The organism is Falsihalocynthiibacter sp. S25ZX9, assembly GCF_041205405.1.
GTDB classification, from domain to species: Bacteria; Pseudomonadota; Alphaproteobacteria; order Rhodobacterales; family Rhodobacteraceae; genus Falsihalocynthiibacter; species Falsihalocynthiibacter arcticus.
The window spans coordinates 1-54,949 of the sequence record NZ_JBGFCD010000016.1 but is presented as its reverse complement, the minus strand read 5'-3'; the positions used below and the strand labels follow the sequence as shown (position 1 = coordinate 54,949).

Sequence of the window (54,949 nt, the reverse complement as noted above, 5' to 3'; positions counted from 1 at the left end):
GAACAGGGGCGCTTTCTCCCGTGGCAAGGCTTTCGCCGGTTACCGTTGGCGGCGTTGTGGTGAGTAACGCGACTCTTCACAATGAGGACTATATTCAGGGGCGTGGAAACAAAGGTGAATTAATTCGAGACGGCAAAGATATCCGTGAAGGTGACTGGGTCCAAGTCTATCGTGCGGGCGACGTTATTCCAAAAATTTCGGACGTAGATTTATCCAAAAGGCCTGTTGATAGCCAACCGTTTGTTTTCCCAGAAGTTTGTGAAGTTTGTCAGTCTCCGGCCATCCGAGAAGAGGGCGATGCTGTTCGTAGATGCACAGGTGGTATTATTTGTGCCGCACAAGTCGTTGAAAAGTTAAAGCATTTTGTTTCCCGGTCTGCATTCGATATCGAGGGGCTCGGGGCCAAACAAATTGAGCTGTTTTACAAAGATGGATGGATAGAAAGCCCCGCTGATATTTTTACCCTGCGCGAAAGATACGAAAATGGCCTGAATCAGCTTAAAAACCGAGAGGGTTGGGGAGGTAAATCAGCCGCTAACTTGTTTGATGCAATAGATGCAAAGCGCCAGATTCCCCTCGCGAAGCTTATTTTTTCCCTTGGAATTAGGCATGTCGGTGAAAGTTCAGGTGTACTTTTAGCTAAACATTATCAGTCGTGGTCTAAATTTGTAGCGGGCCTCACATCTGTGACCGTTGGCGGTGGCGACGCTTGGGATGATCTTTTGTCAATTGATGGCGTTGGAGTTGTCATGGCAACGTCTCTCGTGGCCGCATTTCAAAACCCGCGAGAACGCGTTGCAATTGACGCACTCATCTCCCAATTAACACCATTGGATGCGGTATTCAAAGAGGTGGAAAGTAGTCCCGTGGTTGGAAAAATAGTTGTATTCACAGGTACTTTGGAGAAGATGAGTCGCGCAGAAGCCAAGGCGCGCGCTGAAGATCTTGGAGCAAAAGTTTCTGGAAGCGTGTCCAAAAAAACTGATTTGCTTGTTGCCGGCCCAGGCGCTGGATCCAAAGCGAAGAAAGCTGAAGATCTAGGAATAGAAGTCATTGATGAAGATGCATGGCTGGCCATGATCGAAGGGCTATGAGTTCACGTCCAGAAGGGCTTTTCCCATTGTTTTCTGATTTGAAAACACTGGACGGCGTCGGCCCAAAAGCGTCGGAAAACTTCGCGCGAATGAGTATTGGTAAACCGCGTGACCTTCTGTTTTTGTTGCCCTTTTCTGGGGTTGATCGACGTCCGATTACGAGTGTTATAGGGGCCGATGCTCCATGCGTTGTTACTGTTGAAGTCGAAATTCTGAATCACAAACCTGCGGTTAGTCGTGGTCGACCGTACCGGATTTATGTTCAGGATGCGCAAACCACGCTCCAACTGGTGTTTTTTCACGCAAGGCAGGACTATCTTGAAAAAATTCTGCCTATAGGTGAGCGCCGAATTGTATCGGGAAAGCTTGAGGTTTTTGATGGCATAGCCCAAATTGTTCATCCGGATCATATAGTTGAATTAGCGGACGCCACGTCGATCCCTGAGTTTGAGCCCGTTTACCCTTCTACAGTGGGAATTACCCAAAAAGTTATCAGCAAAGCTGTCGCCGCGACTCTGGAACGTCTGCCTGAACTCGGGGAATGGATCGATCCATCCTTAAAGGGAGAGCGAGGATGGGGGGGCTGGAAAGAAAGCTTAAATGCGGCACACAATCCACAGAACAACCAAGATTTGTCGCCAGAGAGCATGTCTCGACAAAGGTTAGCCTACGATGAGTTTTTTGCCCATCAATTGACACTTGCGCTTGCTCGGAATGCTGCGCGGAAATTGAAAGGGAAAGAGACAAAGGGGGAAGGCCTCCTATTTGATAGGGTTCTGAAAACACTTCCTTTTGTTCCGACAGAAGCCCAGTATCGCGCAATCGAGGAAATTCGTTTTGATATGGCACAACCGTATCGGATGAACCGGCTTTTGCAGGGGGATGTTGGAGCAGGAAAAACTCTGGTTGCGCTGGCCGTTTTATTAAATGCGGTCGAGTCTGGCGGGCAGGGTGTGATGATGGCCCCAACCGAGATTCTTGCGCGCCAGCATTTAGAGGGGCTGCGTCCGCTTGCGCAAACTGCGGGTGTGAATATTGAGATTCTTACGGGGCGAGACAAAGGCAAAGAGCGTACGAAAAAGCTTGAGGCTTTAGCATGTGGCGCCATTCAGATTTTGGTTGGAACGCATGCAGTGTTCCAAGATGACGTTGTTTTTAATGATTTACGCTTAGCGGTCGTCGACGAACAGCACCGATTTGGCGTGGAGCAACGGGCGCGGTTGGGAGCTAAGGGGAAGCGCGCGGACGTATTAGTTATGACGGCGACGCCGATTCCCCGAAGCCTAGCCTTGGCGCAATTCGGTGATTTAGATGTTTCCATTCTAGATGAAAAACCGGCGGGACGGCAGCCTATTTCAACGGTTATGGTCACAACAGGGCGTATAGACGAGATTGTTAGCAGCCTGCGAAAAGCCGTTTCAAAAGGTAAGCAAGCATATTGGGTTTGCCCCCTTGTGGAAGAGAGCGAGTTGATCGACATGACCGCTGCCGAAGATCGGTTCAAGGCTCTACGAGCCGAATTGGGAGAAAACGTGGTTACTTTGGTGCATGGGCAAATGCCATCACAGGAAAAAGACCAAGCAATGGCGCAGTTTGTTGCGGGTGAACGGTCTGTGTTGGTTGCAACGACGGTCATTGAGGTCGGTGTTGATGTACCAAATGCAACTATTATGGTGATTGAGCGCGCCGAGAGCTTTGGTCTAGCGCAACTTCATCAATTGCGGGGGCGTGTAGGGCGTGGCGCCGGGAAGTCGACATGTGTTCTTCTTTACCAGCCACCGTTAAGTAAAACGGGGCAGCGCCGTCTCGAAATATTACGCGAAAGCGAAGACGGGTTTCGGATTGCGCAGGAAGATTTGGAGATACGGGGGGCTGGGGATGTCATTGGAACCGCGCAATCGGGTATACCGCGCTTTGCAATTGCAGACCTAGAGCGACAAGCCGCGCTTATGGCCATTGCGCAGAAGGATGCGCGTACGCTTTTGACTTTGGACCCCGAGTTGATCAGCCCACGTGGTCAGGCTGCGCGTTCACTTTTGTGGTTAATGGAGCAAGATAAGGCAATTCGTTTAATTTCAGTGGGTTAGTCATATTTTTCGACATCGCGTTCTCATTTGTTCACTAATGTTCTCATTTAGTTCTTTACTTCCTGTTCATAAGGTGAGAACAAAGAGGCAACTAAAGTGTGAAGGTGGAGATGAAAATGTTTAGCGAACTTAAAAAAATTATAAGCCGCTCTTCGGGAACTCTGTTGCAGGATGCAGCAGGCTTGTCGGCTGTTGTTTTCATGTTGCTTGGGGCACTTTTTCTACCTGGCTTTGCCTAGTTTGCACTGCCTGTCTGACCCCGCCCAGTGAAGTCGATTTTACGCATCTTGTCCCCATTGTGATGCGCAATCTCATGAAACTGCCTGTTCATATCTTTTCTGTAAGTGCCTCTTCCAGAAACGCAACGAACTTTCGCTGGGCATACTCGCCGCCGTTCCTTCCCTAGGGACGGCGGCTTTTTATTTGAAGTTGTAGGCGATCCGAATGCCGCCCCACAGTCTTCCCTGCACAATAATTGGTGCCGACAAATCTTTCATCATCGTGAATTCGCCGCCTCCCATGTCCCGCCGATAGACTTGGAGGAGGAATGGTTCATTGTTGTTTCCGGACTTTAGCCCAACGCGGTCATCGAAAATGCGTCGATTTCGGCAATTGGCTGTATTCCAAGCCGGGTCGTGGCTTGGTTTCTGCGAAAACTTTTTATTGTGGGTCGGCAAATATCCGTTCCGGTCCACACATGCGCAAAACACGATCCGTTCGTCAAATGTTAGAACCTCTTCCTGGATTATCGGCAACACACGGTCCATGAAGGATGTGAATGGTGCCATTTTTTGCACAGGGTTCGTTCCTGCAATGTCAGAATAGGTTTGGTCAAAGAGTTGGCTCATTCCAATAGCACCTTCAATTATACCAGCTTCAAAGGTATTTGAAACCATCGTGGCGCGCTCTTTGACAAGGTTGATAAACGAAATGTCGTCGCTTGTTCCTCCCATTTCTACTGTTGTTTGAACAATGCTTTCCGAGCGATCAATGAGAGCCTGCACGCGGGTAAATGCCTGTGAAATGCCTTCCGCCGCCTCTTCAACCGAGCCTCCAATAAGATTGAAACTGGGTTCAAACTCCTGACCGGCAGCACGCACATTCTCGGCGTCCGCGGCGATCTGGCTTGCCTGCGCCATGGAGAGTTTTACGCTTTCAGAAATACTAGTAAGGGCGGTATCTGTAAGTTCGGCGCCCGTTAGAACGCTGGTTGCCTTTTCGGAAATACCGCCAGCTTCGGTTTTCATCGACCCGATCCATCCCGACAGGGACGTAATATTGTCGGATATCCCCGCCGCAGCGGCAGCTGTCTTATGGGATAACTCGTTAATGGCTTCGGCCACAACGGCAAACCCGCGCCCTGCATCGCCCGCGCGCGCGGCCTCAATCTTGGCATTAATCGCTAGAATATTCACTTGTCTGGCGATTTTTGCGATGGCGTCGTTGTTCTCTTGGACCCCGAGAAGGGTAGCCTCGACGGTTGTCATACGTTCGTCAATGGTTTGAACCCATTCGGCGACGTCTTTCGTCTGGCCAGAGGTCTTGCGGATATCCGCCATTGAGGTTTCAACAGCCCCATTCATTTGAAAGGAAGCATCGCTCACCTTCTTCACGGCCAGAAGCACCGCAGAATTTGCCTCACTTACTCGAGCCGCCCCTTTGCGGACTTCGGCAAGCGTCCCTAATTGGCTATGCGTTTTTTCATTGATGAGGTCGAGAAAACCCGCAATATCAACAATTTCATACCCCAGAGCAGAAGCCGTTCGGGACAAGGCACTGATGCGGCTGTCCACGGCTTGTCCATTTACAAATTCCGGCGCGGGAATCATTGGCGTCTCCATTTTACGTTTGATAACGCTTAAAGGAGCAGCCTTGCGAAAGTGTTAAGCGCAGTTTTGCGCGCGTGTTTTTTCAATCGCATCCAGCGTGGCGTCGAGCGACAAAAGGATAGAGGCGTGCCGGTTTTTGTACTCGCGCGCGGGCAAAAGAACCTCAAACCCCTCAAAGCGCCCCGTCGGCACGGGGCCGTCTTTTTTGAGCATATCGTGCAATGCGGTGCGCGTCGCGTGGACCTCGTTAAAGCTCGCGCCAACGATGTTTTGCGCCAAAATTGAGGCTGCAGCTTGCCCAAGAGCACAGGCCTTTACATCTTGACCAAACGCGGTAATCTTCCCGTCTTCCACCTCAATATCGACAGTTACGGTTGATCCACAAAGAGGCGCCCGTTTTTTCGCCGTGGCATCCGGTAGCTCAAGGCGATCCGTCAGGCCAATATTCGCTGCAAGCGCCAAAATGCGCGCGGAATAGAGTTTTATGAGGTCGGTATCGGGCATCGTGGGTCCTTTGGTGTTTAAATCTGCGCACCTTTGTCTTAGATAAGCGCTGAAGCCCGTAAAACACAAGGTGTTGCCATGAAATTTGATCCAGAGACACTCGTCTATAACGACCAAGGCCTGATTCCAGCGATTGCGCAGGATGAAACGGGCGCCGTTTTGATGATGGCGTGGATGAATATCGAGGCGGTGAAGCGCACGCTTGAAACCCGCCGCGTGACCTATTGGAGTCGCTCACGGCAGGCGTTTTGGATCAAGGGCGAAACCAGTGGCCACATCCAGCGTTTGATTGATCTGCGCGTGGATTGTGATGCGGATTGCCTGTTGATGATTGTCGAGCAGGAAGGCCCTGCGTGTCATACCAATCGGCGCTCGTGTTTTTACACCTCTGTGCTTGAGGGCGACAATGTCGAACTCATGGCGCCGATGGCCTAAAGGCCCACCATAGCGCGGATATCCTCGGGCGATTTCCCGTCGGCGCGAAACTTGGCAATGGCGCGCGCGTCGTCCCGTTTGGCGAGGCGTTTACCGTCATCATCACGGATCAGTTTATGGTGGTGGTATTTAGGTGAAGGGAGGCCGAGAAGCTTTTGTAAAGCCACGTGAATCTTAGTTGCCTGAAAGAGGTCTTGGCCGCGGATTACATGGCTGACCTCCTGTGCTGCATCGTCCAAAACTACCGACAAATGATAGCTTGTGCCCATGCCCTTGCGGGCCAAAACGATGTCACCAACCTCTGTAATAAGCTCATCAACGGTAAAGAAAACCTCGCCCGTTTCGCCGTTCGGGCCTTCGCCGGTTTCAATGAAGGAGAACCCCATTCCAGCCGACGTTTTCTCGGCCAATCGCGCCACAGAGCGCATGCGCAACCGTAGAGTTTGCGCCGAGGGGCGCGGTTTTTCGCCGTAATGCGCTTTAGGAAGGTCGGTGCAGGTTCCCGGATAGATCGTGCCATCAGGGCCAAGGCGTTGCGTGCCTTCTTGTGGCGCACTCATGGCGTCTTGGATGTCGCGCCGCGAACAGTGGCAGGGATACAGGCGTTCGGCGCGCCACAGCGTATCGAGGGCCGTTTCATAGCGCGACATTTGCTCGGATTGCAGCACCACAGGGCGCGGCCACCACAGGCCAAGCCAGTCGAGATCTTCATAGATTTGCGTTTCCCAATGCGGACGGGCGCGGGACTGGTCGATATCCTCGATCCGCAGCAGGAATTCGCCCCCATTCATCATCGCCATGTCATAGGCCAAAAGCGCAGAATAGGCGTGACCCAGATGGAGCGGGCCCGTCGGCGAGGGAGCGAAACGTGTAATCATTCTTGCGGCGCGAGCCAGTCCGTCCACGCGGCTTTTGCGCGGTCGGTATAGGCTTTGTAGCGATCTTTGCGTCCACGACGGCCATTTTTGAGGCCTTCAACGGGTTGAAATAGACCAAAGTTCACATTCATCGGCTGGAAGGTTTTGGCTTCAGCACCACCCGTGATGTGATGCACCAGCGCACCCATCGCCGTGTCTTGCGGCAAGGTACTTACGGGTTTTTCGAGGATTTCGGCGGCGGCAAAACGCCCCGCTAAAAGGCCCATCGCGGCGCTTTCCACATAGCCCTCAACCCCTGTAATCTGACCCGCAAATCGAATGTGCGGTTTGGACTTGAGGCGCATCTGATCGTCGAGCAAAGTGGGCGAATTAATGAACGTATTGCGGTGGATGCCACCAAGGCGAGCGAAGCTTGCCTCTTCCAAGCCAGGGATCATTTTGAGGACTTCTGCCTGAGCGCCGTACTTCATTTTGGTTTGAAAGCCAACGATATTCATTAATGTTCCCAAGGCGTTATCACGTCTAAGTTGAACTACTGCATAAGGTTTGTTTTCGGGGTCGTGGGCGTTGGTCAGGCCGACGGGTTTCATCGGGCCAAAGCGCAATGTCTCGCGCCCACGCTCGGCCATGACTTCAATTGGCAAACACCCGTCGAAATATCCAGCGGTCTCGCCCTCATGGAATTCGGCTTGCTCGGCCGCGAGAATGGCGTCGATAAAGGCCTCGTATTGGTCCTTGGTCATAGGGCAATTCACATAGGCTTTGCGCTCTTCTTCTGAGTTGCCTTTGTCATAACGTGACTGAAGCCAAGCGACATCCATATTAATGCTCTCGGAATAAACAATCGGCGCGATGGCGTCGAAAAAGGCGAGGGCGTCGGCGCCTGTTTCGGCTTGGATCGCTTCGCCCAAACCTTGCGAGGTCAACGGGCCCGTGGCGATAATCCAATGGCCGTCTTTGGGCAATTCGGTGATCTCGCCGTACTCAACGCTGATATTCGGGTGCGCCATCAACGCATCGGTCACAGATTGCGCGAAGGGGTCGCGGTCTACTGCCAAAGCTCCGCCAGCGGGGATTTTATGCTTATCGGCGGTTGCCATGATGATGCCATTCGCTTGGCGCATTTCCCAATGCAACAGGCCCACGGCATTTTGCTCGTCATCGTCGGAGCGTAGGGAATTGGAGCAGACCATTTCCGCAAAATTCCCCGTGCGATGGGCAAAAGTTTCGACTGTGGGGCGCATTTCGTGGATGACGACCTCAACACCGAGGTTTGCGGCCTGCCAAGCGGCCTCTGATCCGGCCATTCCGCCGCCGATGATATGGAGTTTTTGTGTCATGGGGGCGATATAAGCTTTCTTTGAACAAGTGAAAAGCCCCAGCGCAAAGGCTAGGGCTTTTGAAGGTCAGAATGTCATCCCGTCGTTTGGGATTTATTCGGTGGCGTCATCCGGTGTTTCAACATCGGTTTCGGCCACGATCTCGGCGTCTTCGATCGCGTCGATCTCTTCTTCTTCGGCTTCGGCGATCCAAGCGACCGAAACGACGGTTTCGCCTTTGCCAGTGTTAAAGACTTTCACGCCGCCCGCAGAGCGGGACCGGAACGAGATGCCTTGGATCGGACAACGAATGGATTGGCCATTGGAGGTCGCGAGCATGATTTGATCGCCCATTTCCACTGGGAAACACGCCACAAGTTCACCGCCGCGCATCGCTTTATCCATCGCACCAACGCCCATGCCACCACGTCCACGCACGGGATATCCGTGTGAGGAGCTGATTTTGCCAGCGCCTTTGGCCGTGATGGTCAGGATGAGGTCTTCTGCGGCCTGCATTTCGTCAAACCGCTCTGGAGAAATCGCGCCTTCGCCATTTTCTTCGTCATCTACATCGTCGTCGGACTCCACAGCCCCCGCCGCTGCACGGCGCATCTTGAGATAGGCGATGCGTTCGTCGCTGGTGGCGTCAAAGTGGCGAACAATCGACATGGAGACGACTTCTTCGCCGTCTTTCAGTCTGATTCCACGCACACCCGTTGAGGCGCGACTATGGAAAACCCGCACGTCGGTCGAGGGGAAGCGGATCGCGCGGCCGGAGTTGGTCACCAGCATCACATCATCATCCGGCGAGCAAATCCGCGCATTTACGAGGGTTGCATCGGCGAAATCATCCTCAAACTTCATCGCAATTTTGCCGTTTGAGCGCACGTTGGTGAAATCGGAAAGCGCATTGCGCCGCACGGTGCCTTTTGACGTGGCAAACATGATCTGAAGATTGCCCCATTCACTATCGGGCGCATCCACGGGCATGATCGCAGCAATCGAAACCCCAACCGGCATCGGCAAAATATTGACGATCGCTTTGCCTTTGGATGTGCGGCTGCCTTGAGGCAAACGCCAAGTTTTCAGCTTGTAAACCATACCATCGTTCGTAAAGAACAACAGTTGCGTGTGGGTATTGGCCACAAACAGGTTGGTCACAACATCTTCCTCTTTGGTCTTCATCCCGCCAACGCCTTTGCCACCGCGACGTTGGGCGCGGAAATCAACAAGGGGGGTGCGTTTGATGTAGCCACCAGAGGTGACCGTCACGACCATTTCTTCTTTCTCAATCAGGTCCTCGTCGTCCATATCGCCAGACCAATCAACGATCTGGGTGCGACGTGGAACCGCGAATTTGTCGCGAACTTCAACAAGTTCGTCTCTGATGATCCCCATGATACGTTCACGGCTGCCGAGAATTTCGAGGTATTCGCGAATTTTGATCGCCAATTCTTGCAGCTCGTCGGTGACCTCTTTGACCCCAATCGCTGTTAGGCGTTGGAGGCGCAATTCAAGGATCGCACGGGCCTGAATTTCGGATAGGTTATAGGTACCGTCATCATTGGCCGTATGGGTCGGATCATCAATCAACTTGATGTATTCCATGATCGCCGCAGCGGGCCAGCGCCGTTCCATCAAACGGGTGCGCGCTTCACCCGCATCGGCGGAGCTGCGAATTGTCGCAACGATTTCGTCGATATTGGTGACGGCAGCGGCCAATCCACACAAAATGTGGCTCCGCTCGCGGGCTTTGCGCAATTCAAACGCCGTGCGACGGGCCACAACTTCTTCGCGGAAGTCGATAAAGCATGTCAGGAAGCGCCGCAATGTCAGCGTTTCAGGGCGACCACCGTTAAGCGCAAGCATGTTACAGCCGAAATACGTCTGCATCGGGGTATAACGGAACAACTGGTTTAGCACGACTTCGGCGGTTGCGTCGCGTTTGAGTTCGACAACAACCCGCACACCATTCCGGTCGCTTTCGTCCTGAACGTGGGACACGCCTTCGATCTTTTTGTCGCGCACTTGTTCGGCGATCTTCTCGATCATCGACGCTTTGTTCACCTGATAGGGAATTTCATCGACCACAATCGCAAAGCGGTCTTTGCGGATTTCTTCAACGCGTGTTTTGGCGCGAATAATCACTGAGCCACGGCCCTCAAGATAGGCTTTGCGTGCGCCCGAACGGCCCAGCATAATTGCGCCCGTCGGGAAATCAGGGCCCGGAACGTATTCGATCAATTCTTCGGTCGTGAGATCAGGGTTCACAATCAATGCCAAGGTGGCTTCGATCACTTCGCCCAAGTTATGCGGTGGAATATTCGTGGCCATGCCAACCGCGATCCCCCCCGCGCCATTCACCAACATATTCGGGAAACGGGACGGAAGCACCGACGGTTCGCGGTCTTTGCCATCATAATTATCTTGGAAATCAACGGTGTCTTTGTCGATGTCGGCAAGGATATAGGCGGCGGGTTTGTCCATCCGCACTTCGGTATAGCGCATTGCCGCAGCGTTATCGCCATCCATCGAGCCAAAGTTGCCTTGACCATCGAGCAGGGGGAGTGACATCGAGAAATGTTGCGCCATCCGCACAAGGGCATCATAGATCGCGCTGTCGCCGTGGGGGTGGTATTTACCCATCACATCGCCCACAGGACGCGCCGATTTACGGTAAGATTTGTCGTGCGTGTTGTTGGTCTCGTACATCGCATAAAGGATGCGCCGATGCACAGGTTTGAGGCCGTCACGCAGGTCTGGAATCGCCCGACTTACGATCACGCTCATCGCGTAATCCAAATAGGAGGTTTTCATCTCGCTGGTGATGGAAATTTGAGGTCCATCGTATACGTAACGTTCTGGACCGTTTTCTTCTTCGTTTACAGGTGTTTCTGGCGTATCGTTCACGTGGATTTACCGCTCTTTTTATTGCACTCTATATCTTGTTGCCCCATGTATACACGTCCCTGCATATAGGGCGCAATGGGGCGAGCGGATTTAGGGCCGGAAATCCACGAATTCCAGCCCTTTTTGGGGATTTATCCCTGATTTGGCTTCGCGCGCAGCACCATCCCGAACAGATCACGCGGATCATCGGGGTCAGCGACCATATCGAGCTGCTGCATAAACGCTGTGCCTTGGATTTGATCGAGCACATAGCGCAGGGCAGAAAAGTCCTCGATGGCAAAGCCGACACCGTCAAAGAGGGTGATTTGGTTGGCCGAGGTGCGCCCTGTCTCTAGGCCCGCAATCACTTTCCAAATCTCGTTGACAGGGTAGTCTTCAGCAAGGGCTTGGATTTCGCCTTCAACACGGGTTTGCGGCGGGTATTCCACGAAAATATCGCTGCGTTTGAGAATGTCCACATGCAGTTCTGTTTTGCCCGGACAGTCGCCGCCAATCGCGTTGATATGGATGCCCGCGCCAACCATATTGTCGCTCAGGATGGTCGCGCATTGCTTGTCGGCAGTGCAGGTGGTGATGATGTGTGCCCCTTCGATGGCCTCTTGCGGCGAGGCGCAGGACGTCACATTGAGCCCCTGATTTTTAAGGTTACGCACGGCTTTTTGGGTCGCTGCTGGGTCAATGTCGTACAGGCGGACGTTTGTGATGCCGCAGACGGCCTTGGCGGCAAGGCATTGAAACTCGCTTTGCGCGCCATTTCCGATCACAGCCATGGTTGTCGCGCCCTTTGGCATCAGGTGTTTGCTCACCAAGGCTGAGGTCGCGGCTGTGCGTAGCGCGGTCAGGATCGTCATCTCCGAGAGCAACACCGGATAGCCCGTATCGACCGTCGCAAGCAGGCCAAAGGCGGTGACGGTTTGCAATCCCTCATGGGTGTTTTTGGGGTGGCCGTTCACATATTTAAAACCATAGATTTCGCCATTGCTGGTTGGCATCAACTCGATCACACCCTCGGCGGAATGGCTGGCGACACGCGGTGTTTTATCGAAGTTTTCCCAGTTTTTGAAGTCTTCTTCGAGGTAAGCGACGATGCCCTTCATAAAGTCTTCGATCCCGATGCTATGGACCAAAGCCATCATGTTTTGAACCGAAACGAAGGGCACGTAGGCGAGGGAGGATGGAGCGAGGTTGGGCTTGTTCATTTCGGGTATCCTTGTGGAAAAGGGCGTTGTTTTTATGAGTAACGTGTTGTTTCGCGATCAAAGACGCGGCGGCCAAAGAGCGAGGCCGTGAGGTCGACCATCAGTTCGGCTGTGCGGCCGCGATCATCCAGAAACGGGTTGAGCTCAACAAGGTCGAGCGAGCGCATCAGGCCGCTATCGCAAAGCATCTCCATCGCCAAATGCGCCTCGCGCACTGTCGCACCACCTGGAACCGTGGTGCCAACGGCAGGGGCAATCGATGGGTCGAGAAAATCAACATCCAGCGAGACGTGCAACAGGCCATTGGCTGCGCGCACTTGGGCAAGAAACGCCTCCAGAGGGGCGGCAATGCCGTGTTCATCAATCGCACGCATATCAATTGCCGTGGGACCATGTTTACTGACGGCGGCGCGCTCAGACGCGTCCACTGAACGCAGGCCCAGATAGCAAATCTGTGCGCCGGGAACGGTGGGCATAGGGGCGAACCCTTCGAAACCCGCAAGCCCCATGGCATAGGCGACGGGGGTGCCATGCAAGTTGCCGGAAGTTGTGGTGGCCAAGGTGTGAATATCGGTATGCGCGTCCAACCAGAGCAGGAACAAGGGGCGTTTTTGGCGTTCTGCGTAATCGGCAACACCTGCGACGCTTCCCAGTGACATTGCGTGGTCGCCGCCCATAAATATCGGCGTCCCAACCTCCATGGCGCGCGCACCTTCGCGGCGCAGCGCTGTCGCCCAGCCAATTGTCTCGCTTAAACCGTGGACGGCTGGATTGTCACAGGCAACTTCTGGCCCCAAATCAGGTGCGAAATTGCCCCAGTCTTCGACGTTGAATCCAAGCTCGCTCAGGGCGGTTGCGATCCCCGCGGTGCGCAGGGCGTCCGGCCCCATGAGGCATCCCGCGCGGGCTTTGCCACAATCAATGGGCGCGCCGATCAGGACGCAGGTGGAGTTTTGTTTGGTGTCGGTCATGGGGTTCTCGTGGGTTGGGAAAGCGGAGATACCCTAGCTTGATCTGCGAAATGGATGGACAGAAGCCCCCTATTCGGATGAACTGGCGGCAGTTGTATCAAATCGGAAGTGATTATGGACGAATTGGATAGGAACCTCATCGCGGCCTTGCGCAAAAACGCGCGCAAAACCCTTTCAGAGCTCGCAGCAGAGCTCAAAACATCCCGCACAACGGCGCGCGCGCGCATGGAGCGCCTTGTGGCGCGCGGCGATATCGTGGATTTCACGGTGCGTCTGCGCGAGGACGTCGCCCAAGCTCCCGTGCGGGGCCTGATGATGCTGGGGATTGAGGGGCGCGGCACCCATAAAGTGCTGCATCAATTGCTGGGGCAAAATTCGGTGCGAGAGGTCCATTCCACCAACGGAAAATGGGATTTGATTGTCGAGATCAATGCGGACAGCCTTGAGGCGTTTGACCGCGTGCTCTCTGATATTCGCCGCATCGAAGGGGTGCAAACCAGCGAGACCAATCTGCTTTTGACGACCCGCTCTATGCGCTCACAGCAGGTGGTTTAGGCGCGGCTGCGCCATGCTGCGATCCAAACGAACGCGAGGATGAGGGAACCAATCGTGTTCCAGCTGGCCATCGAGAGGTCAAACATTTCCCACGCCACTTCGTCACAGCGCACCAAGGGCGCGCTCATGATTTGCGCCATCAGTTCCTCAGGTGTTAGGTTGGCAACGGGGCCGGATGTGCAGGTCGTCGGACCTTCCCACCAGTTGCGTTCAACGCCGGTATGAAACAGGCCAATCGCGCTTGTGGTGAGGGCGGCGATGGCACCAAGGGCGGCGAGAATACGCGGGCCACCCGCGAGTATAAGGACGCCCAAAACAAAGGCCACGGCATGGGGGTAGCGCTGCCACAGGCACATCGGGCAGGGCGCAAGGCCGCCAATGTATTGAAACCCGAAGGCGCCCAAAAGCATCGCCAAAGAGCCAAAACTTGCGATAACTACCAGTGTTTTATTCATTACAGCACCTTCACAAAGTAAAATCCGCCCACCAGCAATACGACAAAAACGATGAATACCAAACCAAGGCGGCGCTCGATGAAGTCGCGGATTGGTTCACCGTAGACCCGCAAAAGGGCCGCGACAACAAAGAACCTTATGGCACGTGCGATGATAGCCGCGACGATAAAAATCGGCAGGCTGAGCCCCGTGGAGCCGGACAGGATCGTGATGACCTTGAACGGGAAGGGTGTAATCCCCGCGATCAAGACCGCCCAAGCGCCCCACTCGTTGTATTTGGTGCTGAACTCCGCGAAATAATGCTCTTTGCCATAGAATTCGAGTACCGGACGGCCCACGGATTCAAACAACCCAGAGCCGATATAATACCCAAGCAATGCGCCCAGTACTGAGCCAACAAGCGCGACGCCTGCGATCAGCCACGCCTTGGACGGGCGGGCGATAATCATCGGGATCATCAGGACATCAGGGGGAATCGGGAAAACTGAGCTTTCGACAAAAGCAATAACCCCAAGGGCCCAAATTGCATACCGACTCTGGGCGAGGGACATCGTCCAGTTATAGAGAGATCGTAGCATAGCTGCTCTTTAAGTTATTGCGCCTGAAGGCCGTTTATCACGGTCTAATGTTGGATTGTCTACGCGATGATGCGCCAATTTTAAAGGCAAAGTTACCCTGTTAGATAAACTATTGCGTGACGACGGCAAAACCCGCAAAAGAACGCCATGATGGACCGTGAAATTTCCTATCCCCCCTTCGTGCGAAAAATGGTGCAGGCCTATGCGCTGTTTGGGGGGGTATTGTTGATTTTGGCAGCACTGGTAACGGTAATTTCGGTGGGCACGCGCGCGGTGGGGCTGGAAGTTATTTCAGGCGATTTTGAGCTGATTGAACTGGCCACAGGGATCGCCGTTTTCTCCTTTCTTCCATGGGGCCATATGACCGATGCACACGTCCGCGTTGACGTTTTGGCCGCGCGGTTTGGTCCGCGCGTGTTTCGGGTGTTGGGCGGGATTTCCGATGGGTTGGTGGCCCTGATTGCTACCGTTATCCTGTGGCGCTTCTACCTTGGGTTCGCCGAGAAATTCCCCTATGGAAGCGAGGCATTTCGGTCGGTATTCTCGATGGGCAGTAAACCCTTCTATCCAGAAACCACCTATGAGCTTCAGATTCAGATTTGGCTCCCTTACGGGTTTTGTCTGATTGGGGCCGCGCTGTTTGCTCTCGTAGCGATTTTGAAGTTTACCGCTGATATTAAAGGGAAAAAACCATGACCGGAGTGGAAATCGCGCTCATTGGGTTTGCCCTTATGCTCTTGGCTATTTTCCTGCGCGTGCCAGTCGCCGTTGCCATGGGGATCACCGGATTTGTTGGGGTTTGGATCATTCGAGGCAGTGCTTCCGCACCGCTAAACCAGCTTAAAACCCTCAGCTATGACACGTTCTCCAGTTACTCTCTGTCGATCGTGCCGCTGTTCCTGTTGATGGGGCAATTCGCCACAAAATCGGGCATGAGTCGAGCGCTCTTTCAGGCCGCTGCTGACTGGCTCGGGCATCGGCGCGGTGGGGTGGCCATGGCGACAGTGGGCGCTTGTGCTGGGTTTGGCGCGATTTGTGGAAGTTCGCTTGCGACGGCCAGCACGATGGGGCAGGTGGCCCTCCCGGAGATGCGCCGCGCGGGGTATTCCGATGCCTTGGCGACAGGTGTTTTGGCCGCGGGCGGCACCCTCGGCATTTTGATTCCCCCGTCGGTGATTTTGGTGATCTACGCCATTCTCGCAGAGCAGAATATCGCCAAAATGTTTGCCGCCGCCATTGTTCCCGGTATTTTGGCCGCCGTGGGGTACATGATTGTTGTGCGCCTGATGGTGTCCCGCGAAAGCGGTGATCTACGCGCGCCAAAAGTGGCCTATGCCAAGCGGCTCAAATCTCTGCTCGCGGTCTGGCCGGTGATCCTGATTTTTGCCCTCGTAATGGGTGGAATTGCGGCGGATTGGAACTGGGTGAAGCCTGGGGTTCAAGCGCTGTTTACCCCCACAGAAGGCGCGGCGATTGGCATGGTTATCACGGGCCTTTATGGTGCTGCAACTGGGGGCTTAACGTGGAGTGGATTCGTGGAAAGCGTCCTCGCTGCGGCGTCCGCGACCGCGATGATTTTCCTTATTCTCTTGGGCGCTCAACTGTTTAACACCTTCTTGGCCTTCACACAGGCCCCACAAACCCTTGCTGAGTGGATAGGGGGACTTGGCGTGCTTCCGATTTTTGTTTTGCTGGGAATGTTGGTGTTTTACCTCGTGTTTGGCTGTGTGATGGACTCGCTTTCGATGATCCTTCTGACCGTGCCTGTGTTCTTTCCGATCATCGAAACCTTAGACTTTGGTTTGACTGCCGAAGCCACCGCCATCTGGTTTGGTATCCTCGCGCTTGTAACCGTCGAGATCGGCCTGATCACGCCACCCGTAGGATTGAATCTCTTTATTATCAACGGACTCGCCAAGGATGTGCCCATCGGCCAAACCTATCGCGGTGTTTTGCCGTTCATAGCGTCCGATATCCTGCGCGTCGCACTCCTTTTGGCGGTCCCAAGCCTCGCACTTATTTGGATTTAGCGCGCCGCACCGCATTTTCGTAAAAAAAATAGCATTCCGAGCGTTTTTCCTCTTTTACCCAGCGCTATGACAGGCTACATCCACCTCGTGGCCCGAGTGGCGGAATGGTAGACGCAGGGGATTCAAAATCCCCCGTTGCAAGACGTGGGGGTTCGAGTCCCCCCTTGGGCACCACAACTTACAAGTTTTCCTTTATTTTATTGCCCCATCGGGGCAGGGGTCTTCTTCTGCCCCCCATTTTGCCCCCCACTTATTTCTCGCTAGTTAGACGACTTTATTCTGTCAGTCGGTGAGCTGCTGCTTTGGGTTGATCTGTCGCGTAGTATTTTGATTGATGTTGCTGACCAGTCTGGGTCGGTTGCACAAGTATTTACGTAGGCAGAGAGCAACTCAACCCTTCAAAAGAAAAAGCAGCCGGAAAGTCGGCATTCTCATGGCAACATGAGTGGCATTCAAGTTGCGACTTGCACCGAGGCCAGCCCTGTGTCGATAGTGATGGCTACTACATAACTACCTATAATTGCCTCGGAGAAATGAGATTGCCCAATTGTATTTTATGTCGATCAAGTTTTGATGAGAGCAAGGTAAAGCCGGAACACGTTCTCCTAAATTCGCTTGGCGGACGTATGACTGTGGAGAACGTGATTTGCTCAAGTTGCAACCAATTGATGGGCAATGGGCCAGATGAAGATTTAGCTAAGAGTGTAGAAGGGTTGCGCAATTACGGAAACCTAAAAGCAGGAGACGGCGACGACGCTCCCAAAATTATTGGGTACAGAACTAAAAACCAGCGTTTTGATCTGCTTCCTGGTGGGCGCCCTGAAATACGCCCCATTCGACCATTGAAGTTCAAAGAGGGCGAGGGCGGCACGGTGGTGGAGATCAATGCTTCCGATGATAAACACGCTGATCTGCTGGCCCATGGGGCTGCAAAAAAGCTAGCCAAGAAATTTGGAAGGAATGATGAAGTTAGTGTTGCTGATCTGCGGGAACAGATAAATAGTGCTAAGCGGCACTCACTGATGGAGCCGCCAGAAATCCAAATCAGGACTGAGATTGGAGGCTACAGATCGCAACAAGCGATGGCGAAAGCGACTCTGGTCTTGTGGGCCAAACTTGTTGGCAATACCGAGGTTTTGGAGAGGGGGTATGATTCTATCAGGCAGTTTATTTGGCAACAAGAATCTACCTCTGGGATTGAAGCTCCAACAAAATTTGACGCCCGACCTTTACCGTCCTTCAATGAAATCTATGGTAGCTGCCCCTGCATAGTTTGGGCGGGGAGTGACAGCAAGGGACGGGTCTTTGGGTACTTCCGGCTGTATGGAATGCTCGGTTGGCGAATAGATCTTGGCCATAGTTTAGATGTCATTGATCGAGCAATTTGCCTGATATCAAATCCGTTTAACCCATCCAGTTGGAAGCTCTATACAGAAGAATCACAACCCTTAGAAAGTACTTGGATATTGATTGACTGGGACAACTATACTGCAGAAAACGATACTCGCTTGGATGGAGTCACGAAATTAATGTGTGAGTTACGCACTCGCTCAAACGAATTGTTTGTTGATAATCTTGTTAGCGAGGCGCTGTCAGAAAGTGGCCTGACTGTCGGTCAAATCATAACGGCTCAACACATTAGTTTTATCAGCAATTTTATTGCTAAGCGGCTGGTGATAACTCGCCTACAAGTCGAAAGAGCCGTCTAACGGAGTCGAAACAGGAATTCCTTTAGGTATGGTTACAAGAATAGAGGACGCCTTGGGCGGGCGCTTGTCATTTGGCGCGGCCAGCCAAACCGAAAGGGCTATTCCAAAGCGCAAGGTCGTTTAGGGTTCGGACCGGAGGCCAATTCCCAAGTGTCACTCGGCCAGCAGTCGACCGCAGCCGCTGGGATAAGTTGTCGCAACTCCCTCGAACACGCCATAGTCTGCCGTATGAACTCGGAGCACTCGGGCTGTACCCAAGCATTCCTTAATTGTCACAGCAATAACTGACACATCCACTGCGACGCCAAGCGTTCTGGCCCATGCTTGAGCTGCTGTTTTTGCTGCGGAAAACGCATTGCTGGAGTCTCCAAGGCCTGTTTCTATTTCTACAATTCGCGGTGTCCCGATTGTTTTTAATTTTGCCAGCACAGTCTCGTCTGACAGCCAAAAATAGGCAGATTCTCCACCCCAACTCTCTAGGAGTGGCACAACACTAGAGTAATCCGGAGCCGAAGGGACTGCGATCGTACAAACCTGATGCGATCGTGTGCTTTCTTGTGCATGAAGCGGACTTTCGTTATATACGATCTGAGATTCTTGCAATGTAAGTAGCCCCTTCAAAACAAGAGAATCTAGCCGCTGCCTTAGACCGAGGATTGTGGATGGCTTCAATTTTTTTTGCATCGCCGCAACCTCGTCGTCCAAAAGTCGTGTATAGTGCCAAACGCGGATGCGGCGTTCATTCAGCAACGGGGTCAAGGTGTGCTCGATCAGCGATAAATAATTTTCATAATATTTGTTCGACTTTAGGCTTTCGTATGGATCACTGTTCAGGTGCTCATTCATTACGTGCAACTCTTCCGCAAAATAGTCAGAGACTAGGTCGGAGTGCGTCGTGAGCGTTTCGCAAAGCGCAGCATCGAAAGTCTCTGGGTTCCATAAATCCATCGAACGATATCTTCCTTGTAAATCTGTTAATGTTGCACTGGTCGAAGGTAGGAACAAATCCAATCCGCAACGAGCCAAAGCAGGTACCGCTATGATGGGACTTCTTGTAATGGTCCATTATTGTTGTACGCGAGGTTGATCAAAGGCTAAGTTGTCCAAAAGGTGTAAATACCATGACGAATCTAAATGCATAGACTGCGGATCAAAGCAATTATCAGAAAATATAAGATCTCTGGAGTTGTCGTCTTTTCAATTATTGGGCTTGCTTCGGCATTTGCTGTAAATGTAGGAGGCTTCCTAGTTTTGCTGCCAAAGCCACTTTGGGCGCTGGTCGATTCTTCTTTTGTTTCCAGTTACTTTATTCGTTTCTCAATTCTACTTGCGCTTGCATTTTTTACGGCACGCTATTCGAGTTACATTATCTCCCAAAGTATTGGCGTATTGTGGGGAGGGGGTATCGTTTTTTCGCTGCTCGCCAGCCGTTCCGGACAAAGGTTGCTGCGTAGGCGAGGAAACAATGTTGTAAAAAATGGAGATGACGCTTTGTCCAAATTTTTCGAAAATGATAATTTGGATCATGATGATAAGACTATCGCAGCGTATAATGCCGCTCGGAGATTTTATATTTTAGAGGTTGCAAGGCCATTGTTGGGGATGGTCTATATTTTCGGGTTTATCCGAGGTGGGTTCGACTATAAGGTTGAGCGCTACTCAATTCCCATCCAACTAGTAGCCATCTTTTTGGTTTTGTCTGCTTTATTCACTACTCTGACGGGAAGCGCACTGTTGGTTGGGGTAGGTCTATTGTTGGCGCTTTTGCTTCCTCCTAGTTTTGGTGATGCCTACTTTAGGAAAACTAATTTTGCGCCCAAATTATCTTTACTTAATTTCCTTAAACTCGAAGGTTGGCAAATTTTCAGCTTTCAGAAGATAACACTTTTGGTGCTAACTCTTTCTTTTCTGTCTGGCACGTTGCACCATAGAAGCTTGCTATCTGAAACAAGGAATCTACGGTTTGTCGGTGAGGTGAATATCATAGGCTCCTTGGTCTTTTCATCAAATTCTGGTTTTGTGATCCATAGCGATTTGAACGGGTACCAAGTCATTCCAACAGAAGGAACACAGATCGAAATGATATCTTCGAATTATAAGGCCAACCACTAGAACGGCCTGCATACCTAGAAGGTTATTTCCCGTTGCGTTAAATGTTCAGCTGAAATATTTCCCAGCCTATCGTCATGACAATAATTGAATCGTCTCGTTCCACATAACGTGTCGCACTGGACGCAAAGGTCTTCATTGCGCGATCTCATCAGTTTCCCAAGGGGCGCGAGATATTGTCACCGGTGCTTTATTATCAACACCATTCGGGCTGACTGACGCTAAAACGGCGACCGTCCGGACTGGCATCCCTTTGTGCTCGGTTTTGTTGTGCCATTCCTCGGCCTTATAGTTTTTGATGCGTCGAGGGCGACCTTTGGTGGCAGTTCTCACATGTGATCTCCTAGTGTACGGCGTCGGGTTGTTCTGCCTTGCCTGTGATCCAGTCGGATAGGTCTTGGCACCGGATGAGTGTTGCTCGGCCTAATTTGTGCCGTGTGATCTTCTTGGCTTTAATGGCGCGATTAACCGTGTCTTTGCTGATGCCGTAGACTTTCGGTATTTCGCACATTCGAATGAATTCACGCTGTGCCATCGTTGTTCTCCTTGATCGTCGGATCTGTTTTTCGGTGCGCGATTTGCGCTCGGCATAAAAAAGGCTGGCGAAATGAAATCTCTGGGATCGCCAGCCAAGGTGGCCGCTCGGGGGAGGCAGTGTGGAGCGGCTGAGGTGACTGAGTTTTAGGTGAGCGCCTCGGGGCAGGTTGCGTTGCGCACAAATTCATATTGTTCTGGCATGAGTCTGACTTGCTTGGCGTTCAGGTCGATCACTTCGATGATGCCTGTCCCAAATTGTCGACCTCGGACAATCCCAGCCTCCCACTTAGCGCTCGGGTGTTTCATAAAGCGCACCTCGGCTCCCAATTCTGGCGATTGTTGTGGTCCAATGGACCATGCTTCCTGACCAATGCTCAGGTGTATTTGGCGCGCGCTGTTCATCGCATCGTCTCGATGTGCATTTTTGAAAGCTGTGCGTGGTTAACTGTTTGGCCGCGCTCGCCTTTGGCAATGCTCCAAGCTAACCGACGCAAGATCGGGCGGTCGTGGTAGCGCACTGGGTTCCGGATTATTGTCTTCGCGTCACTGAAGCTATTCCGAGTGCAGCATAGAGCTATTTTTGCTGCCCTCTTATACATGTGTTGCGTGTGCTTTTTGCACTCTTTGTTGTTTTTTGGCCCGAGCTTTAGTTTACCTCGGTTTGAAATGGAATGTGATTGCATGTGACCTCCTAATTTGAAGTCACAATTACGGATTTTCCGTAGTTAGTCAATCTTAATTACGGAAAATCCGTAAATCAATCATTTCAATGCGCAGCCCTGCCAGTTATGGCTAGGGGTAGGTGCTTTAAAAAATACGGGAATTATTACTATGGCATTAAGGCTACTAGCACATTTGTGCTGCAGGATGGGCTGGGACCTCACTCGAATTATTTTTCCGAGGTATTGGATTCGGGGTCGTCCAGATGTGCGAGAATCGCTTCATAAGTGTCCGGAAGAAGTCGTGCACCGTCGCCGCCCATAATAAAATTTGGGTCAATCTGAAATGCCTTCCAGTAAAAGTCGAGCATCTTAAGGGATGGAGAGCCCGCTGCTTCCTGCGTTTTAAAAGTCGTATAGGTTATGTTCGCGCTGCTCGCGAGCTGGCGAGCATTAAGGCCCGTCGATTTTCGAGCAGCCACTAGCCTGAGATGTATGGCTTGTGGAGTGATGACGGTCTCTCGGCTTCTGCGTTTTTTTTCTAAATAATCCATACGTTCATTTCATACTATTACGGAAAAACCGCATTATTTCAGTGCCGTAATCTTGCTATTACGGAAAAACCGTAATAAATGGGTTTACATGGATACTCCTACTCGAACATTCGTTGCTGCTTTGGGCGGCTATCAGGCGGTTGCAGGCTCTCTTAAAAAGAAGCCGCAAACGGTCCACACAGCCATGCAGTCGGGGTCTTTTCCGGCGTCTTGGTACATTGTGTTTTGCGCGTTGGCTCAGAATATTGGAATCGATGAACCACCGCGCTCTATGTTCTCTTTTGTCGAGCTTGCTGGCTTGGAGGATGCCAAGTGAGGGTATTTTCTTTATCAATTTCATGCATTTACACTCTATACCCGCGCGGTTCTAGTCTAGCATTTTGGGTTGAGTTTCTTGCTTCCATTGAAAAAGGGACCGCAAAATGAGGGGCTATTTACCTGCGGCGCTGCGTGGTGTTTTTCCTGTCTGCGCCCGGACGCAAAATCAGTGCATCTCTTTCAACGTAGAAAATGGGTCAGTTGTACGGCTGCTGTTGGACGGCGACAGCGCGTTGGCGCTTAAAAAATGTCTAACCGATTATCGGTTGCGCGCGGCCCAATCAGAAACCGGCATAGGGGAGGGAGGTGCCCGTGTGAACTTTAATTCAAATGTAAGGATGCCGCCTCGCGGGCATTTTTATAGGGGGCCGCTGATCCATGTTATACGTCGCTTTACAGTTAGGGCAGGTATTGGAGTATTCACCGCCCTGCAGAATGGATTTTTGTTCTTTCTCGACACAATTGGGGCAAATGTAGTGAAGGGGTTGCCCTTCGTCTTTAGACGCATTGAGGCGGTACACAAAATCGCCGCTTGGTGTCTGCCAGAGCGTGTAGCGCTTTACCTCGGCCTCAAATTTGTTAGCCTTCAGCGCCTCTCTTTGGAAATCAGCCAGTTTCACTTGAAGGTCTGCATTCGCCATGCTCGCCTCGCCTACTTGAAGCGCAAGTTGAGAGATGGCCATTTTGAGATCTGCATCTCCAGACACCTCAGATTTCTTGAAAAGCACCTTCAGAGTATTAACAAGGCCAGCCCCGTTTTTTGTTGTTTCGACGGCTTGGCCAGCAAGGCCGACAATCTCTCCAAGGCTTTGAATATCAATGGCCATTTTCTTGCTCTCCCGCGTCGGCTCAATGCTCAACGTTACATAAGGGCATTAGCGTCGCAAGCCGTCAATTGCGGCCCCGACCACGAAGGGGCCGCTAAATGAGCCACAAAGCAACAACATGGCTGGCGAGCATCCCGCCCGATGACATCACTCACGGCGAGTTTCGCGTCCTCTTTCATCTTTGCGATTGTCACAACCCATCCGCTGGGTGCTTCCCCTCTCAAGGGTACCTGCGTCGCATGTCAGGTGGTTCAAACGGGGGCATCAACAAATGGCTATTGGGATTAGAGGAAAAGGGCTTAATTGAACGTGAGCTTGATTTTGACCCGATAACCAAAAAGCGCAAACCAACACAATACACGCTTGGTTTTGAAATGGACCGTAGTGTCAATGCTGGGCACGTTTCTGGCTTTGATAACGATACAAAGCCAACTCCACTCAGTGGAGATGGAGCCAACTCCACTTTTGACGCAAAGCCAACTCCACTTTCAGGCAATAGCCAACTCCACCCCAGTGGAGTTGTATTAAAAGATAAACCTGTAATTAAACCCGTAATAGAACCTTGCGCCTCGGAGGCCGAGCCACAAACAATCTTTAATTTAGAAATATTCGCTTCAAAGTTCTTGGACGCGTTTCCCCGCATCGGCTCCAAGTCGAAGGTTGTGGCTGCGCTCGAGAAGGCCGTGACCGGCGGGGCCGATCCAGATCAAGTTCTCGCTGGGGCCAGCGCCTACGCTGCCGAGCAAAAAGGCAACGAGGCGCGCTACATCGCTTTTGCTGAGAATTGGCTGGAGCAGAAACGCTGGGCTAATTTGGGAAAGCCAAATTCTGAAAAGGTGGCAACTCGGGAAACCGTCAACATCCAACGCGCTCAGGCGATCATCGAGGGTCGGTCGTGGACGATTGGCAGCACCTCGCCAGATTATGCGCGGGAGTTGGTTCACTTGGGGTTAGTCACGGAGGCGCAATGTCGCGCTACTGGTGTACGGCTTTGACCTCGCCGCATTTGAACCCAGCCGCGAATGGCACAGTTTTCGGCGTGGCGACGGTCACGGTTGATTTCAAAGCGCGCGATTGTTGCGTGGTGGTGTCCGCTGATGGGTACGGGGTGAAGCGGTTGCGGCTCCACTCGATTGAAGAAATTCAGGCAACCTACCAAGTTCAGCATGGCCGTGCGGGTTTCGACCCAGTTGCTGCCGATGTCGCCAACGCGCTGAAGTTCGCGGGACGTCAGTTGAAAGAGGGCAGGGGTGCGCGCCGTGGTTGAACGCATGAGTGCTGCGGAGTTCAAAGCGAAAACCACCGCCACAAAAAAAAAGAACAAGTTTAACGCGAAGGCCGCATTCGTTGATGGCATCCGGTTTGACTCCCAGCATGAAGCAGATTGCTATTGTGACAAACGCATCGAAGTTCGCGCTGGCCTGATCTCTGATCTAAAGCTGCAGGTCGTGGTTTTCCTTATCGGGCGGGATGGTCCACTCAAAACGCGGAAGGGCCGAGACATGCGCCTGACCGTTGATTTCACATACATCGATAACGCCACACGCTTGCTTATCCATGCGGATGCCAAGGGTGCGATTACTCGGGACTATGAAGTGCGCCGTGCTGTTGCCGCTGCTCAAGGCGTCGAGGTGCTGGAGCTATGAAATCTTGCCGACATGGCCCAGCGCGACCGGCCACATTTGGAGGCCGAGGAAAAGAGCTTCCGGCGGGTTCGGCTGGGTCTAACAATAATTCTTGCTGCAAACGTCCTGCACCTCGCTTGGCGGATGTTCTCCTGATGTCGCCTTTTTCCCTCGCTGGCGCTGGGCACACCTCTTGCTGTGCCTCTTTTAAATATTTGGGCAACTTTGAGGAGCGCTGTACCTATGGGTGATATCCTAGACATTTCAAACTATCCGGAGTCGATTGTCGAAATTGCCGAGGTCATTGGCTTGGAGAAGGCGCTTCTGTTGGTCAAAGACTTACCAGCTGCTGGCCGTCGATCGTGGCGGCGCTGTATCTACGTCCCTGCAGTTCTCCCGATGGATCACTATCTGGTGTCTGTCCTCGGTTGGGATGATGCGCTCGCTTTGTCGCATGCCTTTGCGGGTTTGATCCTGCAGCCGTCCAATGGCAAATTCCATGAGCGCCGCAATCGAGACCAACGGATCCTGCAAATGTACGCGGATGGGCTGACCGTCCACGAAATTGCCGACGATGTGGAATTGTCCACGTATCGCGTCCAAGAAATTATTCACCTCAGTGGAACAACGAGCGAGCAATATGCCGCGTCCCTCGTTGAAGTCGCAGGGGTGATTGGCTTGGAGAAGGCGCTCGAGTTGTTCGACGGCGCGGCTGTCTCTAAGCGGCAGGACAGTCGTGGCTGCGTGTACGTTCCCAGCGACATTGAGCCGGACCACATGCTCGTTGCCATTCTTGGGTGGGATGATGCCGCGAAACTATCGCGCGCGTTCTCTGGCATGGGCGCTCCTGCTTCCGGTGGTCCTGATCAGCAGCGCAGCACACGCGACGCTCTAGTGGTGCGTTTGCATGATCGGGGCGTCAGCCTAGGCGAGATTGCTTTAGCCGCATCTCTGCCCATCCACGACGTCTGTGTGATCATCCGTCGCCCTAAACCCAAGAAGCCTTAGCGTTCCTCAGAAAAAAGGGTCCTCCGGCGGGGGGATGCCTCGGTGGGTTGTCTACGTCGCAAAACATGACTTGTGAGTGGTTTGAAAAAACCATTTCGTTTCGTTTCAGGAGAGAAGTGTGAAGAGCAGAAACCAAAAACAAAAGAGCCCGATAATTTACAAAGAGCTTGAATTCCTACCGCCTGATGCGCTCGCTGCATTTGCCAGAAATTCGCGGACCCACAGCGCCGAGCAAATCGCGCAAATCGTCGCTTCGATCAACGAATTCGGCTTCACCAATCCCATCCTCATTGCCGAGGAAAACTCAATAATTGCTGGGCATGGACGGGTTCAGGCAGCGCTCGCCATGGGTTTGAAAGAGGTTCCCTGCCTTCGCATCACTGGCCTGTCTGAAGACCAGCGTCGGGCCTATGTAATTGCCGATAATAAGCTGGCGGAAAACGCCGGATGGGACAATGAATTGCTCGCGCTCGAGTTGGGAGAATTGCGCGATAATGGGTTTGAAATGGACCTCATAGGATTTTCCCGAAACGAAATGGAAGAGATATTTCTGGGCGAAGACGGGCTTGAAGAAGAAGGCAATACCGACCCAGATGAAATCCCCGAAACGAAAGCCGATTACACTTCCAAACTTGGCGACGTCTGGGTCTGCGGCGAGCACCGTGTGATGTGCGGCGATTCAACGGTCATAACGGATATGGAGGCTCTGACCTCTGGGTCCGATGTGGATATGTGTTGGACCGACCCGCCCTACAATGTGAATTATGAAGGCACGGCTGGCAAAATCGAAAACGACAACATGGGCGCGGATGCGTTCCTGCAGTTTCTGACGGATGCCTTCGTCGCGACCTTCTCTGTGATGAAGGCTGGCGCTTCGCTCTATGTCGCGCATGCCGACACCGAGGGCTTGCCATTCCGGACGGCGTTCGCTGGTGCTGGGTTCAAACTCTCGGGATGTCTTGTCTGGGTGAAGCCCAGCCTCGTTTTGGGCCGATCTGATTACCAGTGGCGGCATGAGCCTATTCTGTACGGTTGGAAGCCGGGGGCGGCGCATCGGTGGTTCGGCGGTCGCAAGTTAACGACTGTCGTGGATGCGGTGGATGCGCCCTTTACCGTTTCTGCAGACGGGTCGGTGCAAATTGATGCGGGATCCACAACATTGCGGATCTCGGGGTCCGATCTGAAAGTGGAGGAGTTGGTGTCTTCCGTGGTGCGCCATGAGAAGCCCAGCCGGAACACCGAACATCCCACAATGAAGCCGGTCGGCTTGATCGTCGGCTATCTCAGCAACAGCAGCCGTCGCGGTGATCTGGTTCTTGATCCGTTTGGCGGCTCGGGCAGCACTATGATTGCCTGTCAAAAACTCGGGCGCAAAGCCATGTTGATGGAGTTGGACCCGCGTTTTGCCGATGTGATTGTCCGGAGGTGGCAGAACTTCACCGGCCAGAAGGCTCTCCTTCAGGCGAACGGCAAACTCTTTGATGATCTCGAAATAAAAAAGGCGCCATAGGATGGGCCGCGCGCTTCGCTATGCTCCAAAGCACGGAACTCGCAAGGTCGCGCATCGCACGGCATCTGCTGCCGAGTGCATCGGTGACTTGTACGATGGGGTCCATGTGACCGGCCTTACCGCTGGTCAGTTCTCTGCGATCGATGCGCTCGAGCACATTGTAAACGAGATCGGTCCTTGTTTCGCTTGGGTGTCGACTTGGACCACTGGCATCTACGATATTCAGCGCGCGGCTGATCTGGCAAAGAACGAGCATCTGCTCGGGGTCCGGATGCTGATCGACCGCGGCACTTTTGAGAAATCGCCCAAGTTCGCGGGACCATTGATCGCGGCTTTGGGGGCTGATGCTTTCAGGTGCCTGTCGGTTCACGCCAAGGTCACGGTTTTTGTTTCCGAGGATCACACGCCTTTGGCCGTTATGCGCTCCTCGATGAATTTGAATAAAAACCTGCGCACCGAGCAGTTCGACATATCCGTGGACCGATCGGTGTCTGGTTTCTATGCGGATTGGTTTGATGTCGCTTGGGATGAGGCCAGCGTTGGCGAGAGCAACGTGGCGATCATGAAGGCCATCTACTCTCGGTTTTTGGCACTCCCGTCTGATGCGGATGAAGAACCGGCGTCGGTCGATGATGCTGGCGACCTCGATGCGCTGTCGCTCGGGAGCCTTGTCCTCTAATGAGCGAAAAGAAAGCGCCAACATATCCCGTCAAAACGATCGCGCTCCTTCTCAAGGTCACCGAGCGGCGGGTGCAGCAGCTGGCACAGGAGGGGGTTATTCCGCGCGGCGACCGTGGGCGCTATGAACTTGCGGGGTCCGTTCAGGGGTACATCGCGTTCCTGCAGAATAAGGTCGCCTTGATTGACGAAGATGGCAAGGGGTTTGACTACAACAAAGAAAAGGCGCGCAAAACCAAAGCCGAGGCCGACATTGCCGAAATGGAAGCCGACAAGATGCGGGGCGGGTTGGTCAGTGCGCAAGAGGTTTCCTCGGCACTTTCCCTGATCATTTCCGAGGTCCGATCTAATTTATTGAACAACACGCCGACGCGGATTGCGTCTCGCGCCAAATCTGAAAAGACGGCAGCGGCTATTAAGGGGATCGCCAAAGAAGAAATTACTGCCGCGCTCCTGGTCCTCTCTACCGCCAGTTCTGAAAAGATTAAGGGCGGCGCGTCGTGAGCGTGGTTCTGAGTGCAGCTGCTCTCGCAATTGTTGCGGGTGCTTTTCAGGGTTTGGCACCTCCGCCTGACTTGAAGCCTTCGGAATGGGCCGAGCAATCTGTGCAGATTCCTGTCGGCAATGCGATACCGGGTCTGATCAATTTCGATAATGCACCGTACCAGCGCGAGCCGCTGGACATGACCGTCGATCCGAACTGCCATCGCATCACGCTCAAGTGGGGCGCGCAGGTCGGTAAAACCCAGCTTGCCCTTTGTGCTCAGGGGTATCGCATCGAGCACGATCCGGTGTCTCAGATGATGATGCAGCCGTCCGAGGGTGATCTTCAAACGTGGCTTCAAACGAAATTTAACCCGCTGGTGGATGCCAATCCGGAACTTGAGAAGCGCCTTTCAACTCCGCGATCGCGAAAGGGCGTCAACAACAGCCGGATGAAAAGCTACCCCGGTGGTTTCATCATGTTCGCGTGGTCGGGTTCTCCAAAGACGCAGCGCGGTCGCTCGGCACCATTTATCGTGTGCGACGAAACGGATGGCTACGATCGTACCGCCGAGGGGCATCCTGTTTCTCTGCTTTGGCAGCGCGCGGCCACGTTTGGGGATCTGCGCAAGCTGCTAGAGATTTCGACGCCTACAATCCGCGGACTTTCATGGATTGATAGCGCCTACGAGCAGGGCGACCAGCGGCAGTTCCATGTCGCCTGTCCTCATTGCGGTGAGGTGCAGGTCATTGAGTGGTCAAACGTCAAATGGGACAAGGACGATGATGGCGAGCACTTGCCTGAAACCGCCTACTACGTCTGTCGGGGTGGCGGTGGCGGTGGGTGTATTTGGTCTGATGCCGATCGGGTTTATGCGGTGCGCAATGCCGAGCGGCTCGGGCATGGGTGGAAGGCAAAGAAGCCGTTTCGCGGCCATGCCTCCTACCATTTAAGCGAGTTGTATTCCTGCTTTACGCGGCTGCAGGACATCGCGCAGTCGTTCCTCGACAAAAAAGCGGCGGGGGATTTGCAAACGTTTATCAACGTGTCGCTGGCGGAAGTTTGGGAGGAAGAAGCCGAGACTTTGGAGATTGACGATTTGATCGCGCGGGTTGAGCCTTTCTCCGCATCGACGCCAATTCCCGAGGGGGTTGCGCTGCAAACGTGCGGCGTGGATATGCAAGAGGATCGCCTTGAGCTTGAACGTGTCGGTTGGGGATTGGGGGAGGAAAGTTGGAGCCTCGACTATCAGGTTTTCTGGGGCGATCCGCTAAAGCCCGAGGTTTGGGCGCTGCTTTTCGACTATCTAGATCAAACTTTTGAGCATGCGTCCGGCGCAAGTCTTAAAATCGCGGCCACTTGTGTTGATACTGGTGGCTCGGGCGGCCTTACCCAAGCGGCCTATGAGCAGCTGCGCGGCAAACAGCGGCGCAATATCTTTGCGATTAAGGGTGGCGGCGGTTGGAACCGTCCAGTCGTTTCGGCTCCGAGTAAATCTAAATCTGGCCGCAATGGTCGGCCAGTGACTTTGTTCACGCTTGGAGTTAACGACGCAAAGCTGACGGTGCTCCGTCGCGCGAAAGAGACAAAAGTGGGGCCCGGTTATTGCCACTTCCCGAATGACCGCGAGCCTGAATATTTTCACCAGCTAACCGCCGAGCGTCTGGTGACTAAATTCCTGCGCGGTTTCCCATTCCGCGAATGGAAGAAAACCAGAACCCGCAACGAGGCGCTCGATTGCCGCGTTTATGCATATGCGGCTCTCAAGGCGCTAAATGCGAATATTCGCATCCGTTTGAACCGGCTCCGTCCTGCCTCGGATGAAATCCCGCTTGATCCGGATGCCGCTGGGGAACCGCCAGAGGAAGTTTCAAAGCCCATTCGAAAGAATAGGCGGAGAAAGTCACGGCGTCCTCGGAGCAGAGGGGCCGGATTCTAGCAGCAGCGGGTGGTGATAATTGCTAACATTTCTCCCAATAAGTTTTACCTCGGGCTTGAGCGCGAGTGTCGAAATCAACTCGGACAAATATCCGGCACCAGATTGGGTGTTGAAAGCGATTTTTCGTGGGCCTTCTTCGTTCGAGTTGACGTCCGATCCATCCGGTTCCATCCACATTTTGAGCGCGACTGCGACGGCCTCGGCATCTTGGTTGGCTGGCGTCTATGCCGTTTCGCTTCGAGCGTATTCTGGCGACGATGTTTTCGAACTCGAAAGCGGCCAGTGTACGATCCTTGCAGATATTTCCGCAGCGCCGGTCGGGCATGATGCGCGCAACCATGCCCAGAAAACGCTGGCTGCGATTGAGGCGGTTCTCGAAAGTCGCGCCTCCAAAGATCAAGAAAGCTATTCGATCAATGGTCGTTCGCTGGTTCGCACTCCGATTGCCGAGCTTCTTTCGCTCCGCGCGACTTACAAAAAAGAGGTCGCCAAGGCCAGCGGCTTTGGTCGTGGCACTAAAATTCTAGGCCGCAAAATCAAGGTGAGGATGTGATGTTTGATTTCCTGAAGCGCCAGCCTGTGTCCCAATCGGTGCGGTCTGAGCCGTCTGTACAATCCGAGCCGTCAGCGACATTTGTTGAGGCCGCGACTTCTATCCCAGCGGTTTCCCGTCGCCAATTTCGGCAGCGGTCCTTCCGTGGCACCCGCCAGCACGATGCGGCAAATACCGATCGCATGACGTCAAACTGGACGCGCACTCCTTTGAGCGCGGATCAGGTTGTCGATCGTAACCAGCGCATATTGGTTGCGCGTTCTCGCGAGCAGTCGGATTCGAACGACTATCTGAAATCGTATTTGCGGATTTGTGAGCAGAACGTGGTCGGGCCGCGCGGGTTTTCGCTGCAAGCTCAGGCGCGTGATGCGGCCGGAAATCTTGACCGTGATGCAAACGAGGCGATTGAGACATGGTGGCGCAATTGGTGCCGTGCCGAAAATTGCGACATAAAGGGTCGCCGCAGCTTTCGCTTGCTTTGCAAATCCGCGATTAGAACCGCTGCCAAAGACGGCGAATTTATGTTTCGCGAGATCATCGGACGGGCGGCTGGTCCGTCTGGATATTCTTTGCAGACGATTGATCCCCAGCGGTGTCCTGTCGATTACAATATCGAGCGGTTATCCGGCGGTCGGTTCATTCGTCAGGGCATTGAGTTTAGTCGTGAGGGGCGCGCTCTGGCGTTTTTCTTCATGACCGACGATCCGTCGATGTCTGGATATACATTCAACGGGCGCAGCGTGGAGCGTGTTCCGGCGGCTCAAATCATTCACGGTTTTTTGGATGAAATGGAAGGCCAGCGGCGCGGATTGCCATGGGCGGCGACGTCGCTCTGGCGGCTTCACATGCTTGCTGGTTTCGAGAAGGCATCCCTTTCAAAAGCCACTACCAGCGCGGCTCTTGGCGGTTTCATCGAATGGGCCGATGGCAGCGGTCCCGAACCCGACGAGGAAAACGAAGACGAGGAGCTTTATATCGAAGCCGAGGGCGGCGTTTATCAAGAACTCCCACCGGGCGCGTCTGCCAAAAACTTCGAGACCCAATACCCGAGCGGCGAGTTTGCCACTTTTCACAAGGCCATGCTTCGCGGTGCCGGTGCTGGCATGGGCGTTTCTTATGTGGCGCTCGCAAACGACCTCGAGGGCGTGAATTTCAGTTCCATCCGTCAGGGCGTTTTAAGCGAACGCGACAATTGGATGGATTTGCAAGAATGGACAATTGAAACGCTCGTTGATCGGGTGTTCAGCGGCGCGTTGAAAGCTGCCCTTTTGCGCGGTCAGGTGAAGGTCAAAGCGCGCGCTTTGCGTCCTGAAAACATCGGGCAGTATCTGAAGGTGTTCTGGCAGGGCCGTCGCTGGGCTTGGGTTGATCCGACCAAAGACGTTAAGGCCGAGGTCGATGCCAAGAACAACTTGCTGACTTCCCCCTCGGAGATCATTCGCCGTCGCGGGGATGACCCAGACACCACTTGGCGCACTTACGCGTCCGATATCAAATTGATGCAGGATGCTGGCATGCCAGAGGCGTTTATCATGGCATCCGTTCTGGGTGTTCAGCCATCAGCTGCGCCTCCCCCCAAACTTAACGACGAAGAGGATTCCCCAGATGAATAAACGTATTTTCTGCAGAAGCGCCGGCACTCTTGCCGCTGCACTTATTGGCTCCACATTAACCCGCGCGGTGACCGCCGAGCAAATCAACGAGAACCGGTCGCAGGGTCCGTTGCGCCTTCAGGCTGCGGTCCGATCTATCGATGAAGAAGCGCGTACTGTTGAGGTGGCCTTTAGTTCTGAGGAGCCGGTTGCGCGCTGGTTTGGTGACGAAATTCTCGACCACTCCTCTGGCGCTATGGATGATACGCGGCTGGCGAATGGTGCGGCGGTCCTGTGGAACCACAACACGGACATTCAGATTGGCGTTGTTGAAAGCGCGAATGTCGGGACGGATCGTCGTGGTCGTGCTGTCCTGCGGTTTGGCAAATCGCCGCGCGCCGAGGAAATCTGGAACGACATTGTCGACGGCGTCATTCGCCATATCTCAGTTGGGTACTTCGTTCGGGCCATCAAGACGGTTGAGCGCGAAGGCGAGCGTGATCAAGTCACGATTACCGATTGGGAACCCTACGAAATCTCCCTTGTGAGCGTACCTGCAGATGCTTCCGTGGGGGTTGGTCGCTCTGTTGGGGAACCGCCAGAGGGAGAAGATACTCGCGAGGCTCATATTGAACCTCAAAATGAACCGCACGAACCACAAGGAAACGTGATTATGAAAAAGATTTTACGAAATGCAGCGGGTGATCTTGTCCGTGCAGAGGTCGACGCTGATGGTAACATCATCAAAATTCTCGAAGTTCTCGAGCGAGCAGCGGAAACGCAAGGGCTTGTAACGCGCGGCCAAGAAGCCGAGCAGACACGCGTTGCTACCCTTCTCGAATTGGGCGAGCAGTATTCCGCCGGTCAGCTTGCTGCAGCTGCTATCCGCTCTAACGAAACTGTCGAAGCATTCACGCGCAGCTTGGTGGATCACGTTCAAGGCAACGGCGAACAGTCCGGCACTCGGTCTTTGAGCGATAATTCTGGCAATATCGGCATGACAAACGAGGAAGCTGGCCGTTTCAGTTTCCTTCGCGTGTTCCGTGCTTTGGCCGACCCTTCAAACCGTGCGGCACAAGAGGCAGCAGCGTTTGAATTCGACGCTTCCCGCGCTGCTGAAGTATCCTCCGGTCGTGAGGCGCAGGGCATCATGGTTCCCTCCGATGTAATGCATCGCGCGCTTTCCACTGGTACCGATGGCGTTGCGACTGGTGCTACGGGCGGCTTTGCTATCGCGAACGACCTAATGTCGCAGTCGTTCATTGAAATGCTGCGCAATCGCTCTGTCCTATTGGGCCTCGCCACTCCGATGGGTGGACTTGTCGGCAATCTCGACATTCCGGGGCAAGCCTCCGGCGCGACCGGCTATTGGCTTGGTGAAGACGATGACGCGACCGAAGGCGCGCAAGAATTGCGCCAGTTGGGCCTCACGCCTAAAACCGCAGCGGCCTTCTCTGAGATTACACGGAAAATGTTGCAGCAAAGTTCTCTCGATGCTGAGGCACTTGTTCGTCGTGACTTGGCGCGCGCTTTGGCTCTGACTATGGATTTGGCGGGTTTCTACGGCACTGGCACCGCGAGCCAGCCTTTGGGGATTAAAAACCTCGTTGGCATTAGCGCTGTCGATTTTGCAGCGGTTCAGCCTACCTTCGCTGAATTGGTCGAACTTGAAACTCTCGTTTCGGCTGACAATGCGGACGTGGATTCAATGGCTTATATCGGGAATGCTAAATTCCGTGGCCATTGCAAAACCACCGAGAAGTTCGCCACCTCAAATGGTGCGACGGTTTGGGAGCAAGGCGGTACCGTAAACGGGTACGCGGCTGAGATCACCAATCAGGTTGCTGACGGCGATGTGTTCCACGGCAACTTCGCGGACATGATTGCGGCCATGTGGGGCGGTTTGGACCTCACTATCGATCCGTATTCGAACTCTAAAAAGGGCCGTCTGCGTATCGTTGCCTTCCAAGATATCGATTTCGCGCACCGCAATATCGAAAGTTTCGCTTACGGCACAAAGGTCGCCGTTTAATCGTCAAACTTTGGGAGGCATTGGGTTGCCTCCCTTTTCCACTTTTCAATTTGGAGCCTAAAAAATGAGTAATAAACAGGTCAGTGTTCGCGTCACTTCCGCCATTGGTGTTGGTGGTAAAATCCATAAGCCGGGGGCCGTTTTGCGTCTTGATGAGGCTGCTGCAAAGAGCCTTTTGCGGCGCGGAAAAGTCGAGATTGCCGGAGATAAAGCGGGTAAATCCGCAAGCGATCTTTCCAGCAAAACGCGCGCAGAGTTGGAGGCATTCGCGGACGAAAAAGAGATTGATGTGAGCGAAGCCAAAAACAAGGCCGATGTGCTCGCTCTCATCGAAGCGGCTCTGGAAGGCTAGGTTAGCTCCATGACCCATCCTTCTTGGGAGAACCTGTCCGATTTCTTTGATCCAGATGAATTCGCCACCGAGGCTGTCTTCAATCGTGGTGAGGTTGAGATTGGGCGGGTTTTGGGCATTTTTGACGATCCCACCGGGCCTTCTTCGCTCGGGGAGTATGAGCACGAAATTCAGGCGCCGCATTTCACTGGTCCCGAGGACGGCTTGTCCCTCGTTGAAGATGGCGACACGGTCAGCATCGAGGGCAAGACTTTTGACGTGATCGGCTCGCCAAAGCTGGACGGCACCGGCGTTTCGGTTGTGACGCTGGCCACGCTCAATGTGATTTTCAATGCTGGCCTTTGATGTCGATGATAGCCGGTTGACGGCCATCGCGGATGAATTCGCAGCCTCGCCCAAGCAGATTGATATGGCCTTTGGGCGCGCTTTGAACAGAACCGCTGGGACTTTGCGCAAACTCTCGGTTGCTGGTTTGAAAACCGAGCTTGGCTTGCGCACCACTACCGCGCTTCGCAATCGCATCAAACAGTACAAATATTCGGGCCGTCGCGGTCGCGGTGTTCGGGTTTGGATCGGGAGCAACGACCTCCCTCTTTCCGCGTTCAAGGGCCGACCTCAAAAAACCGCGACCGGCGTCAAGTTTGGTGATGTCGAAATCCACGGCGCATTTCTCGCCACTCGAGGTGGCAAGCGGGGCGTCTATCAGCGGGTGAGCAATGCATCCTTTCCGATCGCGTCTGTCAGTTTGCCGGTGTCCGATCGGATCATGACGTTCATCGAGGACAACGTGTTTGTGGATCTCGAATCCATTTTCTTTAAAAACTTTGCGGCTGATATCAAAGCGCGCACCATTTACGGAGTTGGCAAATGACCGACGCTATCGATCTTGGCGATGCTCTGGACATTGTCGTGGCCTCCCTCGCGGCGCAATTCCCAACTTTCAAAACGGTTGCCGCCGAGGATGAAAGTCGGAGTGAGTTGAAAGTGCCGGCGCTCATCGTTCAAATGTCGGAAATTGAGCCCAGCCCAGACACCGATGTGCATACGGGCCAGCTGCCGTGCTTTGTGCGTTTTGAGGCGCGGATTGTTCTTGGCAACCGAACGGCGAAAGTTCGGCGCGAAGTGGTCAAAGCTGCGGGCGCGATAGCGACTTTCATTCATAGCAATCGGCTGGGCGTAGAATGGGGCCCGGCTGTCATTGGCGCGATCGAGCCTGACGAATTCTCCCCGATCGCAAACAAGTTTGACGTTTGGCGCATCGAGTGGGTCCATGAGGCCAATCTGGGCGACAGCTATTTTGTCGATGATGGCGTGACGCCAACTGAACTTCTAATCTCCTTTGCGCCTGAAATTGGACCGGATCACGAAGGTGACTATGTGGCGGGGGTTCCTGATGTCTGATTACGCACTTTCTGAGCTTCTGCGCCGGATGGAGCGCATGGTGGTTGTGACCACGGTGGTTGTTCTCGATCGCGCTGGTGCGCGCGCAAAGGTCAAATGGGGTGATGGCGCAGAAAGCGATTGGCTCGCCATTGCCCAGCTGGGTTCCGTCGAGTTGCCGGTCTGGTTTCCTCCGAGTGTCGGCACTCAGGTTGTTGTTCTGTCACCGGGCGGGGATACGACGAAGGGCATTGTATATCCTGGTCCTTTCTCTGGTCCCGTTCCTGCAGGTAACTTTGTCGGCTCGATCGTCGGCACCGGCGAGGTGACTTTGACCGGCAACGTGACCGTCGCAGGGGATGTGGTCGCTTCAGGCGTTAGCTTGACCACGCATACCCATGGCGGTGTCATTTCTGGCGGCTCAAATACCAGCGGTCCGTCCTAGTTCTCTGGGGAAACGCCAGAGGACCAAGCCTCAGATTTGCGCAATCTTGGCGGCATGTATGGTCTTAATTCATTAAGTGCTCGGGAGATTGGCGGGGTGGATCACCTTCGGCAATCTGTGCGGGATATTCTAACGACGCCGATCGGGTCGCGCGTGATGCGCCGCGATTACGGGAGCCGCCTTTTTGAGCTTGTCGATGCGCCGTATTCGGCTTCGACCAAGCTGGCCTTGATCGCGGCCACCGCCGAGGCGCTGATCAATTGGGAACCGCGGATTGTTGTCGAAGAGATCACCCTGCGCACTTATGCGCCGGGCGAAATCATTATTGACTTGGTGGGGCGCTATCTTCCCACCGGCTCTGAAATCAATTTAGAGGGATTAGAAGTCGGATGAGTGCATTTTCCGCTATCAATCTGGACCAGCTTCCTGTTCCGCAGATTATCGACCAGCCAACATTCGAGGAAATCTACGCCTTGCGCGTGGCGCGGCTTCTCGAGTTGGCCGCTGACTTTGGCGCTCCGGATTACATCGCTGGCCTTGAATCCGCTCTGGAACTCGAGAGCGAGCCGCTGGTTCAGCTGCTTCAGGAGGACAGCTATCGTGAAATGCTTTTGCGCGCGGCTGTCCAAGATGCCGGAAAGGGCAACCTTTTGGCTTTTGCCACTGGTGCCGTTCTGGATCACTTGGGGGCCTTCTATGGTGTCGCGCGGTTGGTGCACCAAGAAGCCGAGCCATATGCGGTGCCGCCAGTGCCAGAAATTCTTGAGACGGACGGGCGGTTGCGCGCGCGGATCCAGTTGGCTCCGGAAGGGCTGACTTCGGCAGGTTCGGAAGGGTCCTATGTGTATTGGTCGCTTTCCGCGTCTTCGCACATCAAAGATATTGCCGTGCTGCAAACGGCGACACCGGGGGAGGTGCGGATCGTTGCGCTTTCCACCGAAGGAACCGGTGCCGCTTCTCCTGAAATCCTCACCGCGATCGATGAAATCACCGAGCCGCGTCGGCCTTTGAATGACACTGTGATCATCGATAGCGCGACTTTGGTCAACTATTCGGTCGAGGCCGAATTGACGCTATTTGAAGGTCCGGACGCCGAGCTTGTCAGAACAACTGCCGAAGCCGCACTTTTGGCTTTTGTGGATTTGCACCACCGGCTGGGCCACGATATCACGGTCGCTGGTTTGCATTCGGCTCTTTATCAGCCCGGCGTTCAGGATGTTGTGTTGATCACTCCTGCGGCCTCAATCGTGAATGAAGCCGACGCTGCTGCATTTTGTACGGGTGTCACTGTGACCGTGGTCGGTCGCGATGTCTGATTTTCCGAGCCTCTTGCCATCAAATTCGAGTGATTCCACGCGCGCCATTGAGCAAGCCATGGCCGAGTCGCTTGTCGGCTTGGAGGCTCCGCTCCGGACACTCTGGGATGTGGACACCTGTCCGACCAATATTCTTGCTTGGCTGGCGTGGTCCTTCTCTGTCGAAGTTTGGGAGCACGAATGGTCGGATGATACCAAACGCTCCACCATTCGCGCCGCGATGGAGGTGCATCGCTGGAAGGGAACCCTGCGCAGTGTGAAACTCGCACTTATTTCCGCTGGCTTGGGCGATGCGCGCGTTGTCGAGAATTTTGGGGCCGATCTGGTTAATGGGGTGCCACCATATGAAGGCTGGACCGCCGAGGATGTGCGCGATCATTGGGCTGAGTATCGGGTCTATTTGGCGCGCTCAATTACCATTTCGCAGTCAAATCAGGTTCGTGAAATTCTCGCGCGGGTGGCTCCGGTTCGCTGCCACTTGAAGGGGCTTTTCTTCACGGAAGCGCTGCATCTCTACAACGACACAATCACCCATGACGGGTCTTACACACATGGAGTCACCTGATGGCGGGATTGACAGAAGACGGACTTTGGGCCGCTGCAATTTACCAAATCGAAAAGACCGATCCTGTTGTAGGTGGTCCTCCCGATTTGGCGGCTGGCGAAGGCATAACCAATCAGCCGCACTTGGAGTTGGCAAACCGGACCTCGTGGCTCAAAACTAAAATTGATGCGCTTCTGGTTACGATTGGTCTTGGCCATACGAGCGGCTTGGACGCGGACATGGTTGACGGGCTTCATGGCTCTCAGCTTGCGCGGACCGATGTGGCTGAAACGTTTAATGCTGCGGTGACGCTCGATAATAACCTGACGGTTAAGGGCATCCTGTACATTGGTAAAAATGGCGGTGGCAATTCCGTTTCGTATTTTTACGATGATACTGCGGATGTTAATCGCGCTTTTTATTGGAATAACTCGGCTGAATATTTGGCCATGGAAAATGCGGACGGGAGTTTTGGCAAAGTCTGGAACTCTGCCAATGACGGCACCGGCTCCGGCATGGATGCTGATCTGCTCGATGGGGTGCATGCCGCTCAATTTGCACGGACCGATGTTTCTGAAGCCTTCGATGAAGCGGTTCTATTTAAGAAAACCGCGACGGTTCAGGGTGAGTTGTTCGTTGGCAAAAACTCCGGCGGGTCTTCTATCGTTTATTTCTATGATGATACCTTCGATCTTTGGAGAAATCTGTGGTGGGATGATGCCTCACAAGGGTTTCGGATGCACAACTCGGACGGGTCTAACGGCAAAATCTGGAACGGTGCCAATGATGGCACCGGCTCAGGTTTGGATGCTGATCTGCTCGACGGGGTGCATCTTGCCTCAATCGGCCGGACGGATATCAGTCCCACCTTTTCAGAGACAGTTTATGCGGACAAGAATGTCGTCGTTGATGGTTTCGTATACGTGGGCCAGTCTGGAGCCTCAAATACTGGCATGTATTTTTACGATGATGTTTCGGATATCTACCGGCTATTACTCTGGTCCAGCGGCTTGCAAGAGTTCCGGATTGCCAATGGCGACGGCAGCTACGGAAAAGTTTGGAACTCATCAAATGACGGCACTGGTTCGGGCATGGATGCAGACCTTCTCGACGGGGTTCAACTCAGCGAAATTGCACACACTGGCAAAGGCCACGGCGCAGTTGGGCAGTATGTCTTTGCTGTGCGACTAAGCGGAGCGATCAATGCTGGCAGCAATTATGCGGGTTCCAGTCTTCGCCCATCGGGCATGAATGTACCCTACCAACTCGCGCTCGATACGGTGGCAAATGGCACGGATTCTCAGCTGTTTCGGGGCGGTTCCGCGCTTTCCGGGACTTGGAAAGCGCTGGGAGAAGTCAGCCACAATTCCGGTTCAACCTATACCCGCGCGACCCTGTTCATGAGGATTTCTTAAAATGGCTTTTATTATCAACAACCGCCAATTCCTAGCTGATGGGCGCGTCGATTGTGACGTGGTTCATCCCGAGCTTGGGCTGATCCCTTTTACCGCCGATCCAACGGAAACGGACGCATTCAGTGTGGCAGTTTGGGCGCAATTGCAGGAGGAGGGCGGCATTGCTCCGGTCCCTGCACTGACCGCAGCGGATATCGAAGCCGCGCGGCACGTTTCACTGATGGATATCAAAAGCCTCCACGCCTCCCTTCTTGGCAGTCTGACTGGCGGCGCAACACCTGAAGAACGGGATACTTGGGGCATCAAAGCGCAATCTGCCCATGCCTACCTAAACGGCACAGCTTCCGATGCAGAAGCCTCGCTTATCGAGATCGAGGCAGAGGGTCGTGGGGTAACGGCATCAGCGCATGCCTCGGCAGTAGTGGCAAAGGCCAACGCCTATATGAGCGCGGTGGCTACGGCTGCAGTGATGTGTGCCCAGCTGGAGGTGGCTCTTGCGAATGCCGGAACGATCGCGGAGTTCGAGGCTGTGGTCTCTTCCGGCCATGCGTCTGTGGATGAAATATTGGCAGCGTTTGCGGCCCAAGGTGCAAACGGAGTTTAGCGGTGACCAACAAGCCAAGAATTGAAAACAGCGACCGAGGCATCACGCTCTCGCGCGGTCTGGCGTGGACTATCTTCGGGTTCCTGTTCTCCCTGTCCGTGACCGGCGTTGGTGCCGGGATAAAGTTCGGGACGCAAATGTCCCAATTTTCGACGGCGATTGATGTGCTTCAAGCCTCCGGCACCAAGCGGGACGAACGGCAGGAAGAATATGGTTCGCGGATCCGCTCGCTTGAAAACGGCGCATCTCGCGACGGCGCGCGCTTCGAGAGTGTGATGCGCGACATGCAAGAGGTGAAGGCTGGCCTCGATGAAACCAACCGGCTTTTGCGCCAACTCCTAACCCAGAGGAACTAAAAATGTTTTTACCCGATTGGAAAGAAATTCTAACAAAGGCGTGGTCGATCAAGTTGATTATTCTGGCCGCGATATTCAGTGGGTTGTCGGTTTTCGTCTCCCAAACGAACGCCGATGTGCTGGGGCTGTCACCGGCCATGTTCGCGGGGTTGGCTGCGATCATCAACGCGGGTGCTTTCGTGGCGCGCATCCTTGCTCAGAAGGAAACCACCAGTTTTCTCAAGGATACGAGCGGGGCGGTTAAAAAAGGCGCCGTAGGTCTATTGGCCGGTTCGGCTGTCGCTCTGGCAGCTACGGTTTCCTTCGTTGGCGGCTGGGAGGGGCGCTCGCTTGTCGCTTATCAGGATGTTGTTGGTGTGTGGACGATCTGCGACGGCGAAACGCTCGGGGTCAAAAAGGGCGACGTCCGGACGGCAGATGAATGCGACGAAATGTTCGAGAAGCGCCTCATCCAGTTTGAGGCGGAATTGGACAAATGCCTTTTCGCGGTCGTGCCTGTACCTATGAAGATTGCGCTAAATTCTTGGGCCTACAATGTTGGCTCCGGCGCGGCTTGCAGATCAACTCTGGTGAAGCTGGCAAATGCCGGGGATCTCGAAGGCGCTTGCCACCAGTTGCCGCGTTGGAATCGGGCGGGTGGTCGCGTGATTAAGGGTCTGTCCAATCGTCGCGGTGCTGAACGCGCGCTTTGCCTTTCCGCGCTTTGATGGGTGTTGTTCTGAAATATGCGCTAGGGGCGGCGCTGGTCGCCCTTGCTACCGTCTATGGCCTACTTGCTCTCGAACGATCAGAGAGCACCGCTTTGCGCAGCCAAAACGCGAATTTGTCACGTTCCGTCGCTGCTTTGACCGAGCAAGCGCAAAAGTCGGCTTTAGCTCGGGAGGTTGAGGCCGCTCGGGTTGTTCGCTGGACCAATCGCGCCGCTGAATTGGACGCCTCGATCGAGGCGCTTCGCACAGGAGATTTTAACGATGAAATTCTTGATCCTCGTATCGCCGCTATTGTTAATGGCTGGCTGCCAACCGGCGACTGAGTACGTTTATATTGAGCGCGATATTCCAGCCGAAACTTTGACGCCTTGCCCAATCTCTGCGCGCCTGGTGCAAACCGTGACCGAGCTTGCCGTCTTGGCGACCGAGCACCGCCGATCTGCAGAATGCGCAAATGGGAAAATAGAGGCTATTGCAGAAATTCTTCTTTCTGAACGGGTTTGAGTTTAAAGCAGGACGCAGTTGGCGAAAACTGTGAGTCAATCTGTATGTTCTGAGCAGCGAACTAAGGTCTTAAAAGGGCGGAGAGCCGCCATTCGCTGCGCCTGCAAACTAAACTGGGCTACATGAAGAAAGCGGACGCTCGGGGCTGCGACCCAGTTTTTGCGATGTGCAAACGCAGCGAACGGCAGTTGAGAGCCCACTTTGACCGATGCTGCGCATTGCATGAAGGTCCGCTCCGCGCGTCCATAATATCCTATTCTGCTAGAGAACGAGACTTCTCACCACTCGGTTATCACTCTTGAATTTTGCTCCTCAGGCGTCGTCATCCTCTGCTTCAAAAGCTTCCAACGCGGCGTTCAGCGCATTGATCGCCGAAGGGAAGCCACCATAGAGCGCCATCTGCCAGATGACTTCTGCGATCTCTTCCTTTGACAGCCCAGCTTTGCGACCACCAGCAATATTAACCATCAACTGCGGTTTTGTCTGACCACCCAACGCAGCCTAAGCGGCGATGGGTGCCAGATATAGGTCACGCAGAGGCAACCCGGGTCGGGCATATTGGCGCCCATAGGCAAAGTCGACGACCCCCTCGGCCATCCCGGGGAGGAGGTGGCCGTAGCGTGCATTCAGCGCGTCTTCCATTCCTGGGTTCAAACGTTCCGAAAGTTCTCTGCCTGTTTGTGTCGTATCGTTCATCATGGTTTTTTCTACTTTCAACAATTTGTCACATGCCTGCGATTAAGACCCCGTCATTTGATATTCAGGGACATCGCGAAATTGACGCACAAGGAAATCAATGAACGCACGTGTTTTTGGAGCAAGGTTACGCTTATCCGCAAACATGACGGCAATGTCGGTGCTCGGTGGCGCATATTCCGACAGAACATGGACCAATTCACCTGACTGGAATTTTCGGTCCGCCATGTAAAAGGGCAGTCGCGCAATACCGATCCCTGCAAGTGCCGCGCGATAGACAACGTCGGTGCTGTTTCCCTCAAAGCTGCCCTTTGCCTCGAAGTCTTGACCGTTGAAGGGGTCAGGCTTGTCCCAAGAGTTCCGCTTACTGTTTCCAGCAATCCTTAAACAATTGTGGTGTTTCAATTCGTCGAAACGTTTGGGGTTTCCCCACCGTTCAAGATAGGTGGGTGAAGCGCACAAAACGCGACGGCTTTTCATGATACGGCGGACCATAATGTCGGGAATCTTACGCTGCTCGGCAAAACAAATGGTCGCGTCAAAGCCCTCACTCTGTAAGTCGATAACGCGATCTGTCAGCTCCAATGATACCTGAACACTGGGGCATTCGTCTAGAAATTGGGGTAAAATCGGGATCAGTTGAGATTTACCAAACGCAACACTGGACGCTATTTTGAGCATGCCGCGAGGGATGCCGTCCAAATTCTGTATCAGCGCCTCAGCCTCCTTGAACTTTTCAGCCATAGCTTTGCACTTCTCGTAGAATTCTTGGCCTTCTTGCGTCGGAGTGACACCTGTTCTAGTGCGATTCAGTAGTCGGAAGTGAACCTGATCCTCAAGCAGCCCGATTTGTTTGCTGACCGCCGAAGGCGTCCGTCCAATTGTCCGTGCCGCAGCCGAAATACTGCCGCGTTCAACAACTGTCGCAAAGGTCAACATTTGTGCAGAAATATCCATTTTACATCCCCTGACTGTGCCAATACGGAACAGACCCTTTGCCAAATCGCCCAATTGTGAGCGCTACCAAATCTTCGTATCTCTGCAGTGCAGCATAAATACTGCGCCGCAGCAACAAGCGAGGACATAACATGGCAGTTACAAGATCAAACTCCGGGCTAGACGTCGTTTTGGATGCTGGCCGCACAATCTTTCATCAAAAGCGAGATCAGATGAGACAGGCGCTGGCAAAGCGTAGGATCTATCGCGCCACGCTTTTTGAACTATCAGCGCTCTCAAACCGTGATCTTAATGATCTGGGCATTCCGCGCAGTAACATCAAGAGACTCGCTATGGAGGCCGCTTATGACTGTTAATTCAAATATGGCTGAGCCCAATGGCCGTCACCGCGGCACAGCAGCAATCTCTTTTTCAAAGATTACGCATGGATTTCTCGCGATATTGGCGCGGTTTAGGGCCAATGCAAAATCCACACTGAAAGTCCTTCAAATGGCTCGGATGATGTCGGTGCTCTCGAACATGAGCGACCATCAGCTTGCCCAGATCGGTATCCAGCGAGCCGAGATTCCCAAATACGCAGAAACACTTATGGCGAACGAATAAGCAAACAGACCGATCGGTCTGAGCCATCAACGAAAAATGCTGGTTCTCGCTCCTCCCAGAGTAAGCCAGCACGAGCAGCGGCGATAAAATAACCAACAGGGAACGCCAATGCACAGGGCCAGCATCTTCACCTCCTCCCGAAGATGCTGGCCCAATTTTTTGGGCAGATAGGAGACCTGAACAATGCGTCTCAACAGTCATCCTCAGGACGTTCTCGTCAGTCGTCTTTATGAGGCCAATCAAGACAGCATTCGCGATCACTTTCAACGTCTTGATATCCGATCTCGTCGCGCGCGGTTTTGTGGAGCGGTCAGCGACGGGGGGATCTTAAAATACGCACAGAACATCTTTCGTAATGACAGCATTGTCTGCGGCGCCTCTGTCGATGGTCAAGTGCGGGGAATTGTTGAACTGCGCGGCGTCTTTCATTCCTGGCCATCAACGGCGGAAGCTGCCTTCTCTGTTGAACTTGACTGGCAAAATATCGGGATAGGAGATGCGTTGTTTGAGCGAATGTTCGCAATGGCCCAGAACAGGGGCGTCAGGACCATTCAGATGATGTGCCTGAAAGGAAACAGCCGCATGAGGCACCTTGCGACAAAGCACCATGCTTTGCTGCGCAATGACCAGGATGCGGTTGAAGCTGTCCTCCATCCGTACTGGCCAACGCCTGCGTCCATGGCAGAAGAGATCGTCGGAGAGGCGAGAAGCTATGCTCACAGGCCATTTGAATAAAGCAGCCGTTCGGGGGAGCTGCAGCGAAAACACCATTTGTCCGCACACCGACGTTTGAGCCAACAAAATAAATGCTGCACCGAGCACGAATGTCCGCTTCGACGGGCCGCACCGCAGCATTTTGAGGTGGTGACCAATGGCAGCTTCGGGCCGGAAGTTGCCCTCGTGGCTTCAGTCGAACGGCACATTGTCCCGCACTTCGTTGGGGAACCGCCAGAGGGACTGCGTTTTTTGAAGTGGGATGGTGGCGAGGATAAAAACTCGTAACACCTAAAAAAGAGGCCCACATGACAGATTTCTTGCATGGCGTTGAAGTGGTCGAGATCGACAGTGGGCCTCGCCCAATCGAGACCGTCAAATCCGCTGTTATTGGTATCGTTGGTACCGCTCCCGATGCTGATCCCCTCGCTTTCCCGTTGAACATTCCTGTGCTGATCGCCGGTTCCCGTAAGGAAGCCGCGCTTCTGGATACCGTAGGGACCAGTTTGGGTACTCTGCCGAATGCCCTTGATGGTATTTTTGACCAAGTCGGGGCCGCTGTTGTTGTCGTGCGTGTCGAGGTGGGTGTCGATATTGCCGAAACTCTCGCGAACGTTATTGGCGGCGTAAACGCAACAACCGGCGATTTTGAAGGCGTCCACGCTTTGATCGGCGCGGAGAGCGTCCTCGGGTTTTCCCCTCGTATTTTGATCGCTCCGGGCTTTACGCACCAGCGCCCGGATGATCTTGCAAATCCCGTTGTTGCCGAACTTCAAGGTATTGCGGATCGTATGCGCGCTGTCGTTATCGCGGATGGTCCCAACACCACCGATGCAGCCGCTGTGGCTTCCGCTGGTGATTTTGGGTCCAGCCGCATCTACATGATTGATCCTTGGCACAAAGTCATGGTCGGGAGCGACGTTCTCGATGTGCCGCCTTCCTCTCGCGTTGCGGGTTTGATTGCCAAATCGGACAACGATGTCGGGTTCTGGGCTTCGCCTTCCAACCAACTTATTAGCGGCATCATCGGCACAACGCGCGCCGTCGACTTCAAGCTGGGCGATCCGAACTCTCGGGCCAACCTCTTGAATGAGAGCAAAGTTGCCACGACGATCCGCCAGAATGGCTTTCGTCTTTGGGGTAACCGTTCGGTGACGGATGATACCAAGTGGATTTTTCTTTCGGTGCGCCGGACGGCCGACATCATCAACGATTCCCTTTTGCGCGCCCATCTTTGGGCTGTCGATCGCGGGATCACCAAAACCTATGTGGAAGATGTGGAGGAGGGCGTGAATGCCTATCTTCGCGACCTGACCGCGCTGGGCGCAATTCTGGGCGGCAAATGTTGGGCCGATCCGGACCTGAACTCTGCGGCAAATATCGCGCTGGGCAAGGTCTTCTTCAATTTCGATTTCACGCCTGTCTATCCTGCCGAGCATGTCACCTTCCGGTCGCATCTCGTCAATGACTACATCACGGAGGTTTTTAACTAATGGCTGCTGAAGACATTCTCAAATATCTGAATTTGACCGTCGATGGTCGCGGATATGCTGGCAAAATCGAGGAGTACAATCCTCCGGCGATGACGCTCACAACCGAAGAGTTCCGTGGGGGCGGCATGGATGCCCCCATAGATATCGAAATGGGCATGGAAAAGCTGACCTGCTCTTTTGTGCTCACCTCCTACGACCTCAATGTCTTGAATTTGTGGGGCGTAAAATTGAACGGTGGCATCCAGTTGACCGCGCGCGGCTCTCTCGAAAGCCTCGACGGCACCGCCACGGCTGTTGTCCACAACATGACGGGGAAAATCATCAGCCTCGAGCGTGGCACTTGGGGGTCTGGCAAAAAGCCCTCCCTCACGATCACCAATTCGCTGACGTATTACCGTGAGGTGCATGGGGCGAAAACGACGCACGAAATTGATGTGATCAATATGGTGCGCCTCATCAACGGCGTTGATCAACTCGCGACTCATCGCTCAAACATAGGGCTTTAAAACATGACCCCTCCCGAAACTCAAAACCCGATTACTGATCTTCCCGATGGCAAAAAGAAGATCGACTTTTCGGCGCGTCCTGTCCTCATCGACGGTGTCGAAGTGTCCTCGATCGTAATGCGCGAGCCGACTGTCGGTGACCAGCTGGCGGTCGATGGGATTAAGTCTGCCGCGCAGAAGGAGGTCGCCATTCTTGCCAATCTTTGCGAGTTGGCTCCGGAGAATATCTCGGGTCTTAAAATGCGCGAGTATGGCCTTCTTCAGGACGCGTATCAGGCTTTTATGATCTGACCGTTCAATCGGTCGGCTGGGCTATAAAAAACAACCACCAGCGTATTGGCTTGGGTTTGGAGGTCGGGGCCGATGTTCTCCGCACTCCCATCCTGAATTTAAGCCAATTCGCAGGGTGGAGTTTGACTGAAATCGAAGCGCTCACGGTCCAGCGCTTCCTCTGGTGGTACGAGGGGCTTCCCAAAAATGAGCAGTAAGCAGCGCCTCAGTGCCTCGATCACCATTGGTTCGGTGATCGAGCAGTCGGTCAAAAAGAACATCGGGGTGCTTCGCTCCGGCCTTCAAAGTGTTGGCAACGAAATCAAAACCGTTGAAAAGCGCCAGCGCGAACTCTCCAAGCAGCGCAACGTTCTGGTTCGGCAGGGTCAATCTGTCGAGGCGCTCGATCGCGACTATGAAGAACTGAACCGCACACTGGTCAAACTTCGCCGCTCGCAGGAGCGCTGGACGCGCGCGGCTGGTGCTTCGCGCCGTGTGGGTTCCTCCTTCTCAAGTATGGCCGGTGAAATTGGCCGATCTGCTCGCACCATTTCCTTCGGTCTTGGGCTTGCTGGCGGCGCAATCTTTGGCCTCGCATCCTCGACCGCGCAATTGGGCGACGATGTTGCCAAGACAGCCGACAAGCTCGGCATCGGTACGGCTGCACTGCAGGAATTGCGCTATGCTGCTGAACGCTCCGGTGTCGCCACAGCCACGTTCGACGGCTCTCTCGAGAAGATGGTCAAAAACATCGGCCTCGCGATGGACGGTACCGGCGCTCAGAAGGATGCCTTCGACGCCTTGGGTCTGTCTGCCAGCGATTTGGCGACTATGCTCCCAGAGGATGCGCTCGCGCTTATTGCCGACCGCATGCAGGGCGTGGCAACGCAATCGGAAAAGGCCGCGCTTGCAAACGACATTTTTGGCCGATCTGGGTTGGGCCTCCTGGTCATGTTGCGGGACGGCTCAAAAGGGCTAGAGAAATTGCGCAACGACGCGCGCCGGACGGGATATGTCCTCTCGGAGCAAGCCGCGCGGGATGCCGAAGTCTTCCAAGATACTCTGCTCGATACTCAACTGGCGGCAAAAGGTCTCAAAAATACGGTAGGAGCCGCGTTGCTTCCGGTCGTAACGGGTGCGCTCGCGCAGATCGGTGACGCGCTCATTGCCAATCATGCGAACATCGAGGTGTGGGCCGAGGCATTCGCTGGTGGTGTTGAACGCTCGCTTCCCAACATTATCGAACTCGGTAAAGGTCTGGGCAAAGTCTTGGGTGTGACGCAGTCCGTGATGGCTGCGACCGCCGACATGGTTGGTGGTTGGGAAAACTTCGGGATTATCATTGGCGGCGTTCTCGGCAGCCGGTTAATTGTGAAGGTCGGAAAATTCGCCGGTGCGGTATTCGGGTTAGGGCGCGCTCTTTGGGTTCTCACTGGAGCCACGCCTTTTGTGGTCGGGGGGATCCGTGCCATTGGTTTGGCGCTGGTTGCCAATCCCATAGGGGCAACCATTGCCGTCATCGCAGCCGGTGCCGCGCTCATCATTTCCAATTGGGAAACGCTCGGGCCTTGGTTCTCGGATATGTGGGGAGTGGTACTCGAGAAGTTCGACGCTATTGCCACTTTCGTGGGGGGCGCGTTCACTAGCACCATGGATGCTGCCGGTTCCGCAATGAAATCCACATGGGGGGCGGTCAAAGGCTTTCTCGATCCGATCCTGACTTGGATTGGCGATAAGTTCACAACCGTGCTGGGCGTCATTCAGCCGGTGATCGATGCGCTAAAGTGGACGGTCGATAATGCGCAGGGCGCGCTCGCGGCTATCGGTGTGGGTGACAATAGGCCTACCGTGGATGTCGGAGCAGCTGCTCAGGAAAGCGCGGGTCAAACAGGCGCCATAGTTGGCGGGGCTGTTTCGCCAAAAACTCAGGCGCGATTGGATGCCAACAAGGCGCGCTTGGCAAAGCGCCAGAATTTACAAACGAACGCGCTGGGCGGTCCTTTCGGATCCGGTTGGCATCTGACCGGCGAACGGGGCCCGGAGTTGAAGTTTGAAAACCGCGCGGGGTATGTCGCCAACAATCGCGCGCTGCGCCAAGCCGTGACCATGTCGGATCGCTTGGCTGGCAATTCGCCCATGGCGGCTCGTCTTTCCGGAATGGGTGGACGAAGTGGTGCGCGCTCCGGCGGAGCTCCGAACCAAGGCGTGACGCAATCCATCACAAACCACTTCCACGCAGCTGGTGTTAGCGCCAGTGAGTTGTTGGAGTTGGCAGAACGTAAAATGCGCAAACAGGCTCAGGGTGGTCTATATGATCGCGCTCCGAGTTCTGGTCCGTTTGGGAGATAGCCAATGGCCGAGGTAATGATGCAATTGGGCTTTCTGCAGTTCTCTCTGGATACCGCAGCTTATCAGCGCTTGTTCCGTTCGACCGAGTATCGTTGGGCGCGTCAGGCACGGATTGGTACAAACGACGCTTTGCAATTCGTCGGGTTTGGCGCGGACTCTATCGATATCGAGGGAGTGATCTATCCGCACTTTCGGGGTGGCCTGAAGCAGGTTGATAAAATGCGAAGCCAGAGCAGCCTCGGGTTGCCGGTTCCGCTCGTCACGGGGCAGGGCAAAGTGCTCGGCTTGTGGGTGGTAGAAGCCATTAGTGAGGGGCAGGAGGTCTTTGCAAAGCAGGGCATCCCAATGCGCCAAGATTTCACGATGAAAATTGCGAGGTATGACGGCGGTGTCAGTTCTTTATTACGTTTCTAGCGGGGGCGATGTTCTCGATGATATCGTGTTCCGTCATTACGGCAGCACCAGCGGTCTGCAGGTCGAAGCCGTCCTTGAGGAAAACCCCGGCCTTGCCCAGCTTGGTCCTGTGATCACGGGGGGGATCCGGATTGCTCTGCCCGATTTGATCCAGTTGCCGCCTGTCGTTGGGGTCGCACTGTGGGATTGATTGATTTTCGCCCCTTGGTCCAAGTCTCGATTAACGGCATTCCGTTGTCGGGTTTCATCTTCTCGCAGCTGAGTTCCGTCAGCGTGTCGGATTCGGCGGGGTTTATCTCTGATACTGCGGAGATCACTTTCGCCAATGTCTCGAAGTTCAGCCAGTTCATCATGCCCGAGCCGGGGGCGGAGATATCGGTCGGTCTGGGCTATCTCAGCGGGTTTCGTAATATGGGCGTCTTTATCGCGGATGAAGTCGAGGAATCGTCGCCACCTCGTAATATCCACATCACTGCTCGCGCCAAGTCGCAGGGGCTTGCCTCTAACGGCATGGGTCCGATCACTCAGCAGAAAACTAGATCGTGGAGCGCTGGGCTGACGCTTGAAAATATAGCCACAAATATTGCGGCCGAAAATGGTTTGACGCTCGCAATCTCAGCAAACGCGGCTCCGATCGTTCCCGGGCATATCGATCAAATCGATGAATCCGACATTGCCGTTTTGACGCGGATCGCGCTCGCTTACGACCTGGTTGCAAAACCAGCGGGTGGCCGGTTGTTCATCGGTCGGCGCGCGGATTCGGTTTCTGCCAGCGGCGCTCCCATGCCGGTCACCTCGCTGTTGAGCACGGATGTGTCGCGCTGGCGCATGCGGCGCTCGCTCGGTGAGGCGGTTGGCACAGTCATCGCGACCTATCGCGATTTGGCGGCAGCTAAGGACGTAGAGGTCAAAATTGGCGACAAGGAGCCGGTGCGCCGGTTGCGGGAGCGGTTTCGGGATGAAGCCACCGCGCGCGGCATGGCGGATGCTGAAGCGCGGCGTGGCAGTCGGTCGGTTGAAACGCTCGAGGTCGAAATGGTGGGCAATCCGTCAATTGTAGCGGAAAGCAAAATCCTACCGCTCGATTTCAGTTCCGCAGCTGCTGGCGAGTGGTTGGTCGAGAACGCTGTGCATTCGGTTTCCGACGCTGGTTTTGTTACGACAGTGAAGGCGCAGCGCCCAATTTGAAAAGGACCCGAAATGGGCTCAGACCCGCCGTTCGCTGCTCAATTTACCTACGTCGGGTGTGCGGACGAAGCCGCCGTTTGCAAACCCTTGCCCCTTACGCATTGCAGGCAGGGCGACGATATGCATGTTGCCCCCAAAGGGCCGTCAGTTGTTGAACTCGGGCGACACTTTCGGACCGGCAGAAACAACACCGCTCTTCGCCGCGGTGGAATACATTTCCGAAAGGGTATCCTGAAGCTTGTCGGCGAACGCGCGAGCATCGTCCTCGGTCAGACCTGAAGTTGGGATCGGATTGCCGATGCGGATGCGGATTGTTCCTGGACGTGCCCGGATGGCTCCCAACGGCAAGGTATGGTGGCCACCATGAAAAACCACAGGGATCACAGGCGCACCTGCACGTATCGCAATCAAGCTGGCCCCGATTTTAAAACGTCGGATACCATCAATGCCGGACAAACGACCCTCACCGCCCCAAGCAACGCGTTCTCCACCACGGATGCGCTGGACCATCTTGTCGATCAGGGCATCTGTGGCCGCCCTGTTTCCCCTTTGAACGAGTTCAAAATCGATGCGTGCGAAAGCGGCGCGTGCGAATGGGAAGAATTTGTAAAGGTCTGCTGCCGCTGCGCGGTCCACATGATCAAGGAACGCCACCATAAAGGCCATCAGGTCGGGAAAGGAAGATTCGTTGTAACACAGCACACAGCCACGGCCGGGCGGCGGCAGTGGGCCGTCAATTTCAACTGAAATGTGGCACGTATTCAGGAACCGTTGGCAATGGCGGGACATGATTGCACGCCCTTCTTGTTTGGATTCCGCGAGGTAGGCGACACGGGCATTGGCCAGCGGGAGACCTAAGATCCACTGCGCACAGGCCGCAAGGCCGCGCTTGATTTCGATAGCCATCCGCATAAGATGCAAGCTAGACCTCAAAGGCCGAAACTTTCAAGTCTTTCTAAGATGTTCTGACAATAATGCACCAAGATCGTGAAGCACTCTTGGTATGCTGATCTTCACTCGCATCGTTTGAGGATGCGTCGATGAAAGTGCCCGCTTCGGGCTCATTCCTGCCGTTTGCTGCAATCATCTCCGACGGCAGCTTTGGCGATTTTCCGAAATTCGGGCTAGTTTTGGTGTAAAAGTCAAAGTTATCTGACATTCAACACATGGGTGGGGTGAAACAGTGTCTCAAACCGGTGTTACGGCTTAGTCGCGCGGCCTTGCAAATCCACGATTGCTGCACTCTCGCCTGTCACGAATCGAGCCCATTTTTCCATTAGGATGCGCCGTTGGTCTAAAAGGTCCGATCTGGCATAGGAGCGTTCGATGGCATTCCCTGTTCTGTGGGCCAGAGCGGTTTCTGCCACGTCATATGTTGCGGTCTCATTGTCCTGAACCCAAGTCCTGAAGCTGGTCCTAAATCCGTGCGGCCTCCCTGCTTCTCCGAGCACATTCAATGTTTTCGCCAGCGCCGTATCTGAAATGCCGTTTTTGGTAGCCGTGCCCGGAAATATAAACACTTCGGAAAACGTCGCCATTTTTTCGACAATCAGAAGTGCCGGCTGATTTAATGGCACAGCGAAGTCGTGTGTTTTTCCGACGCGACCTTTCATTCGATCCGCGGGGACTATCCAAGTGTCGCCTTCGATCTCAGAAAACTGTGCGCCTCGACAGCCGTTTGATCGCACCGCAGTTAAAATCATAAACTGCAAACATGCAGCTGCTACGCCTCGACCTTCCAGCGCTTTGAACAATTCGGGGATTTCCTGCCATGGGGTTGCCTTGATCGGCTCGCTCACATGGATATGCTCGCCCAGCAGATATTCGGCAGTGTCGGCCATGTCTGGGTCGCAGTTCAGTCCCATGCGTTTCCCGCCGCGTAAAACGATCCGAATTCGGTTTAAGGCTTTCTGCGCAGTTACGTGCTTCTTTTTCCAAATAGGCGCCAGCGCATCCTTCAAGTGGAGCACGGTGATATCGGATACGGCTTTCTGGCCGATCAATGGGATGATGTGGACGTCGAGTGGGCTTGTCCATCTCCCAGCTATTCCCTCGCGCCTAAGTCCGGCCTTCTTCGCTTCAAAGACTATCTGGGTCAGCTGGCTAAACGTGGGATTTGAGAAGGAGCGTTCCTTTTCGGCCTCATCCTCGATGCGCCGTTTCTCGTCTATCGGGTCGACACCTTGCGAAACCATCGCAGCCCATTTGTCTCGACTCTTGCGCGCGGCTGCGAGGCTAACGGTGTCTAAACTCCCGAGGCCCATTTCTCGGCGTCGTTTGTTCAATTGGTATCTGAAAATCCATCGGCCATTGTCGGCTTTCTTGATTAAATAGAGGCCAGCGCCGTCTTGGAGTTTGCCGTCGCCAGTATTCTTTATCGCCACCGCTGTTAGTTTATTTCGCATTTCTGCCCCCCACTTTGCCCCCCACCGTAGGAGGCGCTGTCATGCTTTCCCTTGCGTTGTCGAGCGCCGGAAAAGCGTTAAGCCATTGGTATCATAGACCGAGGGTGCGTCACTGTGCAACGTCCTGCATCATAAGGTAGGCGCCCCCCTTGGGCACCACAAATCTCCTGAAAATGGCGTTATATTATTGATTTAGATGGATACAGAGGTTTTCTATCCGCCCTGCAATCCGCCTTGTTGTTTTCAATTGCATTGAAGCTCATCCATCTAGCCAAATATGGTTTTACCGATCAACGATGTGCCGCCACTTTCGGCCCAGAGAAGACCTTCGTGGCTTTTGCTACTAACGGCGGCAACGAGCCCAGATCACCATTTTTCTGCTGGGGTGCCAACGGCTGCTTTGAGGACGTTGGCCCCCAAAGTCGACAATAACCCCAACAATTAATCTCGGATATGATGATCCGAGGATCGCGCCTCCATCGTTGTGCTGCGATAATATAGCCCAGATAACCTAGTATCATTCCCGCGCCCACGCCCCGGCTTATCTGCGGCCGCGCCAGCAAAAAACCAGTCAAAACAAGCGACATAGCAATCATGATCGGCAAATCGAATGTCAGGAAACGAGAATTAAGCGGTCGGCCGTTGTGTTTCAAAAGGGGCGGCTATGATAGGATAGAGGTGGGCACAATGCTGTGAGCCAATCGAGAAGCGCACGCACCGGTTTCGCCATTGCGCCCTTGCGATAAATCG

General features: G+C 54.0%; 64 protein-coding genes and 1 tRNA gene (1 of these 65 cut by a window edge). 46 read left to right on the top strand and 19 right to left on the bottom strand.

The genetic code is table 11. From position 1 onward, the window contains the following. The 3 genes from ligA to AB9F29_RS16885 form a co-directional block, all read left to right on the top strand. A protein-coding gene (gene ligA, locus AB9F29_RS16895) for an NAD-dependent DNA ligase LigA (RefSeq protein WP_335584356.1) crosses the window boundary here: on the top strand, positions 1–1,094 show its 3' portion. It extends 1,024 nt beyond the left edge of the window; only the last 1,094 of its 2,118 coding nucleotides appear in the window; the start codon falls outside the window, past its left edge; the stop codon is at positions 1,092–1,094. Then, the gene (gene recG / locus AB9F29_RS16890) at positions 1,091–3,181 is read left to right on the top strand and encodes an ATP-dependent DNA helicase RecG (RefSeq protein ID WP_335584357.1); all 2,091 of its coding nucleotides are present in this window, start codon (positions 1,091–1,093) and stop codon (positions 3,179–3,181) included. Before ligA ends, recG begins: the two co-directional genes overlap by 4 nt. A gap of 116 nt (positions 3,182–3,297) precedes the next feature. After that, on the top strand, positions 3,298–3,420 hold the full coding sequence (locus AB9F29_RS16885) for a hypothetical protein (protein ID WP_257722125.1): 123 nt from the start codon (positions 3,298–3,300) through the stop codon (positions 3,418–3,420). 180 nt (positions 3,421–3,600) lie between these two features. On the opposite strand, the gene AB9F29_RS16880 is transcribed toward AB9F29_RS16885, so the two are convergent. Both AB9F29_RS16880 and AB9F29_RS16875 read right to left on the bottom strand, forming a co-directional pair. Further along, the gene (locus AB9F29_RS16880) at positions 3,601–5,010 is read right to left on the bottom strand and encodes a methyl-accepting chemotaxis protein (RefSeq protein ID WP_369756506.1); all 1,410 of its coding nucleotides are present in this window, start codon (positions 5,008–5,010) and stop codon (positions 3,601–3,603) included. A 54-nt stretch (positions 5,011–5,064) separates the two neighbouring features. Next, entirely contained in the window at positions 5,065–5,514 is a 450-nt protein-coding gene (locus AB9F29_RS16875; protein ID WP_335584359.1) for an iron-sulfur cluster assembly scaffold protein, read from the bottom strand. 78 nt (positions 5,515–5,592) lie between these two features. On the opposite strand from AB9F29_RS16875, the gene hisI reads away from it, so the two are divergent. Next, a complete protein-coding gene (gene hisI / locus AB9F29_RS16870) occupies positions 5,593–5,949 on the top strand; it encodes a phosphoribosyl-AMP cyclohydrolase (RefSeq protein WP_369756505.1) in 357 nt (118 codons plus the stop codon). On the opposite strand, the gene gluQRS is transcribed toward hisI, so the two are convergent. The 5 genes from gluQRS to rocF all read right to left on the bottom strand — a co-directional run bounded on the left by gluQRS (position 5,946) and on the right by rocF (position 13,226). Then, positions 5,946–6,827 (bottom strand): tRNA glutamyl-Q(34) synthetase GluQRS, encoded by an 882-nt coding sequence (gluQRS, locus tag AB9F29_RS16865; protein ID WP_369756504.1) that lies wholly within the window; start codon positions 6,825–6,827, stop codon positions 5,946–5,948. The genes hisI and gluQRS overlap by 4 nt on opposite strands. Then, a complete protein-coding gene (gene trmFO, locus AB9F29_RS16860) occupies positions 6,824–8,167 on the bottom strand; it encodes a methylenetetrahydrofolate--tRNA-(uracil(54)-C(5))-methyltransferase (FADH(2)-oxidizing) TrmFO (protein WP_369756503.1) in 1,344 nt (447 codons plus the stop codon). The genes gluQRS and trmFO overlap by 4 nt, the downstream gene beginning before the upstream one ends. Positions 8,168–8,260: 93 nt before the next feature. Further along, the gene (gene gyrA / locus AB9F29_RS16855) at positions 8,261–11,056 is read right to left on the bottom strand and encodes a DNA gyrase subunit A (RefSeq protein ID WP_039003597.1); all 2,796 of its coding nucleotides are present in this window, start codon (positions 11,054–11,056) and stop codon (positions 8,261–8,263) included. Positions 11,057–11,187: 131 nt separating this feature from the next. Beyond that, the gene (locus AB9F29_RS16850; RefSeq protein WP_369756502.1) at positions 11,188–12,255 is read right to left on the bottom strand and encodes an ornithine cyclodeaminase; all 1,068 of its coding nucleotides are present in this window, start codon (positions 12,253–12,255) and stop codon (positions 11,188–11,190) included. A gap of 32 nt (positions 12,256–12,287) precedes the next feature. Next, the gene (rocF, locus tag AB9F29_RS16845) at positions 12,288–13,226 is read right to left on the bottom strand and encodes an arginase (RefSeq protein ID WP_369756501.1); all 939 of its coding nucleotides are present in this window, start codon (positions 13,224–13,226) and stop codon (positions 12,288–12,290) included. Positions 13,227–13,340: 114 nt separating this feature from the next. Between rocF and AB9F29_RS16840 the strand changes: the two genes are divergently transcribed. Next, positions 13,341–13,781: an Lrp/AsnC family transcriptional regulator gene (locus tag AB9F29_RS16840; RefSeq protein ID WP_039003594.1), complete on the top strand. Its 441-nt coding sequence runs from the start codon at positions 13,341–13,343 to the stop codon at positions 13,779–13,781. Here AB9F29_RS16840 and AB9F29_RS16835 read toward each other — a convergent pair. Beyond that, positions 13,778–14,236, bottom strand: coding sequence for a disulfide bond formation protein B (locus AB9F29_RS16835; protein ID WP_369756500.1), 459 nt, complete (start codon positions 14,234–14,236; stop codon positions 13,778–13,780). The two genes, AB9F29_RS16840 and AB9F29_RS16835, sit on opposite strands and share 4 nt — an antisense overlap. Continuing rightward, on the bottom strand, positions 14,236–14,814 hold the full coding sequence (locus AB9F29_RS16830) for a YqaA family protein (RefSeq protein ID WP_369756499.1): 579 nt from the start codon (positions 14,812–14,814) through the stop codon (positions 14,236–14,238). The genes AB9F29_RS16835 and AB9F29_RS16830 overlap by 1 nt, the downstream gene beginning before the upstream one ends. Positions 14,815–14,961: 147 nt before the next feature. On the opposite strand from AB9F29_RS16830, the gene AB9F29_RS16825 reads away from it, so the two are divergent. From AB9F29_RS16825 to AB9F29_RS16810, 4 genes are all read left to right on the top strand, one after another. Further along, positions 14,962–15,510, top strand: coding sequence for a TRAP transporter small permease (locus tag AB9F29_RS16825; RefSeq protein ID WP_369756498.1), 549 nt, complete (start codon positions 14,962–14,964; stop codon positions 15,508–15,510). Continuing rightward, positions 15,507–16,844 (top strand): TRAP transporter large permease, encoded by a 1,338-nt coding sequence (locus AB9F29_RS16820; RefSeq protein ID WP_369756497.1) that lies wholly within the window; start codon positions 15,507–15,509, stop codon positions 16,842–16,844. Before AB9F29_RS16825 ends, AB9F29_RS16820 begins: the two co-directional genes overlap by 4 nt. A gap of 90 nt (positions 16,845–16,934) precedes the next feature. Beyond that, positions 16,935–17,018, top strand: a tRNA-Leu gene (locus AB9F29_RS16815). Positions 17,019–17,377: 359 nt separating this feature from the next. Next, a complete protein-coding gene (locus AB9F29_RS16810; RefSeq protein WP_369756496.1) occupies positions 17,378–18,553 on the top strand; it encodes an HNH endonuclease in 1,176 nt (391 codons plus the stop codon). A gap of 153 nt (positions 18,554–18,706) precedes the next feature. On the opposite strand, the gene AB9F29_RS16805 is transcribed toward AB9F29_RS16810, so the two are convergent. Continuing rightward, the gene (locus AB9F29_RS16805) at positions 18,707–19,501 is read right to left on the bottom strand and encodes a hypothetical protein (protein ID WP_369756495.1); all 795 of its coding nucleotides are present in this window, start codon (positions 19,499–19,501) and stop codon (positions 18,707–18,709) included. A gap of 186 nt (positions 19,502–19,687) precedes the next feature. Between AB9F29_RS16805 and AB9F29_RS16800 the strand changes: the two genes are divergently transcribed. Further along, entirely contained in the window at positions 19,688–20,665 is a 978-nt protein-coding gene (locus AB9F29_RS16800; RefSeq protein WP_369756494.1) for a hypothetical protein, read from the top strand. Between the two features lie 132 nt (positions 20,666–20,797). Here the strand turns inward: AB9F29_RS16800 and AB9F29_RS16795 are convergent, their stop codons facing one another. The 4 genes from AB9F29_RS16795 to AB9F29_RS16780 all read right to left on the bottom strand — a co-directional run bounded on the left by AB9F29_RS16795 (position 20,798) and on the right by AB9F29_RS16780 (position 22,412). Beyond that, a complete protein-coding gene (locus AB9F29_RS16795; protein WP_369756493.1) occupies positions 20,798–20,995 on the bottom strand; it encodes a hypothetical protein in 198 nt (65 codons plus the stop codon). Between the two features lie 10 nt (positions 20,996–21,005). Next, entirely contained in the window at positions 21,006–21,197 is a 192-nt protein-coding gene (locus AB9F29_RS16790; RefSeq protein ID WP_335584373.1) for a helix-turn-helix domain-containing protein, read from the bottom strand. A gap of 146 nt (positions 21,198–21,343) precedes the next feature. Continuing rightward, entirely contained in the window at positions 21,344–21,601 is a 258-nt protein-coding gene (locus tag AB9F29_RS16785; RefSeq protein ID WP_369756492.1) for a hypothetical protein, read from the bottom strand. 487 nt (positions 21,602–22,088) lie between these two features. After that, positions 22,089–22,412, bottom strand: a complete 324-nt coding sequence (locus AB9F29_RS16780) for a hypothetical protein (RefSeq protein ID WP_335584375.1) — start codon at positions 22,410–22,412, stop codon at positions 22,089–22,091. A gap of 88 nt (positions 22,413–22,500) precedes the next feature. Between AB9F29_RS16780 and AB9F29_RS16775 the strand changes: the two genes are divergently transcribed. The 26 genes from AB9F29_RS16775 to AB9F29_RS16650 all read left to right on the top strand — a co-directional run bounded on the left by AB9F29_RS16775 (position 22,501) and on the right by AB9F29_RS16650 (position 42,423). Continuing rightward, a complete protein-coding gene (locus AB9F29_RS16775) occupies positions 22,501–22,728 on the top strand; it encodes a hypothetical protein (RefSeq protein WP_335584376.1) in 228 nt (75 codons plus the stop codon). 106 nt (positions 22,729–22,834) lie between these two features. Next, entirely contained in the window at positions 22,835–23,659 is an 825-nt protein-coding gene (locus AB9F29_RS16770; RefSeq protein ID WP_369756491.1) for a hypothetical protein, read from the top strand. After that, positions 23,656–24,552, top strand: a complete 897-nt coding sequence (locus tag AB9F29_RS16765) for a helix-turn-helix domain-containing protein (RefSeq protein ID WP_369756490.1) — start codon at positions 23,656–23,658, stop codon at positions 24,550–24,552. Before AB9F29_RS16770 ends, AB9F29_RS16765 begins: the two co-directional genes overlap by 4 nt. Then, positions 24,525–24,824 carry a hypothetical protein gene (locus AB9F29_RS16760; RefSeq protein ID WP_369756489.1) on the top strand — a complete coding sequence of 100 codons (300 nt, stop codon included), beginning with the start codon at positions 24,525–24,527 and terminating at the stop codon, positions 24,822–24,824. The genes AB9F29_RS16765 and AB9F29_RS16760 overlap by 28 nt, the downstream gene beginning before the upstream one ends. Further along, positions 24,808–25,203, top strand: coding sequence for a DUF1064 domain-containing protein (locus AB9F29_RS16755; RefSeq protein WP_369756488.1), 396 nt, complete (start codon positions 24,808–24,810; stop codon positions 25,201–25,203). The genes AB9F29_RS16760 and AB9F29_RS16755 overlap by 17 nt, the downstream gene beginning before the upstream one ends. A gap of 222 nt (positions 25,204–25,425) precedes the next feature. Further along, positions 25,426–26,190, top strand: coding sequence for a hypothetical protein (locus tag AB9F29_RS16750; RefSeq protein WP_369756487.1), 765 nt, complete (start codon positions 25,426–25,428; stop codon positions 26,188–26,190). Positions 26,191–26,308: 118 nt separating this feature from the next. Then, positions 26,309–27,700 (top strand): site-specific DNA-methyltransferase, encoded by a 1,392-nt coding sequence (locus tag AB9F29_RS16745; RefSeq protein ID WP_369756486.1) that lies wholly within the window; start codon positions 26,309–26,311, stop codon positions 27,698–27,700. A gap of 1 nt (position 27,701) precedes the next feature. Next, a complete protein-coding gene (locus AB9F29_RS16740; protein WP_369756485.1) occupies positions 27,702–28,379 on the top strand; it encodes a hypothetical protein in 678 nt (225 codons plus the stop codon). Next, on the top strand, positions 28,379–28,882 hold the full coding sequence (locus AB9F29_RS16735; protein WP_369756484.1) for a terminase small subunit, Nu1: 504 nt from the start codon (positions 28,379–28,381) through the stop codon (positions 28,880–28,882). Before AB9F29_RS16740 ends, AB9F29_RS16735 begins: the two co-directional genes overlap by 1 nt. Then, on the top strand, positions 28,879–30,801 hold the full coding sequence (locus AB9F29_RS16730; RefSeq protein ID WP_369756483.1) for a phage terminase large subunit family protein: 1,923 nt from the start codon (positions 28,879–28,881) through the stop codon (positions 30,799–30,801). The genes AB9F29_RS16735 and AB9F29_RS16730 overlap by 4 nt, the downstream gene beginning before the upstream one ends. Positions 30,802–30,820: 19 nt before the next feature. After that, a complete protein-coding gene (locus AB9F29_RS16725; protein WP_369756482.1) occupies positions 30,821–31,354 on the top strand; it encodes a hypothetical protein in 534 nt (177 codons plus the stop codon). Continuing rightward, positions 31,354–32,967, top strand: coding sequence for a phage portal protein (locus AB9F29_RS16720; protein ID WP_369756481.1), 1,614 nt, complete (start codon positions 31,354–31,356; stop codon positions 32,965–32,967). Before AB9F29_RS16725 ends, AB9F29_RS16720 begins: the two co-directional genes overlap by 1 nt. Further along, positions 32,960–34,978, top strand: coding sequence for a phage major capsid protein (locus AB9F29_RS16715; RefSeq protein WP_369756480.1), 2,019 nt, complete (start codon positions 32,960–32,962; stop codon positions 34,976–34,978). Before AB9F29_RS16720 ends, AB9F29_RS16715 begins: the two co-directional genes overlap by 8 nt. Positions 34,979–35,042: 64 nt before the next feature. Next, a complete protein-coding gene (locus AB9F29_RS16710) occupies positions 35,043–35,330 on the top strand; it encodes a hypothetical protein (protein ID WP_369756479.1) in 288 nt (95 codons plus the stop codon). Between the two features lie 9 nt (positions 35,331–35,339). After that, complete coding sequence (locus tag AB9F29_RS16705) at positions 35,340–35,675, top strand: hypothetical protein (RefSeq protein WP_369756478.1); 336 nt, start codon at positions 35,340–35,342, stop codon at positions 35,673–35,675. Next, positions 35,662–36,201, top strand: coding sequence for a phage tail protein (locus AB9F29_RS16700; RefSeq protein WP_369756477.1), 540 nt, complete (start codon positions 35,662–35,664; stop codon positions 36,199–36,201). The genes AB9F29_RS16705 and AB9F29_RS16700 overlap by 14 nt, the downstream gene beginning before the upstream one ends. After that, positions 36,198–36,731 (top strand): hypothetical protein, encoded by a 534-nt coding sequence (locus tag AB9F29_RS16695; RefSeq protein ID WP_369756476.1) that lies wholly within the window; start codon positions 36,198–36,200, stop codon positions 36,729–36,731. Before AB9F29_RS16700 ends, AB9F29_RS16695 begins: the two co-directional genes overlap by 4 nt. After that, positions 36,724–37,155, top strand: coding sequence for a phage baseplate assembly protein V (locus AB9F29_RS16690; RefSeq protein ID WP_369756475.1), 432 nt, complete (start codon positions 36,724–36,726; stop codon positions 37,153–37,155). The genes AB9F29_RS16695 and AB9F29_RS16690 overlap by 8 nt, the downstream gene beginning before the upstream one ends. A gap of 54 nt (positions 37,156–37,209) precedes the next feature. Continuing rightward, positions 37,210–37,548 (top strand): GPW/gp25 family protein, encoded by a 339-nt coding sequence (locus AB9F29_RS16685; RefSeq protein WP_369756546.1) that lies wholly within the window; start codon positions 37,210–37,212, stop codon positions 37,546–37,548. Then, positions 37,545–38,471 (top strand): baseplate J/gp47 family protein, encoded by a 927-nt coding sequence (locus AB9F29_RS16680; RefSeq protein ID WP_369756474.1) that lies wholly within the window; start codon positions 37,545–37,547, stop codon positions 38,469–38,471. The genes AB9F29_RS16685 and AB9F29_RS16680 overlap by 4 nt, the downstream gene beginning before the upstream one ends. Next, positions 38,464–39,036, top strand: a complete 573-nt coding sequence (locus AB9F29_RS16675) for a phage tail protein I (protein WP_369756473.1) — start codon at positions 38,464–38,466, stop codon at positions 39,034–39,036. The genes AB9F29_RS16680 and AB9F29_RS16675 overlap by 8 nt, the downstream gene beginning before the upstream one ends. Further along, on the top strand, positions 39,036–40,430 hold the full coding sequence (locus AB9F29_RS16670; protein WP_369756472.1) for a hypothetical protein: 1,395 nt from the start codon (positions 39,036–39,038) through the stop codon (positions 40,428–40,430). The genes AB9F29_RS16675 and AB9F29_RS16670 overlap by 1 nt, the downstream gene beginning before the upstream one ends. Before the next feature lies 1 nt (position 40,431). Further along, positions 40,432–41,034: a hypothetical protein gene (locus AB9F29_RS16665; RefSeq protein WP_369756471.1), complete on the top strand. Its 603-nt coding sequence runs from the start codon at positions 40,432–40,434 to the stop codon at positions 41,032–41,034. A 2-nt stretch (positions 41,035–41,036) separates the two neighbouring features. Continuing rightward, positions 41,037–41,390, top strand: a complete 354-nt coding sequence (locus AB9F29_RS16660) for a hypothetical protein (protein WP_369756470.1) — start codon at positions 41,037–41,039, stop codon at positions 41,388–41,390. 2 nt (positions 41,391–41,392) lie between these two features. Further along, complete coding sequence (locus AB9F29_RS16655) at positions 41,393–42,097, top strand: lysozyme (RefSeq protein ID WP_369756469.1); 705 nt, start codon at positions 41,393–41,395, stop codon at positions 42,095–42,097. Next, entirely contained in the window at positions 42,097–42,423 is a 327-nt protein-coding gene (locus tag AB9F29_RS16650; protein WP_369756468.1) for a hypothetical protein, read from the top strand. The genes AB9F29_RS16655 and AB9F29_RS16650 overlap by 1 nt, the downstream gene beginning before the upstream one ends. A gap of 493 nt (positions 42,424–42,916) precedes the next feature. On the opposite strand, the gene AB9F29_RS16645 is transcribed toward AB9F29_RS16650, so the two are convergent. Genes AB9F29_RS16645 through AB9F29_RS16635 form a run of 3 tightly spaced genes read right to left on the bottom strand, consistent with a single transcriptional unit; the run spans position 42,917 to position 44,257 of the window. Then, the gene (locus AB9F29_RS16645; RefSeq protein ID WP_369756467.1) at positions 42,917–43,072 is read right to left on the bottom strand and encodes a carboxymuconolactone decarboxylase family protein; all 156 of its coding nucleotides are present in this window, start codon (positions 43,070–43,072) and stop codon (positions 42,917–42,919) included. Positions 43,073–43,105: 33 nt separating this feature from the next. After that, positions 43,106–43,303 (bottom strand): hypothetical protein, encoded by a 198-nt coding sequence (locus tag AB9F29_RS16640; RefSeq protein WP_369756466.1) that lies wholly within the window; start codon positions 43,301–43,303, stop codon positions 43,106–43,108. A 39-nt stretch (positions 43,304–43,342) separates the two neighbouring features. Further along, positions 43,343–44,257 carry a LysR family transcriptional regulator gene (locus AB9F29_RS16635; RefSeq protein ID WP_369756465.1) on the bottom strand — a complete coding sequence of 305 codons (915 nt, stop codon included), beginning with the start codon at positions 44,255–44,257 and terminating at the stop codon, positions 43,343–43,345. 131 nt (positions 44,258–44,388) lie between these two features. Here AB9F29_RS16635 and AB9F29_RS16630 point away from each other — a divergent pair, with 131 nt between their 5' ends. The 10 genes from AB9F29_RS16630 (at position 44,389) to AB9F29_RS16585 (ending at position 51,794) form a co-directional block, all read left to right on the top strand. Further along, the gene (locus tag AB9F29_RS16630; RefSeq protein ID WP_369756464.1) at positions 44,389–44,613 is read left to right on the top strand and encodes a DUF1127 domain-containing protein; all 225 of its coding nucleotides are present in this window, start codon (positions 44,389–44,391) and stop codon (positions 44,611–44,613) included. Then, a complete protein-coding gene (locus AB9F29_RS16625) occupies positions 44,603–44,860 on the top strand; it encodes a DUF1127 domain-containing protein (RefSeq protein ID WP_369756463.1) in 258 nt (85 codons plus the stop codon). The genes AB9F29_RS16630 and AB9F29_RS16625 overlap by 11 nt, the downstream gene beginning before the upstream one ends. A gap of 183 nt (positions 44,861–45,043) precedes the next feature. Further along, positions 45,044–45,595, top strand: coding sequence for an N-acetyltransferase family protein (locus tag AB9F29_RS16620; protein WP_369756462.1), 552 nt, complete (start codon positions 45,044–45,046; stop codon positions 45,593–45,595). A 287-nt stretch (positions 45,596–45,882) separates the two neighbouring features. After that, a complete protein-coding gene (locus tag AB9F29_RS16615; RefSeq protein WP_369756461.1) occupies positions 45,883–47,067 on the top strand; it encodes a phage tail sheath C-terminal domain-containing protein in 1,185 nt (394 codons plus the stop codon). Then, complete coding sequence (locus AB9F29_RS16610; protein WP_369756460.1) at positions 47,067–47,573, top strand: phage major tail tube protein; 507 nt, start codon at positions 47,067–47,069, stop codon at positions 47,571–47,573. Before AB9F29_RS16615 ends, AB9F29_RS16610 begins: the two co-directional genes overlap by 1 nt. A 3-nt stretch (positions 47,574–47,576) precedes the next feature. Then, positions 47,577–47,864 carry a phage tail assembly protein gene (locus AB9F29_RS16605; protein WP_369756459.1) on the top strand — a complete coding sequence of 96 codons (288 nt, stop codon included), beginning with the start codon at positions 47,577–47,579 and terminating at the stop codon, positions 47,862–47,864. A gap of 186 nt (positions 47,865–48,050) precedes the next feature. Further along, a complete protein-coding gene (locus AB9F29_RS16600; RefSeq protein ID WP_369756458.1) occupies positions 48,051–50,192 on the top strand; it encodes a hypothetical protein in 2,142 nt (713 codons plus the stop codon). 3 nt (positions 50,193–50,195) lie between these two features. Beyond that, positions 50,196–50,606, top strand: a complete 411-nt coding sequence (locus AB9F29_RS16595; protein WP_369756457.1) for a phage tail protein — start codon at positions 50,196–50,198, stop codon at positions 50,604–50,606. After that, on the top strand, positions 50,581–50,796 hold the full coding sequence (locus AB9F29_RS16590; RefSeq protein WP_369756456.1) for a tail protein X: 216 nt from the start codon (positions 50,581–50,583) through the stop codon (positions 50,794–50,796). The genes AB9F29_RS16595 and AB9F29_RS16590 overlap by 26 nt, the downstream gene beginning before the upstream one ends. Continuing rightward, positions 50,787–51,794: a phage late control D family protein gene (locus tag AB9F29_RS16585; protein WP_369756455.1), complete on the top strand. Its 1,008-nt coding sequence runs from the start codon at positions 50,787–50,789 to the stop codon at positions 51,792–51,794. The genes AB9F29_RS16590 and AB9F29_RS16585 overlap by 10 nt, the downstream gene beginning before the upstream one ends. A gap of 144 nt (positions 51,795–51,938) precedes the next feature. Here the strand turns inward: AB9F29_RS16585 and AB9F29_RS16580 are convergent, their stop codons facing one another. Further along, positions 51,939–52,700, bottom strand: coding sequence for a lysophospholipid acyltransferase family protein (locus AB9F29_RS16580; protein WP_369756454.1), 762 nt, complete (start codon positions 52,698–52,700; stop codon positions 51,939–51,941). 293 nt (positions 52,701–52,993) lie between these two features. Next, the gene (locus AB9F29_RS16575) at positions 52,994–54,199 is read right to left on the bottom strand and encodes a tyrosine-type recombinase/integrase (protein WP_369756453.1); all 1,206 of its coding nucleotides are present in this window, start codon (positions 54,197–54,199) and stop codon (positions 52,994–52,996) included. Between the last annotated feature and the right edge of the window lie 750 nt (positions 54,200–54,949).

Coding starts and splice junctions, on each gene's coding strand:
- AB9F29_RS16595 (WP_369756457.1), top strand. CDS start 50,196: ATGGCCGAGGTAATGATGCAATTGGGCTTTCTGCAGTTCTCTCTGGAT.
- AB9F29_RS16690 (WP_369756475.1), top strand. CDS start 36,724: ATGTCTGATTACGCACTTTCTGAGCTTCTGCGCCGGATGGAGCGCATG.
- AB9F29_RS16695 (WP_369756476.1), top strand. CDS start 36,198: ATGACCGACGCTATCGATCTTGGCGATGCTCTGGACATTGTCGTGGCC.
- AB9F29_RS16715 (WP_369756480.1), top strand. CDS start 32,960: ATGAATAAACGTATTTTCTGCAGAAGCGCCGGCACTCTTGCCGCTGCA.
- AB9F29_RS16880 (WP_369756506.1), bottom strand. CDS start 5,010: ATGATTCCCGCGCCGGAATTTGTAAATGGACAAGCCGTGGACAGCCGC.
- AB9F29_RS16675 (WP_369756473.1), top strand. CDS start 38,464: ATGTCTGATTTTCCGAGCCTCTTGCCATCAAATTCGAGTGATTCCACG.
- AB9F29_RS16765 (WP_369756490.1), top strand. CDS start 23,656: ATGAGCCACAAAGCAACAACATGGCTGGCGAGCATCCCGCCCGATGAC.
- AB9F29_RS16875 (WP_335584359.1), bottom strand. CDS start 5,514: ATGCCCGATACCGACCTCATAAAACTCTATTCCGCGCGCATTTTGGCG.
- AB9F29_RS16825 (WP_369756498.1), top strand. CDS start 14,962: ATGATGGACCGTGAAATTTCCTATCCCCCCTTCGTGCGAAAAATGGTG.
- AB9F29_RS16630 (WP_369756464.1), top strand. CDS start 44,389: ATGGCAGTTACAAGATCAAACTCCGGGCTAGACGTCGTTTTGGATGCT.
- trmFO (WP_369756503.1), bottom strand. CDS start 8,167: ATGACACAAAAACTCCATATCATCGGCGGCGGAATGGCCGGATCAGAG.
- AB9F29_RS16840 (WP_039003594.1), top strand. CDS start 13,341: ATGGACGAATTGGATAGGAACCTCATCGCGGCCTTGCGCAAAAACGCG.
- AB9F29_RS16600 (WP_369756458.1), top strand. CDS start 48,051: ATGAGCAGTAAGCAGCGCCTCAGTGCCTCGATCACCATTGGTTCGGTG.
- AB9F29_RS16680 (WP_369756474.1), top strand. CDS start 37,545: ATGAGTGCATTTTCCGCTATCAATCTGGACCAGCTTCCTGTTCCGCAG.
- AB9F29_RS16710 (WP_369756479.1), top strand. CDS start 35,043: ATGAGTAATAAACAGGTCAGTGTTCGCGTCACTTCCGCCATTGGTGTT.
- AB9F29_RS16720 (WP_369756481.1), top strand. CDS start 31,354: ATGTTTGATTTCCTGAAGCGCCAGCCTGTGTCCCAATCGGTGCGGTCT.
- AB9F29_RS16770 (WP_369756491.1), top strand. CDS start 22,835: ATGAGGGGCTATTTACCTGCGGCGCTGCGTGGTGTTTTTCCTGTCTGC.
- AB9F29_RS16790 (WP_335584373.1), bottom strand. CDS start 21,197: ATGGCACAGCGTGAATTCATTCGAATGTGCGAAATACCGAAAGTCTAC.
- AB9F29_RS16780 (WP_335584375.1), bottom strand. CDS start 22,412: ATGGATTATTTAGAAAAAAAACGCAGAAGCCGAGAGACCGTCATCACT.
- AB9F29_RS16830 (WP_369756499.1), bottom strand. CDS start 14,814: ATGCTACGATCTCTCTATAACTGGACGATGTCCCTCGCCCAGAGTCGG.
- AB9F29_RS16750 (WP_369756487.1), top strand. CDS start 25,426: ATGGGTGATATCCTAGACATTTCAAACTATCCGGAGTCGATTGTCGAA.
- AB9F29_RS16620 (WP_369756462.1), top strand. CDS start 45,044: ATGCGTCTCAACAGTCATCCTCAGGACGTTCTCGTCAGTCGTCTTTAT.
- AB9F29_RS16835 (WP_369756500.1), bottom strand. CDS start 14,236: ATGAATAAAACACTGGTAGTTATCGCAAGTTTTGGCTCTTTGGCGATG.
- AB9F29_RS16760 (WP_369756489.1), top strand. CDS start 24,525: ATGTCGCGCTACTGGTGTACGGCTTTGACCTCGCCGCATTTGAACCCA.
- AB9F29_RS16885 (WP_257722125.1), top strand. CDS start 3,298: ATGTTTAGCGAACTTAAAAAAATTATAAGCCGCTCTTCGGGAACTCTG.
- AB9F29_RS16655 (WP_369756469.1), top strand. CDS start 41,393: ATGTTTTTACCCGATTGGAAAGAAATTCTAACAAAGGCGTGGTCGATC.
- AB9F29_RS16575 (WP_369756453.1), bottom strand. CDS start 54,199: ATGCGAAATAAACTAACAGCGGTGGCGATAAAGAATACTGGCGACGGC.
- AB9F29_RS16785 (WP_369756492.1), bottom strand. CDS start 21,601: ATGAACAGCGCGCGCCAAATACACCTGAGCATTGGTCAGGAAGCATGG.
- AB9F29_RS16775 (WP_335584376.1), top strand. CDS start 22,501: ATGGATACTCCTACTCGAACATTCGTTGCTGCTTTGGGCGGCTATCAG.
- AB9F29_RS16740 (WP_369756485.1), top strand. CDS start 27,702: ATGGGCCGCGCGCTTCGCTATGCTCCAAAGCACGGAACTCGCAAGGTC.
- AB9F29_RS16650 (WP_369756468.1), top strand. CDS start 42,097: ATGGGTGTTGTTCTGAAATATGCGCTAGGGGCGGCGCTGGTCGCCCTT.
- AB9F29_RS16805 (WP_369756495.1), bottom strand. CDS start 19,501: ATGGATTTATGGAACCCAGAGACTTTCGATGCTGCGCTTTGCGAAACG.
- AB9F29_RS16685 (WP_369756546.1), top strand. CDS start 37,210: ATGTATGGTCTTAATTCATTAAGTGCTCGGGAGATTGGCGGGGTGGAT.
- AB9F29_RS16605 (WP_369756459.1), top strand. CDS start 47,577: ATGACCCCTCCCGAAACTCAAAACCCGATTACTGATCTTCCCGATGGC.
- AB9F29_RS16810 (WP_369756496.1), top strand. CDS start 17,378: ATGAGATTGCCCAATTGTATTTTATGTCGATCAAGTTTTGATGAGAGC.
- hisI (WP_369756505.1), top strand. CDS start 5,593: ATGAAATTTGATCCAGAGACACTCGTCTATAACGACCAAGGCCTGATT.
- AB9F29_RS16705 (WP_369756478.1), top strand. CDS start 35,340: ATGACCCATCCTTCTTGGGAGAACCTGTCCGATTTCTTTGATCCAGAT.
- AB9F29_RS16670 (WP_369756472.1), top strand. CDS start 39,036: ATGGCGGGATTGACAGAAGACGGACTTTGGGCCGCTGCAATTTACCAA.
- AB9F29_RS16850 (WP_369756502.1), bottom strand. CDS start 12,255: ATGAACAAGCCCAACCTCGCTCCATCCTCCCTCGCCTACGTGCCCTTC.
- AB9F29_RS16635 (WP_369756465.1), bottom strand. CDS start 44,257: ATGGATATTTCTGCACAAATGTTGACCTTTGCGACAGTTGTTGAACGC.
- AB9F29_RS16625 (WP_369756463.1), top strand. CDS start 44,603: ATGACTGTTAATTCAAATATGGCTGAGCCCAATGGCCGTCACCGCGGC.
- AB9F29_RS16665 (WP_369756471.1), top strand. CDS start 40,432: ATGGCTTTTATTATCAACAACCGCCAATTCCTAGCTGATGGGCGCGTC.
- AB9F29_RS16580 (WP_369756454.1), bottom strand. CDS start 52,700: ATGGCTATCGAAATCAAGCGCGGCCTTGCGGCCTGTGCGCAGTGGATC.
- gluQRS (WP_369756504.1), bottom strand. CDS start 6,827: ATGATTACACGTTTCGCTCCCTCGCCGACGGGCCCGCTCCATCTGGGT.
- AB9F29_RS16700 (WP_369756477.1), top strand. CDS start 35,662: ATGCTGGCCTTTGATGTCGATGATAGCCGGTTGACGGCCATCGCGGAT.
- AB9F29_RS16640 (WP_369756466.1), bottom strand. CDS start 43,303: ATGATGAACGATACGACACAAACAGGCAGAGAACTTTCGGAACGTTTG.
- AB9F29_RS16645 (WP_369756467.1), bottom strand. CDS start 43,072: ATGGTTAATATTGCTGGTGGTCGCAAAGCTGGGCTGTCAAAGGAAGAG.
- AB9F29_RS16820 (WP_369756497.1), top strand. CDS start 15,507: ATGACCGGAGTGGAAATCGCGCTCATTGGGTTTGCCCTTATGCTCTTG.
- AB9F29_RS16800 (WP_369756494.1), top strand. CDS start 19,688: ATGCATAGACTGCGGATCAAAGCAATTATCAGAAAATATAAGATCTCT.
- AB9F29_RS16615 (WP_369756461.1), top strand. CDS start 45,883: ATGACAGATTTCTTGCATGGCGTTGAAGTGGTCGAGATCGACAGTGGG.
- AB9F29_RS16610 (WP_369756460.1), top strand. CDS start 47,067: ATGGCTGCTGAAGACATTCTCAAATATCTGAATTTGACCGTCGATGGT.
- AB9F29_RS16735 (WP_369756484.1), top strand. CDS start 28,379: ATGAGCGAAAAGAAAGCGCCAACATATCCCGTCAAAACGATCGCGCTC.
- recG (WP_335584357.1), top strand. CDS start 1,091: ATGAGTTCACGTCCAGAAGGGCTTTTCCCATTGTTTTCTGATTTGAAA.
- rocF (WP_369756501.1), bottom strand. CDS start 13,226: ATGACCGACACCAAACAAAACTCCACCTGCGTCCTGATCGGCGCGCCC.